Source organism: Streptomyces sp. NPDC014006 (assembly GCF_043088925.1).
Lineage (GTDB): Bacteria > Actinomycetota > Actinomycetes > Streptomycetales > Streptomycetaceae > Streptomyces.
Map to the genome: position 1 here is coordinate 441310 of NZ_JBICAJ010000006.1, position 56100 is coordinate 497409.

A 56100-nucleotide genomic window follows, 5' to 3' on the forward strand; every position below is an offset into this window, starting at 1 on the left:
TTGTTGATGTTGAGCGTGAGGGTCCAGCCGCCGCGGCCGACGAGGTCCTCGGCCTCCTTCATGTTCGCGGCGGTGCCCTGGGCGACGAGCCGCTTCTCCAGCTCCTTGTTGGCGGCCGCCACCAGGTAGCCCTTCTGGCCGCTGAGGCCGGGCGAGGGCTTGGGGTCCTTGGGGATCGGGAATTGCATGGCCTGGCGCTGGGAGGCGTCCAGCCAGTGTTCCTCGACCATGTTGTCCAGCACGTAGTTCCAGCGCTGCTTCACCAGCTTCTTGCCGGTGTCGGTGGCGGAGGCCCAGTCGTACTGGCTCGGCGCCTGGAGCAGGGCGGCGAGGTAGGCGCCCTGTTCGACGCTGAGCTGGTCGGCGTCGACGCCGTAGTAGGCCTGCGCGGCGGCCTGGATGCCGTAGGCGTTGCGGCCGTAGTAGCTGGTGTTGATGTACCCGGCCAGGATGTAGTCCTTGGACTTCTCGCGGTCCAGCTTCAGCGAGATGACCATTTCCTTCAGCTTGCGGCTGACGGTCTGTTCCTGGGTGAGGTAGTAGTTCTTGACGTACTGCTGGGTGATCGTCGAGCCACCCTGGGCGCCCTTGCCGGAGAGCGTGTTGAGGATGCCGCGCGCGGTGCCCCTCAGGTCGACGCCGGAGTCCTTGTAGAAGGTCTTGTTCTCGGCGGCGACGAAGGTGCGCTGCACTTTCTTCGGGACGTGCGCGAGGTCCACGACCTCACGGTTGACGTCGCCGTCGCGGGTGAGGATCGAGCCGTCGCTGTACTTGTAGACGTTGCTCTGCTTCTTGGCCTCGGCGTTCCCCTCGGGGATGTCGATCATCATGTAGAGCACGACGAAGGCGCCGATGCCGAGCAGGAAGAGTCCGAGGATCGTGCCGAGGATCTTCTTCCAGGTGAACAGCCGGCGTATGCCGCTCTTGCCGCCCGCCCGTGACGAACGGCGGCGCCCCGGCGCCGCGCGGCGGCCCGCGCGCTGCCGCGCTCGTCTCTCTTCCGCTCGTCCCATGGGGTGCTTCCTCGCTCCGCTCGTTCCGGGGGCTCAGGTCAGCTCAGAAAGCTAACACCGCTGGTTGTGACAAAGGGCGTCCGATCCCGTCTTTTACGGACGTGACAATGAGCACCCCTGCCGTGGGAACCGACGTTCAGGGGTGGTTGAGGGTTGCCCCGGCAGGGAAAAGTGATATCACTTAGATGTACACACGAAATCTTCGAGAACGGGGGACCACATGTCCGCGCCTATAGATTCGGCCGATATGCCTGAAATGCCCGCGCCTCGTGTGCGGGAGTTCGCCGCGCACAGCATCGGGGGCGGGCTCGCGCTGCTGCTCGGGCTGGTGGGGCTGCTCGTCGGGGCCGGCGCGATCGCGGGCGGGGCGGTCGCCACGGCGGCGGCCGCGAAGGGCGTACTGATCGCCGTGGGGGTGGTGATCGGCCTGTCCTCGTTCCTGTCGCTGTGCGGCCTGAACACGGTCGCGCCGGGCGAGGCGCGGGTGGTGCAGCTCTTCGGGCGCTACCGGGGCACGATCCGCGAGGACGGGCTGCGCTGGGTGAACCCGTTCACCTCGCGCGAGAAGATCTCCACTCGGGTGCGCAACCACGAGACGGCCGTACTGAAGGTCAACGACGCCTACGGCAACCCGATCGAGCTGGCCGCGGTCGTGGTGTGGAAGGTGAACGACACCGCGCAGGCGACGTTCGAGGTCGACAACTACCTGGAGTTCGTGGCCACGCAGACCGAGGCGGCCGTGCGGCACATCGCCATCGAGTACCCCTACGACGCCCACGACGAGGACGGGCTCTCGCTGCGCGGCAACGCCGAGGAGATCACGGAGAAGCTGGCCGCCGAGCTGCACGCGCGTGTGGAGGCGGCCGGCGTGGAGATCATCGAGTCCCGGTTCACGCACCTCGCGTACGCTCCGGAGATCGCCTCCGCGATGCTCCAGCGGCAGCAGGCCGGCGCGGTCGTCGCGGCGCGTCGGGAGATCGTCGACGGGGCGGTCGGCATGGTGGAGGCGGCGCTCGCGCGGATCGCCGAGCAGGGGATCGTGGAGCTGGACGAGGAGCGTAAGGCGGCGATGGTGTCGAACCTGATGGTGGTGCTGTGCGGGGACCGGGCGCCGCAGCCCGTGCTGAACACCGGGTCGCTCTACCAGTGACGTCCTCCGAGCCGTCCGAGCCCCCTGAGTCCTCCTCTGAGCCCTCTGAGTCCTCTGAGTCCTCGGGGGCGCCGGCGGGCCGGCGGAAGCCGCAGCAGCGCAAGCAGGTGCTGTTGCGGCTGGACCCGTCTGTGTACGACGCGCTTGCCCGGTGGGCGTCGGACGAGTTGCGGTCGGCGAACGCGCAGATCGAGTTTCTGCTGCGGAAGGCGTTGCTGGAGGCGGGGCGGTTGCCGCGGGACGCGGGGCCGATGCCGCGGAGGGGGCGGCCGCGAGGGGGGGCTTGAGGGGGGCTGTGCCTGCGGGTGCGTTGTGCTTGCTCGCGCGGTTCCCCGCGCCCCTTACAGGCCTGCGGCGGCCCGTTGCGGTTGCGTCGTCGCTGGTGTCGCGCCTGCCGTCCGCCGTGAGTCGGGGCCGGGGTGGGGGTGTCCGTCCTCGGTCCGGCCGCCCGTCCCCGACTACGGCACCCTCCGCCGGCGCCGGGCCGCGCGACCCACCCCCGGCCGACACCGACACCGGTCAGTTCGCCCGCCCTGTTGCTGAAGCGTGACAATCCGCTCCGACCTGGTGTGGCGCACGCAGCGCTGTGCGCTCCGCACTCCGTGTATACACGCGGCGTATACACAGTGTGTAGAGTTGGCGGCATGTCCATCGGTCACACCCTTCTGGGGCTCCTGGAGTCCGGTCCGCGTCATGGATACGACCTCAAGCGGGCCTTCGACGAGAAGTTCGGTCACGACCGGCCGCTGCACTACGGCCAGGTCTACTCGACGATGTCCCGCCTGCTGAAGAACGGTCTCGTCGAGGTCGACGGCATCGAGGCCGGCGGCGGTCCCGAGCGCAAGCGGTACGCGATCACCGAGGCCGGGATCACCGACGTCGAGCGGTGGCTCGCGACGCCGGAGAAGCCCGAGCCGTATCTGCAGTCGACGCTCTACACCAAGGTCGTCCTCGCGCTGCTCACCCACCGCGACGCCGCCGACATCCTCGACACGCAGCGCTCCGAGCACCTGCGCAGCATGCGCATCCTGACGGAGCGGAAGCGCAAGGGGGATCTGGCGGATCAGTTGATCTGCGACCACGCCCTGTTCCACCTGGAGGCCGACCTGCGCTGGCTCGAGCTGACCGCCGCCCGTCTGGACAAGCTGCGTCAGGCGGTGGTGGCCCAGTGAACGCCCCCGCCGGTTCCCTGCTCGCCGCCGATGAGCTGCGCAAGGTCTACGGGCCCACCGTCGCTCTGGACGGCGCCTCGTTCTCCATCCATCCCGGTGAGGTCGTCGCCGTCATGGGCCCCTCGGGATCCGGCAAGTCGACGTTGCTGCACTGTCTGGCCGGGATCGTCCCGCCCGACTCCGGCACGATCACGTACGCCGGGCGCGAGCTGTCGGCGATGAGTGACGCCCAGCGCAGTGCCCTGCGCAGGAGCGAGTTCGGGTTCGTTTTCCAGTTCGGACAGCTTGTGCCCGAGCTGACCTGTGTCGAGAACGTCGCGCTGCCGCTGCGGCTCAACGGCACCTCCCGCAAGGACGCCGAGCGGGCCGCCCTCGGGTGGATGGAGCGGCTCGAGGTCGACGACCTGAAGAAGAAGCGGCCCGGTGAGGTGTCCGGCGGGCAGGGGCAGCGCGTCGCCGTCGCCCGTGCACTGGTCACCAACCCCCGTGTCGTCTTCGCCGACGAACCCACCGGCGCTCTGGACTCCCTCAACGGTGAGCGCGTGATGGAGCTGCTGACCGAGGCGGCCCGTTCGGCCAACGCCGCCGTCGTCCTCGTCACGCACGAAGCCCGGGTGGCCGCCTACTCCGACCGCGAGGTCGTCGTACGCGACGGCAAGTCACGGGACATGGAGCGCATCGTATGAGCCTGCGGCAGTGGGCCAGGGACCTGGCCATGGGGCTGCGGTTCGCCTACGGCGGCGGGCGCGAGGGATGGATCCGGGCCGCGCTGACGGCCGTCGGCGTGGGACTGGGCGTGGCGCTGTTGCTGCTCACCACGGCGATCCCGAGCGCGTTGGCCGTCCGGAACGAGCGCAGCGACGCCCGGGCGAGCCTCTACACCGGTGAAGGCGTGAAGAAGTCGGACCGCTCCCTGCTGGTCGCGGACGTCGGGACGTCGTTCCGGGACAAGGAGGTGCTGGGGCGCGCGATGCAGCCCGAGGGCCCGCACGCGCCGCTGCCGCCCGGAGTGGCCGCGTTCCCGGCCAAGGGCGAGATGGTGGTCTCCCCGGCCCTGAAGAGGCTGCTCGAGTCCGGCGGCGGTCGGCTGCTGCGGGAGCGGCTGCCGGAGCGGATCGTCGGGACCGTCGGGGAGAGCGGACTGCTCGGACCGGCCGAACTCATCTTCTACCGTGGCGCCGACGGGCTTTCGTCCCATGTGGACGGCGGCCGGGTGACCCGCCTCGAACGCTTCGGCAACCCCAACGCCACTTCCGAGCGGATGGACCCCGTCCTGCTGCTGCTCGTCCTCGTCATCTTCCTCATCCTGCTGATGCCGGTGGCCGTGTTCATCGCGGCGGCCGTCCGGTTCGGCGGTGAGCAGCGCGACCGACGCCTGGCCGCGCTGCGGCTGGTCGGCTCCGACAGTGGTATGACGCGGCGCATCGCGGCCGGTGAGGCGCTCGGCGGCGCCCTGCTCGGGCTGGTCCTCGGCAGCGGGTTCTTCGTGCTCGGCCGGCAGCTGGCCGGGACCATGGACGTACTGGACATCAGTGTCTTCCCCAGCTCCCTGAACCCTTCCCCGCTGCTCGCCCTCCTGGTCGCCGTGGCGGTGCCCGCGGCCGCCGTGCTCGTCACGCTGTTCGCACTGCGCGGGGTCGTCATCGAGCCGCTGGGCGTGATCCGCGCGGCCAAGCCCGCGCGGCGCCGGCTGTGGTGGCGGCTGCTGCTGCCGCTGGCCGGCGTCGCGATGCTCTACCCGATGGTCGGCCAGGGCCGCGACAACGGAGACTTCAACCAGTACCTGGTCTCGGGCGGCGTGCTGCTGCTCCTGGTCGGTGTCACGGCGCTGCTGCCGTGGGTGGTGGAGACGGTCGTCGCCCGGCTCGGCTCCGGCGGTGTCGCCTGGCAACTGGCCGTCCGCCGACTTCAGTTGAGCAGCGGCAGCGCGGCCCGGATGGTCAACGGGATCGCGGTGGCGGTGGCCGGCGCGATCGCCCTGCAGATGCTGTTCGCGGGCGTCGAGGGCGACTACACCCGTTCCTCCGGCAAGGATGTGACGCGGGCCCAGATGCAGGTGACGCTGCCGACCGGCGACGCCCTCGCGAGTACGGCGCAGCAGTTCCGGCGGACCAAGGGGGTGCGCCAGGTGACCGCGGTGTCGCAGGTCAGCGTCGGTGACGGCCGTCGGGAGCCCGCTCTGGGCAGCGAGCTCATGGTCGGCGACTGCGCGGCCCTGCGGGAACTGGCCGCGCTGCCTTCCTGCCACGACGGCGACGTCTTCGCCCTGCGCGGCGGCGAGTACGACGACGGGCGGACGGCGAAACTCGCCCACCCGGGCCGCGCACTGTACATCGACCCGTCCTACGGCGACACCCGCGGCCGGGAGGTCCCCTGGCACGTCCCGGCGGGCCTGAAGCAGGCAGACTCGATCGAGGACCCGAACGGCATCAAGCGCTCCGGTTTCCTCCTCACGCCGAACTCCCTGCCCGGGCCGGCGGCACCGGCGATGACCGGGCAGCTCTTCCTCGGCTTCGACCCATCGGTGCCGGACGCCGTGGAGTACGCCCGCAACACCGCGACCCGGATCGACCCCATGGCCGACGCGATGCTGTGGTCGGCGACCCTGCAGTCCCCGAAGTTCGCCGCCATCCGCACCGGCCTCTTCGTCGGCGCGACCTGCGTGCTGGCCCTGATCGGGGCGAGCCTGCTGGTCTCCCAGCTGGAGCAGTTGCGCGAGCGCCGCAAACTGCTGTCGTCCCTGGTCGCCTTCGGCACCCGGCGCCGCACCCTCAGCCTGTCGGTGCTGTGGCAGACGGCGATCCCGATCGCCCTCGGCCTGCTGCTGGCAGCGGCGGTGGGCATGACCCTGGGCGCGGTCCTGCTCCGGATGACGGCCACCCCGATCCACCTCGACTGGCCCAGCGTCCTGTCGATGACCGGCGTGGGCGCGGCCATCGTCCTGGCGGTGACCCTGCTCAGCCTCCCACCCCTGTGGAAACTGATGCGCCCGGACGGCCTGCGCACGGAATAGCCGCCCGCGGCGGGAAGAGGACGGGGTGGGGGTGTCCGCCCGCAGCGGCCGGCACCGGGCAAGGGCGCCCTCGTCGGAAACGGGCGGCCGGACCGAGGACGGACACCCCCCACCCCGGCCCCGACCCACAACGAACCGCAGGCGCTACCGGAACCGGCCACCGGACAGCAACGGGCCGCCGCAAGCACAAAAGGGGCGCGGGGCTGTATTCGACATGCGGCTCCGCCGCGTGGGCGCGACCAGCCACAACGAAACCCGCACAGACCCGGCAATCCCAGCCCGGCAGACGCTGATCCCCGCCAAAAGCCACCCGCAGACGCTGATCCCCGCCAAAAACCACCCGCAGACGCTAGTCCCCGTCGGAGACAACCCGCACCGGCAGCGACCCCAGAACCCCCCGCAACGCCTCGGCCAGCTCCTCGTACTCCGCGGAGCGAGCCGCCCCGGCCCGCATCGCCAGCCCCACCCTCCGCGTAGGCGCCGGGGAGGCGAAGTACCCGGTGAGCAGCTGGCTGCTGCGAGCCGTCTCCAGTTTCAGCGCCGTCCGCGGCAGCAGCGTGCAGCCCAATCCGCCGGCGACGAGCTGCACCAGCGTGGACAGTCCGGCCGCCGTCGTCGTCACCGGCGCGTCCTCGCGCCCCGCCTCGCGGCAGATGTCGAGCGCCTGGTCCCGCAGACAGTGCCCCTCGTCCAGCAGCAGCAGGTTCAGCTCCTTCAGCGCCTCGCGGGGAATCCCCTCCCGCCCGCCGAGCCCGTGGTCCATGGGCGTGACCAGCACGAAGTCCTCGTCGAACAGCGGGAGTTCCACCACCCCGGGAACCCCGAGCGGCACCGCGAGCAGCAGCAGGTCCAGCCGCCCGGAGCCCAGGCCCTCCACGAGGTTCGCGGTCTGCTCCTCGTGGACCTGCAGGTCGAGGTCGGGGTACCGCTCGTGCACCAGCCGCAGCACCGTCGGCAGCAGATACGGCGCGACCGTCGGGATCACCCCGAGCCGCAGCACCCCGGTGAACGGCGCCCGCACCGCCTCGGCCTCCTCCAGCAGCGCCACGACCTCATCGAGGACGGCCTTGGCGCGCACCGCGAGCCGTTCACCGGCCGGCGAGAGCAGCACCTTGCGCGTCGTACGCTCGAGGAGGGTGACACCGAGTGTCTCCTCCAGGGCCGAGACGGCGCCCGAGAGGGCGGGCTGGCTCATGCCGATCGCCGCGGCGGCGTCCCGGAAGTGCAGATGCTCCGCGACGGCGGCGAACGCCCGCAACTGCGCCAGGCTGGGCTGCTTCCGTTTGCCGCCGGCGCCGCCGGTCACGCTGGTGACACTCACTGATAGCTCCCTCCGATCAACTCGACCGAGTGTAGCTATTTCCGTAATCAATGCACGGTGTGCCAACATCAACAGCGTCCAACCCATGGGAAACACCCTCAAAAGGGGTGTTTCTTCGCTGCAAGGAGAGCGTGTGCTCACTGTCGGTGACAAGTTCCCCGAGTTCGAACTGACCGCCTGTGTCTCGCTGGAGAAGGGCAAGGAGTTCGACACGATCAACCACAAGACCTACGAGGGCAAGTGGAAGGTCGTCTTTGCGTGGCCCAAGGACTTCACCTTCGTGTGCCCCACCGAGATCGCCGCGTTCGGCAAGCTGAACGACGAGTTCGCCGACCGCGACGCGCAGATCCTCGGCTTCTCCGGTGACTCCGAGTTCGTCCACCACGCCTGGCGCAAGGACCACCCGGACCTGACGGACCTGCCGTTCCCGATGATGGCGGACTCCAAGCACGAGCTGATGCGCGACCTCGGCATCGAGGGCGAGGACGGCTTCGCCCAGCGCGCCGTCTTCATCGTCGACCCGAACAACGAGATCCAGTTCACCATGGTGACCGCGGGCTCCGTCGGCCGGAACCCGAAGGAGGTCCTGCGGGTCCTGGACGCCCTGCAGACCGACGAGCTGTGCCCGTGCAACTGGAGCAAGGGCGAAGAGACCCTGGACCCGGTCAAGCTGCTGGCTGGTGAGTGAGGCATGTCCCTCGACTCCCTGAAGTCCCGCGTACCGGACTATGCCAAGGACCTGAAGCTCAACCTGGGCTCGGTCATCGGCAACTCCGACCTGCCCGCGCAGCAACTGTGGGGCACGGTGCTGGCGACCGCCATCGCCTCGCGCTCCCCGATCGTGCTGCGTGAGCTGGAGCCGGAGGCCAAGGCGAACCTGACGCCGGAGGCGTACCAGGCCGCGAAGTCGGCCGCCGCCGTCATGGCGATGAACAACGTCTTCTACCGCACCCGCCACCTGCTGTCGGACCACGAGTACGGCAACCTGCGCGCGGGCCTGCGGATGAACGTCATCGGCAACCCCGGTGTCGACAAGACCGACTTCGAGCTGTGGTCCTTCGCGGTCTCCGCGATCAATGGCTGCGGCATGTGCCTGGACTCGCACGAGCAGGTGCTGCGCAAGGCCGGCGTCGAGCGCGAGGTCGTCCAGGAGGCCTTCAAGATCGCCTCGGTCGTCCAGGCCGTAGGCGTCACGCTGGAGGCGGAGGCGGTCCTGGCCGAGTAGGGCCCGCACCGCGCCTGTTGCAAGGCCCCGTCCACCATCGGGTGGGCGGGGCCTTCGCCTTCGCCCGGCTCAGACCGACGGCGTCTCCTGCGCGGGCTCCTGCGGGGCGGCCGGCTCCGCGGCAGCCGCCTTCGCCGCCGCCACGTCCGACGCCGTCGCCCCGCGCGGCCGCGGCGTGTGCCGCAGCGCCGCCTCACGGGAGTACGCCCGCAGATACCCGGCCACCGCGTTGGTCACCGCCACCAGCGGCACCGCCACCACCGCGCCGCCGATCCCGGCGATCATGCCGCCGGCCGCCACCGACAGCACCACCGCGAGGGGATGCACCCGCACGGCCCGCCCGAGGATGAACGGCTGCAGGATGTGCCCCTCGATCTGCTGCACGGCGAGCACGACGACCAGCGTCATCACGGCCGTGAACACGCCCTGCGTGACGAGCGCCACGACGACCGCGAGCGCGCCGGAGGCCACCGCACCGACGAGCGGGATGAAGGAGAACAGGAAGATGAACACCGCGAGCGGCACGGCCATCGGCACGTTGAGGAAGTAGATGCCGAGGCCGATGAAGATCGCGTCTATGAGGGCGACGATCACCGTGCCGCGCACGTACGCGGTGAGGGTGCGCCAGGCGCGCGGGCCGGCGCCGGCGACGCCCGGGCGGGCGGCGGCCGGGACCAGCTTCAGCGTCCACTCCCAGATGCGGCGGCCGTCGTAGAGCAGGAACAGCGTGGAGAAGACGGTCAGCAGGATGCCGGTGAGGGCCTCCACCACGACCTGTACGCCCTCCAGGCCGGCCGAGGTGATCTGGTCGGTGTTGGCGCCGATCGCCTCGCGCAGGTTCTTGGCGATCTGGTTGATCTGTTTGTCGGTGACGTGGAAGGGGCTGTTGAGCAGCCACTTGCGCAGCTCGTCGATGCCGTCCTGGATCTGGTCGGAGAGGTTGTCGATGTTCTCCATGACCTGCCAGCTCACGAACCAGCCGATCAGCCCCATGATGACGAAGCCGAGGATCGCCGTCATCGACGTGGCGAGGCCGCGCGGCACGCCCATGCGGGTCAGCCGGGCCACCGTCGGCTGGAGCAGCGCGGTGATGAGCAGGGCGGCGACGAACGCGAGGACGACGAGCTGGACGGCGCTGATCACCTTCATCAGCACCCAGAGCGTGCCCGCGAGGATGAGCAGCCGCCAGCCGGCCTCGGCGGCGACGCGGACGCCCCAGGGAACGGCCTGCGCGGGGTCCGGGCGGGCCGGGACATCGGGCGCGTAGTCGGGGGGCGCCGGTACGTGCTCGGGCGATGCGACGGGTTCGTGGTCGGCGTCTTCCCGCTCGAACTCGGCGCGGCGCTCGTCGAGCCGCTCGCTTATCCCGGTCAGTCCGGCGCCGAGCCGACCGAGCCACCCTGGCACTCGCGACATGATCCGTCCTCTTCCCCCGTCTCTCCTCACCACTCCCCCCTGGAGCCGTCGCGTACGACCGTACAGGGCGAAAGCCCCTCCCCCTAGGACGGGGAGGGGCTGCGCGAGGTTGAGCGAAGGCCGGTTGGCGGGCCGGGGGCCTAGTACCAGTGGTTGGCCTGCCAGAACGACCACGCGTCGCACGGGCTGCCGTACCGGCTGTTCATGTAGTTCAGGCCCCACTTGATCTGGGTGGCCGGGTTGGTCTGCCAGTCGGCTCCGACGGACGACATCTTGGAGCCGGGCAGGGCCTGGAAGAGACCGTAGGCACCGGAGGAGGCGTTGACGGCCTGGTAGTTCCAGCTGGACTCGTGGTCCACGATGTTGCTGAAGCACTGGAACTGGCCGCCGCCGACCATCTGACGCGCCATCGCCTGGATCTGGGAGACCGTGTACGAGCTCTGCACGGCGAAGGTGGAGGCGTCCCGGATGGCGCTGCGGCTGGCGGCCTTCTTGGCCTCCTCGCGCTCCTTGGCTTCCTTCGCCGCCTTCTCGGCGGCTTCCTTCTTAGCGATCGCGGTCTCGGCGGCCGCCTTGCGGGCCGCCTCCTCGGCGGTCTTCTTGGCGCTCGCGTCGGCGGCGATGGCCTGTGCGTCGGCCTGCTGCGCGAGGGACGCGGTCTGCACCTGCGCCTGCTGACCCGCGGGTATGTCCGCGAGAAGCGTGACGTCGGATGCCACCGCCTCGGCGTCGTTGGGCTGCGCGGTGCTGCCCGAGGCAACACCGACGACGCTTCCGACAGCGGTGACCGCGGTGGCGGAGGCCACTGCGAATCCCCGGACCGAAATCCGGCTCACACGGTTTCCTTCCAGCATCGCCCGCTTCGGTGACCCTGGCGGACGCAATCGTGCCCCTGACACTGGCCTCCCCAACTGCGGGGTCACGGGAGGCGCGGGCCCGGTGGGCAACTCCCTGTTCGGGAGCGCCGCGAGGTGCTCGGGCGGCATACGACGGCTGCTATGGAGTTGGTGTCCTGCTGTGGTGCCATACCGCTGGCGGTACAGATGTGTCGTATGCGGGGCCTGACAGGAGTGAGACTCTGCCGTAACCCGACGCCGCACCGCAATTCTGCGTTGCGTGTGAAAGCTCACATCCCGTTTGGACCCCGGGATTTCATCGAACACCCACATACGGCGGCGCCGCCCCGCTAAGCTCTTCGCCTTTGCGGGACGGCGCCGGTTGACGGCGATAGTCTGCCGGACGGTCAGATACCGGTGTCTTCGAGCATTTCGGTCACAAGCGCCGCGATCTGGGACCTCTCGGACCGGTTCAGCGTGACGTGCGCGAAGAGCGGATGCCCCTTCAGCTTCTCCACGACGGCGACCACACCGTCGTAGCGCCCGACCCGCAGATTGTCCCGTTGTGCCACGTCATGGGTCAGAACGACCCGGGAATTCGCCCCGATCCGGGACAACACGGTCAGCAGGACGTTCCGTTCGAGCGACTGGGCCTCGTCAACGATCACGAACGCGTCGTGCAGCGAGCGGCCGCGGATGTGGGTGAGCGGCAGGACCTCGAGCATCCCGCGCGCGGTGACCTCCTCGATGACCTCACGCGAGGTGACCGCCGACAGCGTGTCGAAGACGGCCTGCGCCCACGGACTCATCTTCTCCGCCTCGGAGCCGGGCAGATAGCCCAGTTCCTGGCCGCCGACCGCGTACAGCGGGCGGAAGACCATCACCTTCTGGTGTTGGCGGCGCTCCAGGACCGCCTCCAGGCCGGCGCACAGCGCGAGCGCCGACTTGCCGGTGCCGGCCCGGCCGCCCATGGACACGATCCCGACGTCCGGGTCGAGCAGCAGGTCCAGCGCGATGCGCTGCTCGGCGCTGCGGCCCTTGATGCCGAACGCCTCCCGGTCACCGCGCACCAGACGGACGTTGCCCTCCGGCGTGACGCGGCCGAGGGCCTTGCCGCGCTCGGAGTGGACGGTCAGCCCGGTGTGCACGGGCAGGTCGGCCGCCTGCGGGACGTACAGATGCCCTTCCTCGAAGAGGATGTCCACCTGCTCGGCCGGCAGGGTGAGTTCGCTCATCCCGGTCCAGCCGGAGTTCTCCGTGATGGCCAGTTCGGCCCGGTACTCCTCGGCGAGCAGGCCCACCGAGGACGCCTTGATCCTCAGCGGGAGGTCCTTCGAGACGACGGTGACGTCGAACCCCTCGGCCTGCAGGTTGCGTGCCACCGCCAGGATGCGGGAGTCGTTGTCCCCCAGGCGGTAGCCGGAGGGCAGCACGCTGGGGTCCGAGTGGTTGAGCTCGACCCGTACGGTCCCGCCGAGGTCCCCGGTGGGAATGGGGGCGTCGAGGCGGCCGTGCCGGACCCGGAGGTCGTCGAGCAGACGCAGGGCCTGCCGGGCGAAGTACCCGAGTTCGGGATGGTGCCGCTTCGCCTCCAGCTCCGTGACCACGACGATGGGGAGCACGACCTCGTGCTCGTCGAAGCGGCTCAGGGCGTTCGGGTCGGCCAGCAGGACGCTGGTGTCGAGAACATAGGTGCGCCGGTCTGGCTTGGGGCGCTTTGTGCTGGTCACCACGGAAGGACGTACCCCCTCGGATGAGGTCGGGGAGCGACGAGGTGGATGCCGGGCCGGGAGGGCGGGGCAAATACGGCCGGTGGCCGGCCTCCGCGTGCGGAGGGCCGGGAACCGGCCCGCCGCGGCTGCTTCCGTGCCGTCACCGCACGGTCGGGCTGGTGCAAAGGGCCTCCCGGGCGGACGGCCCCGAGCCGTCCGCTGAGATACGACGCCCGTGGTTCGGGTGTCGACCTGCTTGCCTTATGCCCTCGAAAATGCGCCGCCATGCCACAAGGCAGGGCGGCGCAGCGGTGAACTCCGTGTTACTTCCGCGGGAAACGGGGTACACGGGGAGTTTCCCCCGGGGGGTCGGCGGCGTGTTGCCGTGTCAGCCGCCGTAACGGCGGTGACGGGCCGCGTAGTCGCGCAGGGCGCGCAGGAAGTCGACCTTGCGGAAGGCCGGCCAGAAGACCTCGCAGAAGTAGTACTCCGAGTGGGCGGTCTGCCACAGCATGAAACCGGACAGCCGCTGCTCGCCGCTGGTGCGGATGACTAGGTCGGGGTCGGGCTGGGCGCTGGTGTACAGATGACGGCCGATCATGTCGACGTCGACCTGCTCGGCGAGGTCGTCCATCGCCACGCCGCGCTCGTGGGCGTCGAAGAGCATGGACCGGACGGCGTCGGCGATCTCCTGGCGGCCGCCGTAGCCGATGGCGACGTTGACCACTATCCCGTCGACGTGCGCGGTGGCCTCCTCGGCCTCCTTCAGGGTGCGCTGCATGCCGGCCGGGAGGATGTCGGAGGTGCCGACGTGGTGCACGCGCCAGCGGCCGTCGGCGGCGAGGGTGCGCACGACGCCCTCGATGATGCCGAGCAGCGGGCCGAGCTCGTCCTCCGGACGGGTGAGGTTGTCCGTGGACAGCAGCCAGAGGGTGACCACCTCGACGTCGGTCTCACTGCACCAGCCGAGGAATTCCTCGATCTTGTCCGCCCCGGCCTGGTGGCCCTGCGCGGTGGTGGAGCCCGCGGCCTTCGCCCAGCGCCGGTTGCCGTCCATGATGACGCCGATGTGCTTGGGCACCTGAGCGTGGTCCAGGTGGCCTTCCACCCGCCGCGCGTACAGCTTGACGAGCAGGCCGCGCAGCTTGTCGCGCAGGTTCACGTGATTGTCAGCCCCTCCGGTGCGGATCGGACATGCGCGCCGGGCTCGGCCGGGCGCGACACCTGTCCGTATGGCGGTCCCCGATGGCGAAGCCTACCCCCGCCGGCGGGGAGGACCGCCAACGGGTGTCACGCGTACGGCGGCTGCGGCGGCACGGCGGGGGTGCGCGGGCGCCCGAACCACTGGCTCGCGGAACGCCGGCTGAGCAGCACGATGACGGCGATGGCACCGCCGAGCGGGACGATGCCACCGGGGGTGCCGTTCGCGGTGGCGCCGAGGGCGATGAGGATCTGCACGCCGGCCAGCACGACGGAGGCGATTCTCACGCCGTTCCCGGCCTTGGGGTAGAGGAACGTGGGGCGTAGGAGCCGGGCGGTGTCGGATGATCGTTCGACATGGGCCGGACTCCAGCCAGGGCGGGCGATGGGGAAAAAGAAACGGGCCGGTCCGTGGGGGGGATACGGACCGGCCCGAGGGGGGGTTTCCACCATAACCCTTCGTAAGGGCAGGTGTGGGCATCGGCGTGCCACAACTACTCTCCGAATCCACCCGGCAACAGGCGGCTGGCGGAAGAAGGCGTGGTGGGCGGTGTTTTCGGGGCGGTGGGGAACCTCTCTGCGGCGGTCCCTCCGATGGGCGAACCGGTGTGTCCCCGCCCTTGACGGCGCCGGCACCGCGCAGTCCCCTCCACTGCGCGGTACCGCCCGCGCAGCTTTGCTCACGCGAATCGCCTTGGTCTGAACCTATGTGAGGCGCCTGGGTGAATGCGAGCCGATCGCGATAACGATGTGGAAACCGTGTGGGGGAAGTGACATCAGTGACTCGGTTTGCGGGCGTCGAAGAGGTGCCGGCTGCTGTGCGCGACGAACGGCCCTTCGGCCCGGATCCGCTCGTGCAGGGCGCGCAGCTGCGGCTCGTAGGCCTCGACGGTGAAGCCGGGGACCATCCAGATCACCTTGCGCAGGAAGTGCACCACGGCCCCGATGTCGTGGAACTCCGTCCGCAGCCGCTCGGCGCGCAGGTCCACGATCTCCAGTCCTGCCGCCTCGGCGTCGGCGCGCTCGCGCTCCGGGTCCCGGGCACCGCGCGTCTGCTGCGGCTGAGGGCCGAGGAAGTGCTCGACGAGCTCGAAGACGCTGCTCGGACCGACGTGCTGGGCGAAGTACGTCCCGCCGGGCTCCAGCACACGGGCGATCTCCGCCCAGTGCGGCCGCACCGGATGCCGGCTGACGACCAGGTCGAACGCCGCGTCGGCGAACGGCAACGGCGCGTCGTCGGGCGAGGCGACGACCGCGACGCCACGCGGGCGCAGCAGCGCGGTGGCCTTGGCGACGTTCGGCGGCCAGCCCTCGGTGGCGACGACGAGGCCGGGGGCGGCGGACGTGCGGCCGAGGGCGAAGTCGAGCACTTCCCCTCCCCCGGTCTGCAGATCGAGGACGGCGGTGGCCGAGCCGAGCCGCTCGGCCATCGAGGTGGCGTACCCCCAGGACGGCCGTTCCTCGGTGGCCCGCCCCTCGAACCAGGAGAAGTCCCAGCCTTCCGTGGGCGCGGCGACCGCCTCGGCGACGAGGTCTTCGAAGGTGCGGCGGTGGGGCTGAGCGTTCATGCGGGCGATGATCGCAGGGCGTTGTCAGTGCCCGCTGTTAATTTCGGCGGCATGGCGGACGACCTGAGGGAGATGGCATGGGGGACGACGCGGTGAGCGACGCGAGCGCGGGACTGCCCTATGCGGGCGGTGAGAAGGAGACCCTCCGGGCGAGTCTGGACCGGCTCCGGGACGCGGTGCTGTGGAAGCTGGAAGGTCTGGACGAGGAGCGGTTGCGCCGCCGGATGACACCGTCCGGCACCAATCTGCTCGGGCTGGTCAAGCACCTGGCCTCGGTGGAGTACGGCTGGTTCGTCGAGACGTTCGGCCGTGAGCCGGAGCCGCTGTGGTTCGACCCGTACTCCGCCGAGGACATGTACGCGTCCGACGACGAGACGGCGGAGCAGATCATCGCCTTCTACGGCCGCGCCCGCACCGCCGCCGACCGCACGCTCGCCGAGCTCCCGCTCGACGCGGTGGGCCGCCCGGCGTGGCACGAGGGCCGCGAGGTGTCCCTGCGCTGGGTGCTGGTCCACATGATCGAGGAGACGGCACGGCACGCGGGCCACATGGACATCGTCCGGGAGCTGATCGACGGCGCGACGGGTGACTGGCCTGCGGGATGACGGGTGACCGGGCCTGCGGGATGACGGGTGACCGGGCCTGCGGGATGACGGGTGCCCGGGCCTGCGGGATGACGGGTGCCCGGGCCTGCGGGGTGACCGGCCGGCGTCACACCAGCAGGGGCCGCACCTCTTCGGCGGCGAACCGGACGAACCCCTCCGGGTCGGGCTCGTCCGCCGTCGGCTGCAGTACGACGGTGCCGGCGCCGGCCTCGGCGAACTCCCGGACGGCCTTGGCGACGGTCCCGGCGTCCCCGGCGACCCCGATACCGGGGACGTCGGTGAGACCCTCGGCGGCGATTTCGGCGCGCAGCCGGGCCCGGGCGTCGGGCCCGGTGGCGGCGAGGAGATAGACGACGACCCGGTGCGGATCGCCGAGCCGCCCGGCCGCTTCGCGTCCCTCGTCGATGATCCGCCGCGCCCGCCGCACGGCGTCGGGCGAGTTGTTCATCGTCAGCAGCGTGCCGTCGGCGGCCTCACCGGACAGCCGCAGCGAACGCGGCCCGGTGACACCGGCCAGCACCGGCACCGGGGCCGGCGGCGGCCAGTCGAGCGCGACGTCGTCGAGGCGGACGTAGCGCCCCTCGGTGCCGAGCCGCTCACCGCCCAGCAGGCCACGCAGGGCGAGCAGATACTCGCGCAGCAGCGTCATGGGCGACTGGGCGCGCGCCCCGACCTGCCCCATCCACTCCTGCACACCGTGCCCGACGGTGAGGATCGAGCGGCCGGGGAACATCCGCTCCAGCGAGGCGGCCTCCATGGCCGTGACGGCGACGTTGCGCAGCGGGACGGGCAGCAGCCCGATCCCGACCCGCACCCGCTCGGTCCAGGCCAGCGCGGCGGCGGCCGTGGACACCCCGCCCTCCAGGAAGCAGTCCTCCCACAACCACAACTCCTCCAGCCCGGACGCATCGGCGACCCTGGCCACGGCACGAAGCCGCTCGGGCGGGAGCTGGGGACGGAAGACGACGCCGAGTGCAGTCATGGGAGGTTCTTATCCCGGGGTGGGCGGGGCCACAACTGCATTTTCGCTCGGTGCCGTTGGGCCGGTGGCGATCAGGCCGCCGAGGCCGCGCCGAGCAGCAGGCCGGCCATCGCGCCGGCGATCATGAACGGGCCGAACGGTATCGCGCTCTTGCGGTTCGCCCGTCTCAGCAGAACAAGCCCGAGGCCGTACACGGCACCGAGCAGGAAGCCGGCGAAAGCGCCCAGGAAGAGCACGTCCCACCCGTACCAGCCGAGCGCCACGCCGAGGGGAACGGCCAGCTTCACGTCTCCGAAGCCCATCCCGTTCGGGTTGATCAGGAACAGCGCGAAGTACACGCCGCCCAGCGCCAGCCCGCCCAGCAGCGCGCGCGGCCAGGACCCGGTGCTCCCGGGCAGCAGCGCCACTGATCCAAGCAGTACCGGCACTCCTGCGGCCAGGGGCAGGGTCAGCCGGTCGGGAAGGCGGTGCACCCGCGCATCCACCAGCGCCAGCAGCACCAACGGCGGTGTCAGCAGTAGCCACACGGCGAGTTCCGGCCGGGTGCCCACGGCCTGGGCGAGCGCGGCGCAGCACAGGCCGGTGACCACGGCGGCCGGCCACCCCGGCCGCCCAGCCGGGGCACAGGTCGCGCAGGAAGTCGTGCCCACCCAGCCGCGTGGCCCCGGGGCGAATACGTGCCCCTCCTGGCAGTTGAGACGCCAGGGCTGTTCCGGCTCGACCGAGAACCGGTAGGCGGCGCGCAGGGCGAGCAGTCCGGTGACGGCTCCCCACAGGAGGCAGGCGGTCGGCAAGGCGTACACGCGGCAGACGCTACGGCACGCGTGACGGGCGGTCATGGGCCCGTGGACCCAGCGCCGAACCGACCGGGCCCAGAGCCGGCCAGTGGTGTGCCGCGTCCTAGAGTGCGGGCCATGACGACACGACCGAAGTGGCGGAACGGCACCGGAACCCTCGTCACCCCCGAGGCACCGGAAGTCCCCCTGGAGATCGTCACCAGCTACCGGAAACGCGCCCGGGGCCTGCTCGGCCGTGACGGGGTCGACGGGGCGTTCCTCATCACTCCGTGCGCGAGCGTGCACACCTTCCGTATGCGCTTCACCATCGATGTGGCCTATCTGGACCGGGACTTGACGGTGGTGGCGGTGCACACCATGAAACCCGGCCGGCTGAGTCTGCCCCGCCTGCGGGCGCGCTCCGTTCTGGAGGCGGAGGCCGGGGCGATGGAGCGGTGGGGGGTGCGGCCGGGAACGCGGCTGACCGTGCACATCTGACGTGGCGCTGCCGCCACACGGGGAGCGCGGGGTGCCGACCCGGCGCATGAGGCGTCAGAGCCGTGCGCCGCGGGCCGGAGTCCGGGTATCAGCGCGGCTCGCCGGCCACCTCGACGATCTCCCGGTCGCTGATCGCGGCCATGAGCACCAGCGGTGCGTCGCCATCGCTGTGGCCCACGGAGATGCCCACCCATCGGTCCGCACCGCCGGGCCCCTCGTGGACCGGGCCCCACACGGTCAGGTCGCCGTAGTCGTCGGCGTCGCACAGTGCCTGGTGCAGCGGCGGCAACGGCTCGCCTGCCTGTTCGCGGAACATGGCGCCGTGCATGGCGACCCGGCGGGACGGCCCCCACCGGCGGGTCAGTTCCTCCGCCACCTCGCCGGCCTTGCGATCGGCGCCCTCCACGACCGCGTTCCAGTCCTCGCCGGGTACGCCGGTGAGGGGGCCGCTCTGCCACAGGGGGGCGAGCACGAATCCCTGACCGGTCTCCTTGGTCCGCTCGCCGGTGAGTGGGTCCTCCTGCACCACGGTCGGCCCCTGCGCCGGCAGGGGCTCCACGAGCAGCGCCATGATGTCGGCGACCGCCCTGCCGACGTCGAACCTGTGCGCGAACTGACGAGTCACCACACACTCCGGTCCATCGGCTTGGGCAGCGGCTGCAGCGCTCCGGCCTCCCGCAACCGCACGTTCGCCTGGACCACCTTGTCCGTCTCAGCCGCCGGCGGAGCGACGGCGAGCAGCAGGCCGCCGGTGGGCAGCTCCGTACGGGTGACATCGGGGAGGTCGGCGGGCACCAGGGCCGCCCGGGCCGGTGACAGGTAACCGAGCCGGCCGACGGACGGCTCGCCGGGGCCGAAGTCCGCCTCGTCCTCAAGGGCGTCGAGGACGTCGTCGTCGGTCACGTCACCGAAGTCGGGCTGCCAGGTCTCCGCCACCAGGGTGAGCAGTTCCGCCTCGGGGACCGCCGCACCGTCGGGCGCGTCGATCTCCATGATCAGGTTCTGCGGCACAAACTCGGACGCTCCGCCGGCCGCGCCCCGGACATCGGCCCGCCAGCCCGATTCACCCCCGATGACCAGCGAAAGCCGGTAGCCCGTGCGATCGGACCAGCCGTCCTCTGCCTGGACCGACCGCAGCGCCGCGAGGATCGACCCGGCGTCGGCCCGCAGAGCGGTGGCCGGCCCGGACGGGTGGATCTGCTGCCAGGTCCACCCCTCGCCCGACTCGGGTGCGAGGGCCGGCAGCAGGGACGACAGTCGGTCCAGCGTCTGCTTCCAGCGATCCGCCAATGCCTCGGCCGACTCCTCACGAGGACCCCAGAAACCTCGCACCACGCGGCTCATGCTGCGCCTCCGTCCCTCTCGTTCGCCACTTGCGGCAGCTCACTGCGTCACGCTAGTCGAACTGAGCGGGGTTCCTGGGTCCCGCCCCCTTCGCCGGAGTGTGGACGACCTTGATGGGCAGTCCCTCCTTGCGGAACGCCGCACGGGCCGCCTTGGCCACATCGGGGTCCGAGAAGTGCCACTCGACGGCGCGGCCACCGGACGCGTCCACCTGCCGTCGTGCTTCCGTGACGAACGACTCCCTCCCGGACTTCGTGAGTGATCCGTCCTTCGACAGATAGGTCCTGTACCCGTTCTTGGCCTCCAGGAATGTCTGCCGAGCGGAGTCCCAGCCGTCGTACTCCACATCCGGAACGCCCTCTTTGGGGTGCGGAACGACATACTCCTTGCCCCGCTTCACGCCGGTGACCTGCTCCTGGTAGCGCACCCACGACTCGTTCTTCCAGGCGGGCTTCGGGTTGCGGTCACGACTGGCCCAGTAGCCGTCCGCCTTGTCGGCGTCGCCCAGCTTGGGGTCCTTGAGGTTCTTGGCCCACTCCGGCGGCAGGTAGTTGCGCGGGTCGGATGTGTCGTTGCGCTTCGGGTCGGGCCACTTCTTCATCTTCTTCGCGGCGTCGATGGCCCGCTGCGGCTCCTCGGCCCGCTTCTTGGCCAGGTAGGCGTCGCGCTCCTGCTTCCGGGCCTCCTTGGCCTTGGCCTCCGCTTCCTTGTCACAGCCCTCGTCGGCGAGGACGACCCGGCCCGGGGCGCCGGCCGCGAGGACGAGCGTGCCGGATCCGGTGAGGCCGGGGCTGTCCGGTGCACCACCGGGCCTGACAGGACCCAGGGCGATGACGCAGCCGGTCTTGCGCGCCTGCTCCTCCGCGGCGTCGGCCGCCTCGTCGGCCTCCTTCGCCGCCCGGCCGGCCTCGGCCGCGTCGCCCGCCTCGGCGGCCTTGCGAGCCCGCTTCGCCGCGTCCCCCGCCTTGTCGGCGGCTTCCGCGACCTTCGCGGCGACCTTGCCGAGCTTGCCGAGTTTGCCGACCTTCCCGACGACCTTCGCGACGTCGTAACCGGGGATGAAGAAGGACCCGACGTTCCAGACGACATCGGTGACGGCGCGGGTCTTCTCCCCGTTGTTCCAGCGCTCGCGCACCTCGTCGCCGACGAAGATGTCGTCGCCGACCTTCACGACGGTGTTGACCGACGCGCCGCCCCAGTCCCACAGCGCGCCCAGGTAGTCGCCCTTGCTCCACTTGTCGCCGGCGCCCTTGGAGTCCTCCACCCACTGATGGCCGAGCTGCTTGCCGTAGTCGGCCATGCCGGACCATGTGTCGCCGTCGAAGAGGGAGACGATGCCGGTGACGTCTCCCCACACTCCGTCGGCGAAGAGGCCCTTGCCCACCTGGGAGACCTTGTCCCAGGCGCAGCCGAAGAAGCCGCCGCAGTCCTGGTCGTCCTTGCCGCCGTTGTCTTCGTCGGTGGCGGTGGGCTGGACGTCGTACGCCGCCTCCGGCTCGGGATTCGTCTCGGGGTAGGTGGCCTGGGTACTGCCGTCGGGGCCGCCGTCCGAGCCGGCGCCACCGGAACCGCCGGACGCGCCCGCGGAACCGCTGCCGTTCGTGCCGCCCGTGTCGCCGGCGCCGTTCGTACCGTTGGTGCCACCGGACGCGCCCGCCGAACCCGCGCCGCTCGTCCCGCCAGCCCCGCCCGACGCGCCCGCCGAACCCGCGCCGCTCGTCCCGCCAGCCCCGCCCGACGCGCCCGCCGAACCCGCGCCGCTCGTCCCGCCGGTCCCGGCCGTGCCCCCCGTGCCGTCCGGCTTGCCGCCGTCGTCCGGGTTCCCGCCGGCCTCGTTCCGGGTGCCGTCGGAGCCGCCGCAGTCCCCGTCGCTCACGACGCGGCACACCTGCTGGCTCATCTTGGCCGCGATGTCCTGACCGACGCCGGAGGCGAGAAGCCCCAGAACGATCGCGGCGACGAGGACGATCAGGCCGACGTACTCGAGGGTCGACTGGCCGCGGTCCCGGCGCCAGCGGATCATGTGGGGCAGGGAGAACGGCGGCTTGTCCGCCCGGTCCCGCTCGGCGAGCCGGAACCACGCCCGGCTCTCCTCCCGGGTGAGGAACCAGATCACCAGCACCGGCAGGAACAACTGGCCGAAGCCCCGCATCGAGCCGTCGGCGATGTTACTCACGCCGCCGAGCAGGAACCACGCCTGGACGGCGATCAGCCCCCACCACAGGGAGGTCCCGCCCGTCCAGGTCCGGCGCGAGAGAATCCAGCCGGTCACTCCCGGAGCGGCACCGTAGAGGGCGAGCCCGACGAGCGTTCCGTTCACCGCGTCCGCGGCGAGCGCCGAACCGAACAGACCGAGGCCGCCCATGACGGTGGCGGCGAACAGGACGTGGATCAGCAGCCGGGCCATCCGGAGAGAGCGCGGCAACGGCCGGCTTCCCCGGTCCGGAGCCCAGCCGGCGTTGCCATACGCAGATATGCCACTCAACGCGAAGTCTCCGTCCCCCGAGCTGTACCGGCAGTTGAGTAGCCGTCAGCTTAGGAGGGGGTCACCGCAGACGTCGTGGGCCCCAGGGCCCACCGCGGGCCCAAATGCCAGCTGTCAGCGCTCGTCCAGTCCGTTCGCGGCCAGTTCCCGCACGTCCTGCGGCAGGGAGTCGTCAGTGGCGAGACGGTGAGCGACTCACGGCCGTGGGGCAGGTCGCGGGCGGGGGCGGGGGCGGGAAGGGTCAGTTCAGCGCCTTCATCTCGAACTCGCTGATGTCTCACCATCCTCGGACGCCTTGGACGCGGGTGGCGGCGACACGTCAGCTGTCCATGCCTTCGGTTCCCAGTTCGAAGAGCATGCTTTGTGCCGCTTCCGCGTTGTCCCACGTAGCCGGTCCGTCCGGCTTCACAGCCAAGCGTTCCAGTGCAGCCCTCGACTCCGCACCACCCATCGCGCCCAGCAGCTCGATGGCGGAGTCGGCCCCTATGTCCTCGATCACGCAACGCTCGGCCAAGCTCACCGCCCAGTCCGCGAAGCGGCCTGGATCTGTGTCGAGCGTCAGCCAGTGGAACACCGAGTCGGCCACGTCATCCCGCAGGCGGGGGATCAAGGCGAGCATCGCCACGTCGACATGCCTCCCCACGTGCCTCTGGAGCGGGTAGGCCCGCTCTGGGTCACGCCATTCGCTCGCCAGCGCATCCACGTCGGCCCACGTCACGTGGCTCAGACGCGGCACGCGCTGGGAAAGGGCTTCATGGAACTGCTCCCACACCTGCCACAGCAGGCCAGGGGACGGCGGCTGGGGTACGCGCGGCGCCGGCTCCCGGTCATCCAGCAGCGCGCTCAGCACCCTTCGGGCCTGCGCCACGCGCTCATCCGTACGCGGCAGGCCCGCGATCCGCGTCCAGTCGAACTCGTCCCACGGCTGCGGGAGACACCGCAAGGTGGGCGGCAGGACGAAGTCGCCGTCGGGATAGCGCCAGCGCTCGACCTGCGGGTCCCATGCCGTCTCGTCATCCGGCCCCGTGCCCGACTCAGTCATCGCCGCCGCCCTGCCAACGTCTCGTTCCGCCTTGTCGTCAGTCAATGCCCAGATACGCCTTCGCGCTCTCTGGGTCCTTCATCTTCGCCCAGTCCATCGTCCCATTCGCAGTGCGCTCGTTGACGGCACGCTGCATCCTGTCGAGCTGGTCAGCGGACAGGTGCTGCCCCGCCACCTTCGCGTCCACGCCGTTCTTGGCCATCTCGCCGGCCGCCGTCCGTGTGTCCTTCGCGGGCTTGCCGTTTCGGGCGGGCTTGAACTCGCTGAAGATCGAAGTCCAGCGATCCATCGTCTCGATCTCGACGGTCGCCTTGCGCCCCGGCTCCTTGTCTGCCCACTTCTTGAGCCGCTCCACCTGATTGGCGAAGTCCGCCTTCCGTGTGGCAGAGCCGGCGTTCTTGACCTCCTTCACCTGAACCGTGCCGTTCCTGTCCTTGTAGACGAAATCGGCGTCAGGGATTTCGTCGAGGTTCACCTTTTCCCCGTCACCCAGGTCGGCCTCCTTCCGGTTCATGCTCTGACCGACACCGGCGTCCACCTGAGTCCCCGGGGCCGCCTCGTCAGCGGCACGCCGCACGGCGTTCACCTCGGCGCGTGCTTCAGCGAGTTTGTTGGCGTCGGACGCGTTGACGACCTTCCCTTCCAAAGCTGCCGCCGCATCGCCGTTGACGTTCTTGCGACCCGCGAGATCGGCGATCTCGTCCAGTGCGTCAGCCGCCTCCTTCGTGCCGATCTCGGTCTTCGCCGGGTCAGGGTCGTCCTTGGCCCGCGCGACGAGACCGTCGATCTGGTCATCGGGCACCGAGGAGCCTCGCTCTCGCAAGGCAGCCTTGGCCCTCTCGGCGCGAGCTTCGAGCGTCTGCCGCTCTGCCTCGTCCGCCTTCTTACGGGCATCTTGCGCCTGCTGCTTGGCGTCCTCGTCGCACTTCCCCTCGGCAAGCACCACGTAGGGTTCCGACCGGCCGGCAGCGAGGACAGTGGCGCCCGTACCGGAGCCCCCGCCGAGCCCGGGACCACCGCCCCCGTAGAGCGTCTCGCTGCTGGGTGCGGCGATGGTGCAACCCGACTCGCGAGCCCGCTTCTCGGCTTCGTCCGCCGCTTCGTCGGCCTCCTTCGCTGCCTTCTCGGCGCCCATGACGTCACCGGCCTTGGCCGCCTTCTTCGCGTCCTCGACCGCTTCGGCGGCCCGCTCGGTGACCTTGGCCACCTTGGTCAGCTTGCTGAGCTTGTTCAGCCTGTTGAGCCACTTCACCTCGCCGACGCCCGGGATGAACATCGAGCCGATGTTCCACGCGGTGTTGCCGAAGCCCGCGCCCCAGTTGCCCTTCTTGAAGGAATCGACGTCCACGAAGGAGTCCACGAGGAAGTCGCCCGTGAACTCCGCGGGAGTGGCGGCCCACTCCAGCGGCACACCGAGGTAGTTCCACCCGCCCTTGTCCCACCGCTTGCCGAGTTCGTCGGACTTGGCGGACCACCAGTCGGTGGTGTACGTGGACAGGCCGTTCCACACCTCCTTCGCCGAGTCGACGGGGTGACGGATCATGTGAGCGGTGTCCTTGACGTCGCCCCACGCCGACTTGAACGGCGAGGTGAACAGGTCACCGAGCTGGTCGAGGGTGCTCTTTCCGCCCCCACCGTCCCCGCCCGAATCGGAACTCTCCGTCTTCACGTCGGAGGCGTCGACGTCCGAGCCACCGCTGCCGCCGGACGCGGCGCCCTGCGAACCGCCGGAGCCGGAGGCACCACCGCTCGCATCCCCACCGGAACCGGAAGCACCACCGTTCGCGCCCCCGCCCGAGCCGGACGCGGCCCCGCTGACGCCACCGCCCTGCGTGGTGCCGGCGCTGTCGCCCTTGCCGCCCTCCGCCTCGACCGACCCGTCTCCGCCGCCCGGTGCGGCACACCCGCTGCCCGTCACGGAACACACCGCCGACCGGAAACCATCGGCCATCTGCCCGCCCACACCCGACAGCAGCAGCGCCACGACGATCGCGACCACCAGGGTCACCATGCCGACGTACTCGAGCGTGGACTGGCCCTCGTCGCTGTGCCGCCACTTCAGCATCCGCGCCAGGCTGAATCCGGGGTTCTCCTCCCGCTCCAGATCGGGCAGCACGAACCACTCCCGCACCGGCCGCAGCGACAGCAGCACGATCACGATGATCGGCACCGTCACCTGTGCCAGACCTCGCGGATCACCGCGTCCGATCGACGCCGTCGCCTGCAGGATCAGCAGCGCCTGTACGCCTATCAGCGACCACCGCACATACCGGCCCCCGGTCCACGCCCTGCGTGCCAGCAGCAGCCCCGCCACACCGGGTGCCGCCGCGTACGCCAGCATCCCGGCGATCTCACCGGTCACGTGGAGCACCGTGAGCACGCCCAGAACGCCCAGCACGGTGAAACCGAACAGGACGAAAAGCAGGACACGGGCCGTCACGAGAGCGCGCGGCATCCGCACTCGGGAGGCGGGGTAGGAGGCGTGGGACGCTCCGAAACCGGCAGAGAACGACATGCCGGTGATCGTATTGAGGCCCCTCCGCCCCGGCCTGGGTCCCTGGACCCAACTCCGGGCCCAACAAGGAGATTTCAGAGGCGGTGTCGGCGATCGCCGAACCGGGAGCCGGAACGACGGGGCTCGCCCTCGCCTGTCCCGGCGTGGGGCGGGCCCCGTCCGTCTTCCCTGTGCGCTGACCTTGTCAGTTGCCGCTCTCCCCGCGCGGGAAGGAGATCTCCACGCGTCGGTTCTTCTTGCGGCCCTCTTCCGTCGAGTTGTCGGCGATGGGGTACTGCTCGGCGTAACCGCGGATCTCGTAGGTGATCGACGAGTCGTTGAGCTCTTCGGTGAGCACCTTCTGGACCGCGTCCGCCCGCTGCTTGGACAGCACCACGCCGTGCGCGTGGGTGCCGAGGTTGTCCGTGAAGCCGAAGACGCGAACGTGCTTGGCGGCCTGCTTCTTGATCTCCGCGGCGATCTCCGCGATGCGAGACTTCGCCGCGGCGTTGAGCTGCGCGCTGTCCTTGCCGAAGAGAACCTCGGCCTGGAGCGCGAACTTCACGTCCGCGTTGGTGTCCTCTCGGCGCTCGTCACCGTCGAGGTCCTCGACCACGGACTTGATGTCCAGCACCTTGGGGGGCGCGAGCGTGGCACCGTCAGGAAGCTTCAGATCGGGATCCGACTCGTTGACCTTGACCGGTGCGGAGGCGGAGGGGGTGGGGTACGGGTCATCGTCGGCGACGGCGTGCGGGACGCCCAGGACGGCGAGCGCGAGGGTTCCGGCGAGCACGGTCGCCGCCGAACGCATACGCGCGCGTGGGGTGCGGGATGCGGTGGCGGTGCTCATCAGGAGATCTCGATCGGGGCGTTGGGGAAGCCGGGGAACTGGAGGTCGACCGTGGTGGTGGACTCCGACGGGGAGGGGAACTGGGCGAAGAACGGCAGGCTTTCGCCGGCTTTGATCGATGGCTGGAAGCCGGTGGTGGTCAGGGGACGGTTCTCCGTGTCCCGCAGCACGTAGTAGCGCTTCTTCTCCTTGGAGTCCACCAGCGTCATCGCCGCGAACGACCGGCCCGTGCGCGCAACGGACTGCTCGTCGCCGCTCCACTTGATCGGAGTGGTGTAGCGCTTACCGGACGTGTTCTTGATTTCCCCGTTCACCGTGAGGAAGCCACCCTGATCGCGCACCGCCGAGTGCAGCACCATCTCGATGCCGGCCTCATCGCTCTTGAGTGTGGCGATGACCTGGCTGGTATCCGGCAAGGTCTTTCCGCCGGCATCCTGACCGCCCTTGTCGCTCCCCCCGCTGGAGCTCGCGGACGCCGTCTGCGAAGGCCCCTTCGCGTCGCTCTCACTGTTGCAGGCGGTCACCGAGACGGCCAGTGCCGCAGCCAGTACGGCTGCCGCACCGGCCCGTCGCAGCTGTCCTACGTGCCGAATCTTCATGAGTCGCATGTCCTTCGTGTTCGCTGGCGGTCAGTCGTGGGCCAGCCGGACCCGGAAGAGGTCCGACATGTCCGGCAGGAGGTCGAGGTGGGCCGGGTCGATGATCCAGTCCTTGCCCCCGTCGCACTCGATCTTCCCCGGCGACGGCTTGTCCTCTTCGGCGCCCGGCTCCTCGTCACCCGGGGGCTTTTGTGAAGCCGAGGGCGTTTCCGAGTCCGCGTCGGGCATGAACGTACAGAGGGGCTCGACCACAGCCGTGGCGCTGGCCTTGGCGCGCTTGTTCTCCGTGCCGGGAAGAGCGCTCTTGCCCACCGTCTTCCCGCTCTCGAGATCGACGGTGAAGCCCCACCGACCGTCCGTGAGGCGCCGGCACTGGAAGGAGCCGTCCGTGCGCGCGCCGTTCTTCCCGGCGAAGCGGAGGGCCTGGTCACAGCCGTTGGCCGTTCCCGGCGGATCGCCCCGCAGGAGATCCCTCAGGTAGTCGCCGTCGAGGATGTGGGCGAGAAGACCGGCCTTGAGACCGTCCCTGGAGTCCATCGCCGCCGCCAGCGCAGCGGAGTCGGCCGCGGTCTGGGCTTCGTTGCGGCGGACGTCCGCCTTGCCGAACACGAAGTACAGCAACGCGAGAAAGAGCAGGCCGACCACCGCTGTGATGTACAGCGGTGCGGCCTGCCCTTCGTCCCGACGAGTTCTCGGCATCAGCTGTCGAGAACCTCGTTGATCTTCTCGGTGAACTTGTCCGCGATCGTCGAGCCCATGTCCGTGTTCAGCAGCGCGACGATGATCGCCACCACGAGGATCGTGACGCCGACGTACTCGATCGCGCCCTGACCCTTGTCGCGAGCGGCCTTCATCTTCTCGACGCGGGTGTTGGCCCAGCTGCCGATGTAGACCTTGGTGGTGGCGGCGGCCTTGAGCGCGGCGTCCTTCATCATGGTGGGTCCCTCCAGGTTCGGCCGGCCGTGTGGCGGCCGACTCTGCGACATACGGAGTCCGGGTGCCGCTCGCGCTTCCGGCTTCCTCCTGGCCGGTCTCGCTGGCGACACCGGAAACGTACGCCGGGCCATGCCCCGCCCACATGGGCCCCAGGACCCATTGGCGGGCCCAACCTGGCCGATGGGCCCCGCCGTCGGGCCGGTGGGACCGCGGGCCCACGGTGGCGTGCCGGGCCTGCGACGCGTGGTCAGACATGGCCAGGCCCTCCTCGCCGGGCACGGTTCCAGATGGCGATGGCTTCGCCGCGGCTCTGGGCGTTCAGCTTGGCGAAGATGCGGTTGATGTGGTTCTTGACGGTCTTCTGGCTGATGAAGCAGGTCGCGGCGATCTCCTGATTGGTCATGCCGGACGCGATCAGGTCCATCACCTCCACCTCACGCTGGCTCAGCTCCGTGAGCACTCCCCCGGCTCCGGCTGTCGCCGTGGAGCCCGGGAAAGAGCGTGCCACATCCGGTTGCTGATGCGAAGGCAAAACGGCAGATTGCGGTCCGGGCAACTCCGAAGCGGTGGGCTGTTCCTGGGCGTTCGATGTCGGATATCGAGTCTCCGTGTGTGCAGATGCAGAGAAGGCCGTGCCCAGTCCGTCCGGGAGCGGACCGGCGTCGGCCGGGGGGCCGCCGCGGAAGCCCTGGAGCAGCGCGCTGGAGGCGGTGGGCGTGAAGTGGGCCCGGCCGGCCTTGATGTCCCGCACCGCGTCGACCAGTTGGTCCGCTGTGAACTCGCCGTGCACCAGGTAGCCGCCTGCGCCCAGACGCAGGGCCTCGTGCACGATTTCCGTCTCCCTGCTGTACGTCATCATCAGCACGGGGGCGATGCGCACGAGGTGCGGCAGTGCGGAGATGCCGTCCACGCCGGGCATGCGGACGTCGAGCAGGACGACGTCGGGCCGGTGCTGGACGGCGAACTCGTAGGCCTGCCGGCCGTCGGCGGCCTCGGCGACGACCTCCAGATCGTCGCGCCCGGACAGCAGCGCGGTCAGGCCGGCTCGTACCACGGGGTTGTCGTCGGCGACGACCACCCGCAGCGGCGGTGCGGGTGGTGCCTCGGCGAACGCGGGGAACGCGGGTGTGTCCGGCATGTGCGGCCTCCTCTCGGAAGGGTGAGGTCGGAACGTCAGGTGGGCGGAAGCGAGACGCTGCCCCGTTCCGCGTGGCGGAACTGCGGCGGAATGGCGGGCAGCCGGTCGCGCGCTCGGGCGCCCAGCGCTGCCATCGGCAGGTCCAGCCGGACCTCCGTGCCCCGGGTCGCCCTGCCCCGTCCGATGCGGATGCGGGCGCCGATGCCTGCCGCCCGCTCGACCATGCCGACGAGGCCGAAGTGGCCGGCCTTCCTGAGGTCCTCCAGGGTGAGGTCCACGGGCAGGCCGCGGCCGTCGTCGTGGACGCTGACGCGCAGCATGTCCCCGACGACCCCGGCCGAGACGTGCACCTGGGTGGGCCCGGCATGCCGGTGGGCGTTCTCCATCGCCTCGGAGACGATGGTGAGCAGGTGCCGGGCGGCGGCGTGCGGCACCGGAGGCGGTGTGCCGCCGACGGGGCCGTAGGTGGCCGGCAGTCCGGTGCGCCGCTGGAAATCGGCGGTGCGTGCGGCCAGTTCGGCGGTCACGTCCACGCCCCCTTCCAGGTCTGACTCGCGGCGCAGGTCGGCCAGGAGCTCACGGGACTCGGCGGCGGCGCGGCGGGCCGAGCGGGCGACCAGTTCGGCCTGGTGCTTGACGGCGTCGGCGTCCAGCCGGTCCGCGGAGTGGGCCAGTCCGTCGGCGGCGAGGGCGACCCCGTGCAGGGTCTTGGCGACCGAGTCGTGCATTTCGCGGGCGAGGCGGGCCCGCTCTTCCTCCACGGCCTCGCTCACGGCGAGCCGGGCGCGCGTCTCGGTCAGGGCGTGGGTGGCCGCGCCGAATCGGAGCAGGAGGCGGCGCAGGCTGCTGCCGACCACGCCGGCCAGCACGCACAGTCCGACGACGAGCAGCGTGGAGGCGTTCATGTCCACGTGCGGGTCCATCGCGTAGGCCAGGCCTACGAGGAGTGACTGGAGCGGCGCGAACACCGCGGCGCCGCGCCAGTCGTAGACCAGTCCCGCCAGCAGCGGGGTGCAGATGGTGACGTAGGCGAGAGTGGAGTTGGGCGAGGCGGCGAAGAGCAGCAGCGAGCCGAACACCATGTCGACACCGAGCAGCGACGGGTGCCGCAGCAGCACGGGGCCGAACCGCTCCCAGTCGCGTAACAGGGCGTAGGACCCCATGACGGTGACCAGGACGGCGGAGCCGACGAGCCAGCCGGAGACGTCGCTGTGCGTACCGGTCAGCGCGAAGGGGGCCGCGAGCGCGGTCATCGCCAGCCGGAAGCCGTACAGCTGGCGGCACAGGGCCGACAGGGCGTTGACCTGGATCGGCAGCGCGGGCGTGCCCGTCTCGGGCAGCGGGTCCGCGACCGCGCCGCCGGCGAGGGAGCGGGGGGTCCTGCCGCGGGACAGCACGTCAGCCTCCGAGCAGATCGTTGAAGTTGATGTCGGACGCGTAGTAGAAGCCGACGGCGATGAGGATCATCGTGCCCGGCAGCATGAAGCTGGTGACGATCAGCGTCGCCTTGGGCACCGCCTTGGCCGCCCGGCGCCGGGCGTTCTGGGCGTCGGTACGGCGCATGTCGTTGGCGATCTGCATGAGCGTGTCGACGATGGGCGCGCCGAGTTCCTCGCCCTGCTGGAGGGCGGAGACGAACATCGACACCTGCTCGGAGGCGTTGCGCTTGCGCAGTTGCTCGAAGGCCTCGCGGCGGCTGACTCCCATGTCCATCTGCCGGAGTGTGATGCGCAGTTCGTCGGCCCAGGGGCCTTCGTACTTCTCGGCCACACGCTCCAGTGCCTGGCGGAAGCCGAGGCCGGCGGAGACGACGACGGCGAGGACGTCCAGGAAGTCGGGAAGGGTGCGTTCGATGTCGTCCTTGCGACGGCCGGTGGCGGACCTGATGGTCACGTCCGTCCAGAAGATGCCGTAGACGAGGAACAGGATGGCCAGCACGATCTGGCCGTTCATCAGCATCGTGAGGCTGGTGAGGGCGCCCAGGCCGCCGTAGACGGCGAGGCGGGCGGCGTAACGGTCGACCGTCATACCGCCGGGGTTGCCGGCCATGTCGAGTTTGCGCCGCACCTTGTCGACGCGCTTCGGTCCCATCATGCGCAGCACGCGCGGGGCGTACCGCATGCCGAGCCGGTCGATGGCGGAACCGGTGGCGGTGGTGCGGGTGGAGCCGACTTCCAGGGCGACGGCGAGGTCGGCGGGCAGCTTGGCCTCGCTCCGGTAGAGGCGTATGCCGTACAGGGCGCCGTAGACGGCGGCCGCGATGACGGTGGCCAGCAGCAGGTCCATGGGGGTTCTCCTCCTTTCGTGGGGGCGGCGTCAGACGCGGATACGGGTCATCCGGTTGATGAGGAAGAACCCGAGCCCGTAGAGACCGGAGGCGACGATGACGGCGATCTTTCCGACGGTGGCCCCGGTCATGTCGTCGAGCGCCCCGTCGCGCATGCCGTTGAGGATCAGCAGGAAGCCGAAGCCGAGCAGGGGGACGGCGATCGCGGTGACCTTCACCTGGGACAGCTGGGTGGCGACCTCGCGGCGGGTCTCCTTGCGTTCCTCCAGCGTCTGGGTGAGGTTGCGCAGCGAGGAGACGATGGTGCCGCCGGCCCGGTTGGACAGGACGAGGGTGGAGACGAGCACCTTCAGCTCGCGCGACGGAAGGCGGTCGGCCAGGTCGGCCAGAGCGTCTTCGAGGCTGCGGCCGACGGCCAGCTGGTCGGCGACCTTGCGGAACTCCTCACCGGCGGGGTCGTCGAGTTCGTCGGCGGCCATGGCGATGGCGGTGCGCAGGGCGAGGCCGGCCTGGGTGGCGTTGGCGAGGACTCGGGTGAGTTCGGGCAACTGGCCGATGAACGCCTCTGTGCGTTTTGCGATCTGGTAGTTGAGGAAGGCGTTGCCGCCCCAGAGTCCGAGCAGCGCCGCGAGCAGTCCGAAGAACGGCGCGAAGACCGTGCCGACGATGAAGTACAGGACGACGACCGCCGCGACGACGTAGACGACGTACTCACCGACCGTGAGGTCCAAGCCGGTCGTGCCGAGCTTGCGTTCCACGCGCTTGCCGAGCCGGGTCCGGCGGAACCGCCGGTCGATGCCCCGGAATCTGCGCTGCCGGCCGGGCAGGAGGATCTCACCGGTCTGCGCCATCCGCTCGTACAGCACGTGCTGCTGTTCCTTGCCGGCGAAGTAGGTGTGCACACCGATGACGGCGATCACACAGGCGATCAGTGTGACGCCGATGGTCAGCAGAGGGAGGTTGTCCATGGCGAGCGGTGCCTTCTCGGGGAACGCGGGGCGGTGTGGGGACGGTGGGTGGGTGGGTCAGCCGGTGGTTCTGCGGAGGGACAACTGGTCCTCCGACTGGGCGACGCCGAAGGCCGGCGGGATCGGTTCCCCGCGCATGTAGAGCCGTTCCGCGACCCTGCGCGGCAGGGGGTGGTAGCTGAAGCGGCCGTGCACGAGGCCGTCGGACGACAGGGGCTGTGCGTCGAAGCGGCAGACGGAGACGATGCGGTAGTCCTCCCGGCCGTGCGAGTCGACGATGGCGATCTCGGTGATCTTGCGGGAGCCGTCGGCGTGCCGGGTGAGCTGCACGATCACGTCCACCGCGCTGTTGATCTGGTCCTTGATCGCGACGAACGGGATCTCCACCTCGGACATCGACGCCAGGGTCTGCAGTCGCATCAGCGCGTCCTCGGCGGAGTTGGCGTGGACGGTGGCGAGGGAGCCGTCGTGGCCGGTGGACATGGCCTGGAGCATGTCGAGGGTCTCCCCGCCGCGGACCTCACCGACGATGATGCGGTCGGGGCGCATACGCAGGGAGTTGCGCACCAGGTCGCGGATGGTGATCCGCCCCTTGCCCTCGACGTTCGGGGGGCGGCTCTCGAGGGTGATGACGTGGGACTGCTGGAGCTGGAGCTCGGCGGAGTCCTCGATGGTGACGATGCGCTCGCCGTCCGGGATGAGTCCCGACAGCGCGTTGAGCAGCGTGGTCTTACCGGTGCCGGTGGCGCCGGAGACGATGACGTTGAACTTGGCACGCACCAGGCCGGCCAGCAGCAGCGTCATCTGCTCGTCCAGTGAGCCGAGGCCGATCATCTCCTGGAGGGTGAACGCCCGCGGGAAGCGCCGGATGGTCAGCACGGGGCCGCTCAGGGAGAGCGGTGGAATGATGACGTTGACGCGCTCTCCGGACGGCAGTCGGGCGTCGACCATGGGGTTCGCCTCGTCCACGCGCCGGTTGACCGTGGACACGATGCGTTCGATGGTCTGCATGAGCTGCTCGTTGGAGGCGAAGCGCAACGGCAGCATCTCCAGCCGTCCGCCGCGCTCCACGAAGACCTGGTCGGGTCCGTTGACCATGATCTCGCTGATGGAGGCGTCCTCCAGCAGCGGTTCGAGGATGCCGAGGCCGAGGGCCTCGTCCACGACGCGCCGGATGAGCTGGGCGCGTTCGGTCGTGGACAGGACGGGGCCCTCACGGCTGATGATGTGGCCGAGCACCCGCTCGAGGCGGATGCGCCGCTCGGAGGCCTGCAGCGCGGACATCTCCGCGAGGTCGATCTCCTCGAGCAGCTTGGCGCGGTAGGCGGAGACGAGACGGCTCTCTTCGGTCAGCCCGTTGGAGGGCTGCTCGGAACCGTTGAGACGCGCCCGCAGGCTCATGTCGTCATCTCCCTGTGCGGCTGGTGGACCAGATGTCGGCGGCGGTGTGCGGAGTCAGTGATCGTCGACGGGCATGGTGGCGCTGCGTCGGGCCGTGAATCCGTCCAGCAGGCCGGGGATCAGCGAGGGGACCGGCACCTTGGCGGTGACGGTGACCTCGTCGCTCTGGAAGTCGGGTTCAAATTCGGCGTCCCCTGCCAGCCAGTCGCTCATCGCGTCCCTGCCCGCGTGCTCGTACGACCGGTCGAAGTGGTCGTACGACGCCGCGCGGGCGGCGGCGCGGGAGGCCGTGCCGGCCTGCTGGACGGCGAAGACGGCGAGGCCGAGCTGGACGACGAGAAGGGCGACGAGGAGCAGCACCGGCAGCAGACCGACGTACTCGATGGCGGTCTGGCCGGTGTCCCGTGGCTTCCTGCGGCCGGCGCGGGCCTTGCGGAGGGCGGCGAAGGCGGCGGTGGGCACGGTCAGCTCTCCTTCGCGGCGGCGGCCTTGCTGGTGATCGTCAGGGGGAAGTTCATTCCGCCCGGGAAGAGCACCGGCACGTCGACGTGGGCTTCGACCAGGAACATGTCGCCGTCCGGGCGGCAGTCGATGCGCGCGGTCCAGCCGCCCGGCAGGTCCTCGCGGCCGGCCCGCCGGCAGGCCTGGTCCGGGCTCTCCTGGACGGTGTCGGCGGTGGCGCCGGCCCGGGCCGCCTTGTCCGCCACGTTTCCGGCCAGAACGAAGGCGTAACCGGTCAGCGCGGCCTGCCAGAGCAGGACGATGGTGACCAGGATGATCGGCGCCATGCTGGTGAACTCGATGGCCACCTGACCGCGGTCGTCCCTGACCTGGCATCGGCGGAACCGGCCGCCGTCTGCCGGGGCCGGTCCTCCTGCCCGGCGGCGGCGGTCATCCACTCGAACTCTCATGACACACTTCGCCCCCTACTCCGTGTTCCTGCTCGTCCGTGGCCGTTCGTGGTGTACGTGGTCCGTCGGCCGTTCGTCTGGTCGTGCGCCTGGTGGATGGTCCCGTGGTCTACCCGTGTCCGCCCGGCCGGCCCTGGGTGTCCTCGCCGCGGCCGCGCCGCCGCAGGCCGATCGAGCCACGGTCACCGCGGTTCCTTCGATGGCCCTTCCCCGCCATGGCGTCGGCCGACACGAGGCCCAGTTCACCGGCGAGACCCCACAGCGCCTGTTTCACCGTGGACTTGGCCTCGAGATCGTGCAGCCGGCCGGCGTCCACGGCGCCCTGCAGTTCCTTGAAGGCGGCGGGCACGGTCGTGCCGGCGACACGCGTGCCGGTGATCTTCTGGATCAGCGGTGGCTGGATCTCGGTGGCGCGGCTGTAGCGGTTGACGACGACGGTCGTCTCCTCAGCCTTGCGGATCTGGAGCCTGGTCCACATCCGCACCAACCGCTTGGCGGCCCGTACGCACACCACGTCGGGCGTGGTGAGCAGCAGTGCGGTGTCGGCCATCTCGACGGCGGCGGCGTTGGCGGTGTTCATCTGCGAGCCGCAGTCGATGACGACCACGGCGTGACGCGAGCGCAGGGAGCTGATGACCTGCCGCACGGAGCGGTCGGTGACCTCCTCGCCCCGCTCTCCGTCCTTCGGCGCGAGCAGCAGCGACAGACCGGACTCGTGACCGAAGACGGCGTCCTGCAACACCCTGGGCGTGATGTCCTGGATGCCGGCGAGGTCCACGATCGAGCGGCGGAACTGCACATCCAGATAGGAACCGATGTCCCCGGTCTGCAGATCCAGGTCCACGAGGGCGGCGCTCTGTCCGGACGCCTGGGCGGCTAAGGCCAGTTGGACGGCGGCGAGCGTGGTGCCGACGCCGCCCTTGGCGCCGGAGACGGTGACGACGACGCCACCGGGGCCGGCCGCGACCTCGCCACCGGAGCCGAGGTGGCGACGGACCCCGGCGGCCCACTGGGACGCGGACTGGACGCGGTTGGCGAGCTCCTCGTAACTGAGGGGCAGGGTCACCAGTCCCCGGGCACCGGAGTCCATGGCCGCGGAGAACAGTCCGGGGCCGGCGTCCGTCGTGACGAGCACCACGCCGACGGCCGGGAAGCGCAGCGCGACTTCCCGGATCAGCTCCAGCGCGGGCACCGGACCGATGCGTTCATGGACGAGCACCACTTCGGGCAGCTCGTCCAGCGCCTCACCGGCGAGCCTGGCGAGCGTGTCGATCAGCTGGGTGGAATCCGGCACCGGGGCGGCGGGCTCGGCGTCGGGGAGCTGGCTGAGCAGGGTGGTGACGGCCCGTGCCGCGTCGATGTCACCGACGGCGGGCAGGATCCTCGTGGTCATCCGGCCTCACTTGTCCTTGGAGAGCTCATAGGTGCGCTCCCCCGGCTTGAGCGAGGCGTCGCTGCCGGGAGCGATCAGTGCGAGGCGGACGTGCTGGGCGAAGGACTCGGCGTACGCGACGCGCTGGGCGTCGAGCGTGTTGAGTGCGAAGGTGATCGGCACCGCCTCCTTCACGCTCGTCCCCTTGTCGTCGTTGCCTTCCAGTGCGGTGAGCCGGCCCACGTCGATGACCTTGGCGTTGGAGACGATGATCTTGGACTCGGCGGGAGTGGAGCGGCCGTCGCCGGCGAAGGTGGCGAAGATGTTGACCTTGGAACCGGGCGTGATCTTGCCGGCGACGCCCGTGGCCGCGTCGATCATGATGGCGATCTCCTGCTCACCCGGCGCCAGGGCCGGACGCTTGACGATCATGTCGCTCTGCAGCAGCGATCCCTTGCGCAGACCGGTGACCGCGATTTTCCCGTCGATTTCCGACAGATCGGTGACGGCGTTCTCCGACAGCCACCGCTTGGGCATCCGCACCGTCTCGAACTGCGCCGCGGAGAGCTGGGTGTAGGGGGCTATGTCCGTCTTCACCTGGTAGGCGGAAACCTCCGGCCCCACCTTGGACTTCGCATCGGTGATGACGGAGAACACGCCGGCGAAGGCGACGAAAGCGAGGAGGACGGAGAGGAGCAGCAGGATGACGCCGCGGCGCTGGCGGGAGTTCATGGACCGGACAACCTCGGATGGGGACGTGGAAGCGGACACGGGCGAGGGCGTGCACACTCCGTAGGCCACCGGATACGGGGTGCCACGGTGGACATGACACCGCTGAGCGGCCTGCGGTTCCCGTCCGGGATCGATAAAGGAGCGCTGCAGCGCACAGCGCCGGTCACCGCGATCGCTGGCATCACGTCAAGATCCCCGTTTCATTCTCCGGCCCGCCCTCCCCGAGCGGGCCGCAGATCGTCAACTGTCAGCTCAGTCGCATCAGCACCTTATCCATGTCTTACGCCGGGCAACACCCGCAAAGTGCTCCGCGTACAGGCGGTTTTGACCCCTGGAGAAATGGCGTGCGGGGCCGTCGGCCGAGCGTCAGCGCCGGCAGGGCCACCGAGGAGAACGTCGGCGGCGGCACACACATCAGGAGCCGGACGTACACCGGCCCCCAAGCCGGACCGGCGGCGGTCGCTCACCGGCCGGGACGCGCCGGGTCCTGACGGTCCCGCACGGCGGCACCTTCCTCGAACCCGAACAGGCCCGGACGGCCGGTGGATTCGACGGTGCGGCCGTCGGCGGCCGACCGGCTCCGGTGAGCGCCACGCCGGCCGGTTCGGCGCCCCGGCCCACCACGAGAGGGCGTCGTGGCGAGCCGGCCCGCTCCGGGTCAGGACACCGCGGCGGAGTCCCTGCCGTCGCCGGCCGGCGGGGTGAGGGAACAGAAGACGCACCGGTCGCCGATGAGTTCCAGCCCGCACCAGCGGCAGCGGTCCTGGCGCACCGAGGTCACGAGCTGGTACAGCACCGGCAGATCGGGCAGAAACGTGGCGAACTCCACCAGCTTTCCGGTCCCCCACCACCGCGCCGATTCGGCGGGCAGCTGCGCCTCCCGCAAGCCCTGGACCTGCCAGGCCTCGGCGAGCGTGGAGTTGACCCAGTCCGTCTGCAGCTGGCCTTTGGCAACGAGAAGCCAGGTACCGAACTCCGGGCCGGTCAGGCTCGCCTCCGGTCCGATCTTCACGAGCTGCGGGGCGGGATGGGCCACCACGCCGAACTGACTGCCGGGCACCCAGGACTTCGCGTGCGACTTCAGGCTGACCGGGACCCTGTCGAGCTTCGTCACGGAGCCCAGCACGGCACCGGCGTGGATGTAGTGGGTCAGCAGACGACCGGCGGAAGCGACCACACCGGCGCTGAGGTCGGTGCCCGACAACTGCCGCAACTGACGGATCAGGACGGCCAGTCCCAACGGGGGCAGATCCGACTTGAACAGGGCGATGCGGTCGCTCTCCAGGATGGAGCGCATGGCGTGCAGCCGCTGCTCCGTCGCGACCGGCGTCGCGGACGAGTAGACGATGATCACGTAGCCGTGCTGTTCGAGCAGGAGCTGCAGGTCCGTCAGAGCCTGTTCCAGCGGTTGCTCGTCCGGCGCCCTCAGGGTGACCGCGGGCGGCGTCTGCTGATCGTGCGGCGGCAGGACCATGTCGGCGCTGGTCACTGCGATCGCGGTCGGCATGTCGAGATCCCCGTTCGTCAAGCTGCGACGGCTCGTCAGCCGTGGAGCTTCGCAGCCCCGCACGGCTACCGCAGCACCCTAACGGCGCACCAGGGGTCGGAGAAATCCCCTCCGGACCTCTTGACGGGCGGATTGGTCTGGACCAACTTATGCCCATGTCCCCACACAACCGATCGGCCCGGCTCTGGTCCGGTGCCGTCACCGCCGCCCTCGCTCTCACCCTCGCCGGTGCGGGCCAGGCGTCCGCAGCGGACGTCAACAACGCCCGGAACGCCGGCTTCGAGTCCGGGCTGAGCGACTGGAGTTGCTCCGCCGGCAGCGGGGCGACCGTCTCCTCGCCCGTGCACGGCGGTGCCGCCGCGTTGAAGGCCACGCCCGCCGGGCAGGACAACGCCCGGTGCGCCCAGACCGTCGCCGTCAAGCCGAACTCGACGTACAGCCTGAGCGCGTGGGTCCAGGGCGGGTACGCCTACCTGGGCGTGACGGGCACGGGCACGAGCGACGTCTCGACCTGGACGCCGGACTCGCCGACGTGGAAGCAGCTGACCACCACGTTCACCACCGGGTCGTCGACGACCTCGGTGACGCTGTATCTGCACGGCTGGTACGGCCAGGCGGCGTACTACGCCGACGACGTGCAGGTGTACGGTCCCGACGGCGGTGGAGGCACCGACCCGGCCCCGACCGTCCCCGCCGCTCCGGCGGGCCTGGCCGTCTCCGGTACGACGTCCTCCTCCGTCTCCCTCTCCTGGAACGCGGTGTCGGGCGCGACGGGGTACACCGTCTACCGTGACGGCGCGAAGGCGGCGTCGGTGACGGGCACATCGGCCACGGTCTCCGGGCTCGCGGCCGCCACGTCGTACTCCTTCCAGGTCACGGCGTCCAACGCGGCCGGTGAGTCGGCGAGGTCGGCGGCCGTGCAGGCGACGACCGCCGGCACCGGGGGCGGCGGCGGGGGCGGCGGCGGCGGTACAGGGCTGCCGAAGCACGCGGTGACGGGCTACTGGCAGAACTTCAACAACGGCGCGACCGTGCAGAAACTGTCGGACGTGCCCGCCGCGTACGACATCATCGCCGTCGCCTTCGCGGACGCGACGACCACACCGGGCGCCGTGAGCTTCACGCTGGACTCGGCGGGCCTGGGCGGCTACACCGTGGACCAGTTCAAGGCGGACATCCGGGCCAAGCAGGCCGCCGGCAAGAAGGTCATCGTCTCGGTGGGCGGCCAGAACGGCACGGTGTCGATCAGCGACTCGGCGTCCGCGGCGAACTTCGCCGACTCCGTCTACACGCTGATGCAGACCTACGGCTTCGACGGCGTGGACATCGACCTGGAGAACGGACTGAACGCCACGTACATGACGCAGGCGCTGAGGGCGCTCGCGGCGAAGGCGGGCCCGTCCCTGATCCTCACCATGGCCCCGCAGACGATCGACATGCAGTCCACGTCCGCCGGCTACTTCCAGACGGCACTGAACGTGAAGGACATCCTCACGGTCGTCAACATGCAGTACTACAACAGCGGTTCGATGCTGGGCTGCGACGGCAAGGTCTACAGCCAGGGCACGGTCGACTTCCTCACGGCCCTGGCCTGCATCCAGCTCGAGGGCGGCCTGTCGCCGTCCCAGGTGGGCCTCGGCCTCCCGGCCTCCACCCGCGCGGCGGGCAGCGGCTACGTCTCCCCAACGGTGGTGAACAACGCCCTGGACTGCCTGACGAAGCTGACCAACTGCGGCACCTTCAAGCCGTCCAAGACGTACCCCGACCTGCGGGGTGCGATGACCTGGTCGACGAACTGGGACGCGACGGCGGGGAACACGTGGTCGTCGGCGGTGGGGGCGCACGTGCACGCCTTGCCGTGACGGATGGCCGGGCTGCCGGGGGCGCCCCTGCCGGATTCGCGTGATCCGAGCGGGGTGCGCCCCGGCTCAGTTCCCGGTGCCGATGCCGCGCTGGGCCCCGCCATCGCATCGCGTCTTCGGGGACCAGGGTCCGGTAGGGCCCGCAGGGCTATGCAGGCGTACCCGATTGAGCGACGCAGGAGGGCGCCGAGCCGCTCGGGTCCCGACTCCGGGAGGCCGTGATCCGTCATTCCACTCAGGCCGTAGGGGCCCAGGTTCACCGAGCGGACACGGACGGCGGCGCTCAGATCCGGGGCCTTTCCGTAAAGGCGGTGGAGGGCATCCGGGTTCACGAGGAGGTCATGGACGGGGGGCATCAGCGGCACGCTGTTCCACCGGCGACCGTGCCGCCCACTCGCCCGCCCTGATGAGCCACGGGCCGCTGACGCGCCGGGTCCCACCAGACCCAGCCACGGAATGGTCGTAAGCGTGGAACTGTGCCGGCCACTTCCCCGGTCGCCTCCGCCGCGAGGCCTCGCCGGGCGGGGGCGGCGTAGGCCTCGACTGGTCCGGCCCTCTTGGCCCCGCCCCCCGCGGGTAGGGCGGGCGTGCGGCCAAGGGAGCCTGGAATGCGTGACAGGGCTGGTCGAGGGCCGGCCCCGGGACCGTTCGCCTACAGGCTGCGCGCCGTGATGTCCCCGTAAGCCGTGGTCGCGCGGATGTCGAGGTCGGCTGCGGCGCCGTCGGCGTTCTTCAGCGCGTTGCTGATCCGGCCGTAGCCGGTGCCGGCGTCCAGGGTGGCGGAGACTCCGCGTGCTGCGTCGACCGCGATGTCACCGGACTCGGTGCGCAGCGCGACCACGCCCCGCACGGCCTCGGCGATGCGGATGTCGCCCTTCTGCACGCTGATCTCCGCCGGGCCGCCCAGCCGGCCGACCGAGACGTCACCGGCGGCCACGGTGAGGCGTACGCTCGCGGCCTCGTCGAGCTTCACCGGGCCCTGCGCGCCCTCGAAGACGACGTCACCGAGCCGTCCCACACCCCGGAACTCGGCGGCGGCGGCCTTCGCCTCGATGCGGGAGCCGGCCGGCAGCTGGACCGTCACCTCGACGTTGCCGGACGGGCCGAGGATCCGGTTCTGCGCCTCGGAGGCCACGATGCGCAGCACACCGTCGCCGTATTCGACGGTGGTCCCCTCGGCGGCCTTCGCGTCGCGGCTCTTCGCGGCGTTCGCGGGCAGCACCTCGACCACGGTGTCGGCCCGGTCGGCGGCGATGAACTGGATGCGTCCGGCGGGGATGTCGACGACGACCGCGACCGGGGCGGGGGTGGCGAACTTCTGCATCGCGCTCTCCTTCGACTCACTGTTTCCGATGAAGGAAACGCTACGTTGCGTTCGGGGGTTTGGCAACGAGTTCGTTGCAGTCAGTCGTCGTACTCGCAGGTCAAATAGCCTATTTCGTTGCAACGGTTCTGACGGCAATGCAACGGACTGTCAGATTCCGTTGCAATGAGATGACCGTGAACGCTACGCTGAGCTTCCTACGGAGCACGAAGGAGGCCGTGATGCCGGGAGGCAGACTCACCCAGCAGGAACGTCAGCAGATCGCGCTGGGACTGGCCGACGGGCTCCCTTACGCGGAGATCGCCCGGCGCCTGGACCGCCCGACCTCGACGGTCACGCGCGAGGTGATGCGCAACGGCGGACCCAGCGCCTACCGCGCCGACCTCGCCCACCGTGCCACCGAGCAGCGCGCCCACCGGCGCAGGCAGACCGCGCCCCGCACACCGCGCACGCCTGTGCAGGCCCACGGTCGCGACGCCGACGCCGTGCGCGCGTACGAGGAGATGTTCACGACCCTCCTCATGCACCAGGGCCTGCCCAGGATGATGGCCCGGGTGCTGACCTGCCTCTACACCACCGACGCGGGCAGCCTCACCGCGGCCGAACTCGCCCGGCGCCTCGAGGTCAGTCCGGCGTCCGTGTCGAAGGCGATCGCGTTCCTCGAGAGCCAGGGCCTCGTGCGCCGCGAACGCCAGGAAGGCCGGCGCGAGCGCTACGTCGTCGACGACGACGTCTGGTACCAGTCGATGATGGCCAGCGCCCGCGGCACCGCCCAGCTCGCCGACACCGCGCGCCAGGGCGTCGACGTCCTCGGCCCGGGCACTCCGGCGGCCACCCGTCTGGAGAACATCGCCCGTTTCGTCGACTTCGTCTCCGAGGCCATCGCCCGCGCCGCGGCACAGGCCCGCGAAGTCCTCTACACGAAACCCGGGACGGGGTGAAACATTTCCGCTCCCCACCGCATCGATGAGGTGGAGGCAGCGCACGCACCGGCCTCGCCATGAGTGACGCAACGACCAGGGGGAGCAGATGAGACAGGCCCGCGCTGAGGACTACGCGGAGTTCGCGGCGGTGCGGGCGGGCCATCTGTACCGGTCGGCGTGTCTGTTCACCGCCGGGGACACGCACCTCGCCGAGGACCTCGTCCAGGAGACACTCGGGCGGATCTACGTCCGCTGGGGACGCGTCTGTCGCGCCGACAACCCGGCCGCCTATGCCCAGACCGTGCTCACCCGGACCTTCCTCGCCCACCAACGGCGGCGCAGCAGCGGGGAACGGGTGACCGCCGCGGTGCCGGAGACGCCGTACGCCGCGGGCGACACGCCGTTGCGGCTGACGCTGCTCGACGCGCTCGCACAGCTGCCCGCCAAGGACCGGGCGGTGGTCGTCTTGCGGTACTGGGAGGACCGGTCCGTCCAGGAGACCGCCGTTGTGCTGGGCGCCAGTCCGGCGTCCGTGCGGACCCGGTGTGTGCGGGCGCTGGCGCGGCTGCGGGAGCTGCTGGGCGAGGACATCGGCGCGTACGCCCGGCCCTGAGCCCCCTCCGACTCGACCTTCATCCATCCACCTCGCGGAAACGGTGGTTCTGCCATGCCCCTCGACCAGCACAACGACCCCCACAGCGATCCGCACAACGACCCCTTCGAGGACCGGCTCTCCGCCGTCCTGCACCAGACCGGCGGCTCCTTCGAGACCGACCGGAACGCCCTCGCCGCCGCCGGCGCGCGGCGGGGCCGGCGGCTGCGGCTGCGGCGCCGGGCCGCCGTCCTCGGCGGCGTGGCCGGTGTCGCGCTCGCCGGGGTGGGCGGGGTGCTCCTCGTGCCGTGGGGCCAGGACTCCCCCGCGGCCCCGGAGCTGTCCGCCGCCGCCGGCAAGCCGCAGCCGGCCAAGGGCACGACGGCCACGGGCGTCACCAAACAGCAGATGCTCCAGACCCTCGAACGGCTGCTGCCCCACGGCAAGTTCAGCAAGAAGGGGGGGCGCGGATCCGAGGAGGGGCCAGGGGTGTTCCCCCTCGCCTCCGTCGTCTACGACGACGGCAAGGGGGCCGCCGCCCTGTCCGTCAGCCTCAACAAGGTGGAGCCGGGCGGGCTGGACGCGCGGCAGGCGGTGCAGTGCCCGGACAAGGTCTACATCCCGTACGACTCCTGCGTGACGAACCACCTCGCGGACGGCTCGGTGATCAGGATCCTCCAGGGCTACGAGTATCCCGACCGGCGTGTGGACACCAAGAACTGGACCGCCGACCTGATCACGCCGACCGGTCAGCACGTCGCCGTGATGGAGTGGAACGCGCCCGCCGAGAAGGACGCGGCCGTCAGCCGGGACGAGCCTCCGCTGGACCCGGCCGCGTTGACCCGGCTCGCCTCGGCGAAGGACTGGCGGCCCCTCGTCGACGCCCTCCCGCGCGATCCCCACCGCCCCGCCGCCGACCCCACGGACCCCGGCGCCGAGCTGCACGCCCGCACCAAGCTGCTCTCCCTGCTGCCCAAGAAGTTGAAGGTCGTCGACAAGAGCGGTGAGGACGGCGACTTCGCCTACGCCGTCCTCGACGACGGCAAGGGCAGGAGCCTGGTGCAGGTCAACGTGCAGCCGAACTTCGGCGACGCGCGCGGCGACCTCTTCGGCTCCGGAGACGAGACGCTGCCCGACGGCACGCAGGTCGCCGTGCACCAGGGCCCCGGGGAGAAGGGCGGCGAGGGCGTCGTCATGTGGACCGTCGACACCATGCGCACGGACGGCTTGCGGGTCGTCATCAGCGCCTTCAACTCCGGCTCGCAGCACGACGCGGCCACCCGCGCCACTCCGGCGCTGACCATCCGGCAGCTGAGGGAGATCGCCCTCAGCCCGCGCTGGCGCTGATGACCCGGGACCGGTCCTAGAAGAACTCCGACCACGGCTGGTCCCAGACCTGCTTCACGCACAGGACCAGGAACAACAGCCCCGCCACGGCCAGCATCGCGTTGCTGAGCGGGCCGTTGCGCCAGTGGCGGGGCGTGCGGGCGGAGTTCAGAAGCCAGATCAGGGTCAGCGCCAGGAACGGCATGAACGCCGCGCCCAGCACGCCGTAGAGGATGACCAGGCGGAAGGGCTGGCCCTGGAAGAGCAGGACGATGGGCGGGAAGGTCAGCCACAGGAGGTAGGCGCGGAACGGCCAGGAGCGTTCCCGCGCGCCCGAGGCGACCGCCTCGCCCGTCACGGCCTCCTCCCCCGCCGCGGCCTCCTCGCCCGCCGCCTGTGCCCGGCCGGCCCGCAGCCGGGCCACGAAGTCGGCGAACATCAGGCTGACGCCGTGCCAGACGCCGATGAGGGAGGTGAAGGAGGTGGCGAAGAAGCCGATCAGGAAGAACTTCGCGGTGGCAGGGCCGTACTCCTGCTCCAGGATGTCGCCGAGCTGGATCAGGCCCTTGTCGCCGCTCGCCAGGGCCACGTTCGCCGAGTGCAGCAGCTCCGCGCCGACGAACAGCATCGCCACGACGAAGATGCCGGTGGTGGCGTAGGCGACGCGGTTGTCCAGCCGCATGACCTTCATCCAGCCGGTGTCGGTCCAGCCCTTGGCGTTGACCCAGTAGCCGTACGCGGAGAGGGTGATGGTGCCGCCGACGCCGCCGATCAGGCCGAGGGTGTTGAGGACGGAGTCCTTCTCGTCGGGCAGCACGGGGACGAGTCCGGCCACCGCGTCCCCCAGGTGGGGCGTGACGCGGATCGCCAGGTACACCGTCACCACGAACATGACGCCGACCAGGAGCGTCATGACCTTCTCGAAGACGGCGTACTGGTTGAACCAGACGAAGACGAGACCGACCAGGCCGCAGGCCACGCCCCACCACGTCAGGTCCATCACGTGCGGGAACAGCGCCTGCAGCGGCAGCGCGCTGGACGACATCGCCGCCGCGCCGTAGACGAAGCCCCAGACGACGGCGTAGACGCCGAAGAACCAGCCGGTCCAGCGGCCGAGGCTCGCCCAGCCGTCGAAGAGGGTGCGGCCGGTGGACAGGTGCCAGCGGCCGGCCGCCTCGGCGAGGGAGATCTTCACCAGGCAGCCGACCACGGCCGCCCACAGCAGCGTGTAGCCGAAGTTGCTGCCGGCGATGAGCGTGGCCACCAGGTCACCGGCCCCGACACCGGTGGCGGCGACCACGATGCCGGGGCCGATGTGGCGCCAACTCGCCTTGCGCAGTGGGGGGGCCGGGACCTGAGTGTCTGTGGGGTGTCCAGTGGTGTCCGCCATGAGGGCAAAGAAAGCCCAAAGGCGGCGGGGCGGCAAGAGGGCCTAGGGTCTTTCGTTTGGATCAGGCCGGGTCAGGGAGCGGGGTCTGGTGCCGTGGATCGCAAGGCGGAGGAGGGCGCCATGGCGGAGCCATGGCAACCGACGACAACGCGGCGAGGCGCGGTGCCAGACCCCGCGAGCCCGGCATGATCCAAACGAGAGGCCCTAGTCGTCGCCGTCCGTCGCGGACCCGGTTTCCGCTTCCGCTTCCGTGTCCTCTTCGAAGTACGCGTCGAGGACCGCGTCCAGTTCCGCCTCCCATGTCGCGAAGTCGGCGCGGGACCTGGCCTCGATCTCGATCGGGTACCAGCGGCGCTCGGGCGTGTACACGGTGACCGTGAACCGCTTGCCGAAGCGGGCCGTCTCCGTCTCCACCGCGCCGATCTCGTCCCAACGGAACTCGCACGCCTGGTCGTCGAGGGACAGGCGTACGCCCCGATGGTCGGCGACGATCCGCGCGCGGCGGTCGGCGGCCTCGAAGACGGGGCCGTCGGCGGGCGCGTCGTCCTCACCGGCACCGTCGCCGGACCCGTCCTCGGAAACGTCCTCCACGGGCATCACCTCCTCCGGCTCCGTAGTCTCCTCGGCCGTCTCCGGCTCAGCGTCCTGTGCCTTTTCGGCGTTCTCGGACACCGGCGACGTGAGGCCGGGGACGAACGCCGGGTCGAACCCGGCGCCCGTCACGGGCTCGGCCTTCAGGGCCTCGGCCTTCAGGGGCCGGCTGCTCTCACCTATGCGCTGCTCCACAGCCGAGCAGTATGGTCGACGATCCTGTGTCGCACACAGTCAGCCCCTGCATCGTTATACGAGGCATCGTCATACGAGGAGGCTCACGGCCGCTGCCACCGCGAACCCGGCCAGCGACAGCACCGATTCCAGCACCGTCCAAGACTTCAGCGTGTCCCGCTCGCTGATGCCGAAGTACTTGGCGACCATCCAGAAGCCGCCGTCGTTGACGTGGGAGGCGAAAATGGAGCCCGCGGAGATGGCCATGATGACGAGGGCCGTGAACGCCTGGGAGTGGTGACCCTCCGTCAGCAGCGGTGCGACGATACCCGCCGTCGTCACGATCGCGACGGTCGCCGAGCCCTGGGCGACCCGCAGCACGAGCGAGATCAGGTACGACAGGACGATCACCGGCAGGCCCACGTCGTGGAACGTGTCCGACAGCGCCTGCGCCACCCCGCTCGCCTTCAGCACGGCGCCGAAGACCCCGCCCGCGCCGACGACCAGCAGGATGTTGCCGATCGGCTTCAGCGAGGCTGTCGAGACGGTCTCCAGGGACTTGCGGGACCAGCCGCGGCGGATGCCGAGCAGGTAGTACGCCAGCAGCAGGGCGATGGTGAGGGCGACGAAGGGGTGACCGAAGAACTCGATCACCGAGCGGAGGGTGGAAGGGTCGAGTGCGATCGAGGAGAAGGTGGCGGCGAGGATCAGCACCAGCGGCGTACCGATGATGGCGAGGACCGTGCCGAGCGGCACCGGCTGCTCGCGGGGTTCGACGCCGGAGGCGCGCTGTTCGTCGAGGACGGCGCGCTTGGCGTCCGCCGCCGCCTCGACCATGTCCTGCGGTACGGCGACGAAGATCCGCCTGCCGATCCACGCGGCGTACGCCCACGCGGCGAGGACCGCCGGGATGCCGCAGACGACGCCCATGAGGATGACCCAGCCGAGGTCGACGTGCAGCAGGCCGGCGGCGGCCACCGGGCCGGGGTGCGGCGGCAGGAAGGCGTGCGTCATCGACAGGCCGGCCAGGAGCGGGAGACAGGAGAGGAGGATCGACTTGCCGGACCGTTTGGCGGCGGCGTAGACGATCGGCGCCAGGACGAAGATGCCGACGTCGAAGAAGACCGGGATGCCGAAGATCAGGCCGGTCAGGCCCATGGCGAGCGGGGCGCGGCGTTCGCCGAACAGGCCGAGCAGGCGCGTGGCGAGCACTTCGGCGCCGCCGCTGACCTCCAGGACGGCGCCCAGCATGGTACCCAGCCCGATGATGATCGCGACGTGGCCGAGGATGCCGCCCATGCCGGTCTCGATGGTGGAGACGGCCTCGGAGCGCTGCACCGTGCCGAACAGTTCGGTGACGGACAGGCCGGCCAGCAGGCCGACGGCTATGGAGACGGTCAGGAGGGCGACGAACGGCTGGAGTCTGACTTTGATGATCAGGAAGAGCAGCAGGGCGATGCCCACGGCGGCGACCGTGAGCAGTCCGGGCGTGCCGCCGATCAGCAGGAGGAGGCCGCCGGTGTGGGGTGGCGTCGCGGCGGGGGCGGAGGCGGCGAGGGAGAGGGACATGCGCAGTGGTCCTCTACGGGGACGGGGGCGGGGGTGGTGGACGCGGTAAGTGCATGGTGCTTTCGGGCAGGGGGCATCGCGGCGCGGCGCCCGTGGGGGCGCCGTACCGGGTGCGGACGTGCGGGAGGTGAGGGGGCGTCAGCGCCCCTGCGGACGGCGGCTCAGCCGAGGACGGCGAGCGCGTCGATCTCGATGAGGAGCCCGGCGGGCAGGCCGACGTACACCGTGGTGCGCGCGGCGGGCGGCTGGGTGAGGCCCTGCTCCTCGAAGTAGGCGTTGTAGATGTCGTTCATCTCGGCGAAGTGGTCCACGTCGGTGAGGTAGACGCGGATCATCATCACGTCGTCCCAGCTCGCGCCGCCCTCTTCGAGGATCGCCTTGACGTTGGCGAGGGTCTGCAGGGTCTGCTCGCGCAGGGTGGGGCCGGCCGGCGTCGGGGCCTTGCCCTCCTCGGCGGGGAGGAAGCCGACCTGCCCGGCGACCTGGAGGATGTTGCCCTTCTTCACCCCGTGCGAGAACTTCGCGGGCGGGGTGGTGTGGGTCTTCGGCGTCAGCGCGATCTTGTCCGTCATTCGGGGTCCTTTACGGGCGTTCTTCCGGAGTACTCGCCGCTGACGGCGTCCGCGGTACGGCGCACCAGCGGGAGCAGGGTGAGGAGTTCGTCGGCGGTGACGACGACGTTCGGCGCGGACACCGACATCGCGGCGACCACCCGGCCGTCGGCGCCGCGGATGGGTGCGGCGACGCAGTTGATGGACTCCTCGTGGCCACCGAGGTCGGTGGCCCAGCCCTGTTCGCGCACCTTGGCCAGCTCCTTGAGGAAGGCGTCGGCGTTCGGTGTCGAACGGGCCGTGTACAAGGGGTAGTCGAGCTTCTCCGCGACGGCGCGGCGCTCGTGCTCGGGCAGGTCGGCGAGGAGCAGTTTCGCGACGGCGGCGACCGTGATGGCGACGGGCTTGCCGATCCGCGAGTACATGCGCACCGGGTAGCGGCTGTCCACCTTGTCGATGTAGAGGACCTCGTTCTCCTCGTAGACGGCGAGGTGGACGGTGTGGCCGCAGTTCTCGTTGAGGCGCGCGAGGTGGGGGTGGGCGATCTCGCGGATGTCGAGGTTCTCCATCGCCTCCTGGGCGAGGGCGAAGAGGCGGGCGCCGAGCCGGTAGCGCTGGTCGGACTGGCGGTAGACCAGGCCGTGCTCGTGCAGGGTGCGCAGCAGGCGCAGGGCGGTCGACTTGTGGACGCCGAGGCGGTCGGCGACCTGTCCGAGGTCGGCGGGGCCCTCGGCGAGCAGCGGCAGGATGCTCAGGGCGCGGTCGACGGTCTGGCTCATGGGGCGGGTACCTCCTCTTCGGCCTGCTCGGCTTGCGTCCAGCCGGGGCCGAGTCGAAGTGTCCCCCATGTCCCGTCGTCGACGGCGGCGAGCCGGTCGGCGTGTGCGGGGGCGGGGGGCGTGGTGAGGTCGCCGGGGGTGGTGAGGGCGGCGGCGGCCCAGAGGTGGGCGTGGCGGAGACGGGCCTTCGTCGGGAGGTCCCGGAGGGTGGCGTGCAGGAATCCGGCGGCGAAGGCGTCACCGGCGCCGGTGGTCGCCACGACGTCCACGTGGAGGGCCGGGACGAAGGCGGGCGATGCCGGGGCCGAGAGGGCCGTGGCGCCCCGCTCGCCCTGCTTCACCACCAGCGTCCCCGGTTCCGGCAGCAGCGCGCGGATCGCCTGCGGACCGCCCGTGACACCCCAGGCGGCCTCCGCCTCGTCCTCCCCCACGAACACCACGTCCGCCCTGCGGGCCAGCTCCAGCAGCACGCCGGGGCCGTCTGAGGAACGCCACAGCCCCGGCCGGTGGTTGACGTCGAACGACACCAGGGGCCGGTCGGCGGCGGGAGCCGTCAGCTCTCGCATCAGCTCCCGGCAGCCGTCCGACAGCGCCGCCGTGATCCCCGACAGGTGCAGGACCCGGCACGAGCGGGCCGCTTGGAGGCCGACCGTGGACACGGACATCGCGGACGCCGCGGAGCCCGCCCGGTAGTACGCCACCTCGTGCGCGTCCGTGCCGCGCTCCCCGGCGGTGCGGAAGTACACGCCCGTGGGGCGTGCCGGGTCCCGGTGGACGGACGTGACGTCGACGCCGTACGCGCCGACGGCCTCGACCAGGTGGTCGCCGAAGCCGTCGGCGCCGACCCGGCTGACCCACCGCACGCGGTGGCCGGCGGCGGCCAGCATGCAGGCGACGTTGGACTCCGCGCCTCCGATCGCCCGGTCGAAGGACGAGACGTCGGCGAGGCGGCCTGGCCGGGTGGGCAGGAACGTGACCATGGACTCGCCGACCGCGACGACATCGACGGCGTCGACGTCGGGGGCATGGCGGGGTGCTGTCCTGGTCACGATGGTCGTAGCTCCTCGGTGAGGGGGCCGGCTTTCGTTGACCCCGCGTTGGCCGAGATGTTAGACAGCGGTAAGCGACATACGCAATGAGCGTTGCAGTAAATGCAACGCACCTGATCACGGAGGCTCTCATGAGCAGCGACGCTCTCGCCCGCCTGGCCGACGAACGGGTCGACCACCGCTTCAAGGGCCTCCCGCCGGACGCGGACGGCCTGAGGGTCGGCGAGCTGGCCGCCCAGCGCCGCAACCTGTTCACCGACGGCTTCGCCACGCCCGTGCTGGCGCTGTCAGCCGAGCGCCTGGAGCACAACCTGAGGCTGATGGAGACCTACGCGGCCCGGCACGGGCTCGCCTTCGCGCCACACGGCAAGACCTCCATGGCCCCGCAGCTGTTCCAGCGGCAGATCGAGCACGGCGCGTGGGGCATCACGCTCGCCGTGCCCCACCAGGTGCGCGTGGCGCGGGCCTACGGGATCCAGCGGGTGTTCCTCGCCAACGAGCTGGTCGACCCGGCCGCCCTGCGCTGGATCGCGGACCGGCAGGACGCCGACACGGACTTCCGGCTGATCTGTTACGTCGACTCCGTGCGCGGGGTCGAGCTGATGGACGCGGCGCTCGCGGGCGCCACCCGCCCGCTGGACGTCGTCGTGGAGCTGGCCGCCGGGGACGAGGCGCGCACCGGCGTGCGCACGGACGCCGAGTGCGCGGCGGTCGCGGACGCGGTGGCGGCCGTACGCACGCTGCGGCTCGTCGGGCTCGCCGGGTACGAGGGCGAGGTGCCGCAGGCGACGCACGAGCGGGTGACGGCGTGGCTGCGGCGGCTGGTGGCGCTCACCGCCGAGTTCGACAAGGCGGGGCGGTTCGCGGACCTGGACGAGATCGTGGTCAGCGCGGGCGGCAGCGCCTGGTTCGACGCGGTCGCCGAGGTGTTCGCCGAGATCCCCGGCCTGTCGGCGCCGGTGCTGAAGCTCCTGCGCTCCGGGGCGTATGTCTCGCACGACGACGGCCACTACCGCCGCCTCACACCGTTCAACCGGGTCCCCGACGAGGGCGCACTGGAGCCTGCCTTCCGGCTGTGGGCGCAGGTCGTCTCCCGCCCCACGCCCGAGCAGGCGTTCCTGAACGCGGGCAAGCGGGACGCGGCGTACGACCTGGACCTGCCGGTGGCCCAGGTGGTACGCCGGGACGGTGAGGAGCGCCCGGCGGCCGGGATCGAGGTGACCGGCCTGTCCGACCAGCACGCCTGGCTGCGTACCGGCCCCGAGGCGGCGCTGGAGGTCGGGGACTGGGTGGGCCTGGGGCTCTCGCACCCGTGCACGTCGTTCGACAAGTGGCCGCTGATCCCGGTGGCCGAGGCGGACGGCACGGTCGTCGACTACATCCGTACGTTCTTCTAGGGAGGCCGGAGTGGAAGACCTCGTCATCCGGGACGCGGACGTCGTCGACGGCTCCGGCGCCGACTCCTACCGCGCGGACGTCGTGATCGACGACGGCCGGATCGTGTCCATCGTCAAGGAGGCGGCCGCCGCCGGCTGCCAGCGCCCGCGGGCCATGCGCGAGCTGGACGCCGAGGGGCTGGTCCTGTCCCCCGGCTTCATCGACATGCACGCCCACAGCGACCTGGCGCTGCTGCGCGACCCCGACCACAGCGCGAAGGCGGCGCAGGGCGTGACGCTGGAGGTCCTGGGACAGGACGGCCTGTCGTACGCGCCGGTCGACGACCGCACCCTGGGCGAGGTCCGCCGGGCCATCGCCGGCTGGAACGGCTACGGCGACGACATCGACTTCGACTGGCGCACGGTCGGCGAGTACCTGGACCGGCTGGACCGCGGGATCGCCGTCAACGCGGCCTATCTGATCCCGCAGGGGACCGTGCGGGCGCTGGTCCTCGGCTGGGAGGACCGGGAGGCGACGCCGCGGGAGCTGGACCGGATGCGGCAGCTGGTCGCCGAGGGGCTGGAGCAGGGCGCGGTCGGGCTGTCGTCGGGCCTGACGTACACGCCGGGCATGTACGCGAAGGATGCCGAACTGACCGAGCTGTGCCGGGTGGTGGCCCATTACGACGGCTACTACTGCCCGCACCACCGCTCCTACGGCGCGGGCGCGCTCGAGGCGTACGCGGAGATGGTGGAGCTGACGCGGGAGGCGGGCTGCGCGCTGCATCTCGCGCACGCCACCATGAACTTCGGCGTGAACGAGGGGCGCGCGCCCGAGCTGCTGGCGCTGCTGGACGACGCGCTGGCCGCGGGCGCCGACATCACACTGGACACCTACCCCTACACCCCGGGCTGCACGACCCTCGTCGCCCTGCTGCCGGGCTGGGCGAGCGAGGGCGGCCCGGAGGCGATCCTCGAGCGGCTCGCGGACGACGACACGGCCGAGTGGATCCGCCGCCATCTGGAGGTGGAGGGCTCGGACGGCTGCCACGGGGTGCCGGTGGAGTGGGAGACCGTCGAGATCTCCGGGGTGGGCGACCCCTCGCTCGCCTCCTACGTCGGCCACACGGTCCGCGACGCGGCCGCCCGGCGCGGCGAGGAGCCGTGGACGGTGGCCCGCCGGCTGCTGAGGGCCGACCGGCTCGGCACGACGATCCTGCAGCACGTCGGCCACGAGGAGAACGTGCGGGTGATCATGCGGCACCGCGTCCACACCGGCGGCTCGGACGGCATCCTGCAGGGCACCAAGCCGCACCCCCGGGCCTACGGCACCTTCCCGCACTATCTCGGCCACTACGTACGGGAGTTGGGCGTGCTGTCGCTGGAGGAGTGCGTCGCGCACCTCACCGGCCGGCCGGCGGCCCGGCTGCGCCTGCCGGACCGGGGTCTGGTCCGCGAGGGCCACCGGGCCGACCTGGTCCTGTTCGACCCGGCGACGGTGGCGGCGGGTTCGACGTACGACGACCCGCGCAGGCTGCCGACGGGCATCCCGTACGTGCTGGTCGACGGCCGGTTCGTGATCGAGGACGGGCGCCGCACTGATGTGCTGGCGGGACGGGCGGTGCGCAGGACCGCTATCTGAGCGCGCACCGGCCCGCCCCGTGCGGAGCGGATTTACGGCTTGGGCAGGACGCAGCCGCTGCGGCTGAGGTCGAGCTTGTTGCCGATGCCGAAGCAGGCGGGGATCTGGTAGGTCTCCTCGGCGTAGTTGATGCCCTGGCGGACGGTGACGTTGCCGTTCTCGTCGACCTCGCACGGGTTGTTCTCCGTGCAGCGCTGGCCGTCCTCGTTGCCGGTGTTGTTGACGGCGACGACCTTGCCGGTGGCGGTGTCGATCACGGGCGAGCCGGAGGTGCCGCCGATGGTGTTGCAGGTGGAGGTGTAACGGACCGAGTCCTTCCAGGTCCAGTCGCCCTCCTTCAGCCGGTACACGAACCCGTCGATGTTGCAGGAGTACGTCCGCTTCCAGTAGCCGGAGACGACCTTGATGGCGGTGCCGGCGACCGGGTGGGTGTCCTGGACGGTGAGCGCGTTGATGCCGTACGTGCTCTTGATCTGCGCGTAGGTGCGGGTGAGCTGATAGATCGTCACGTCCGTGTCGGTCATCGTGGAGTACGCGACCTTGCTCGCGCGCAGCGTGCCGACGCCCCGGCCGGAGGAGTTCAGCAGGGTGAAGGAGCGCGACGAGGGCTGGTCGACGATGACCTCGCCGGGCGCCGGGAAGCCGGTCTCCAGGCAGTGGCCGTTGCTCAGCACGAGCGCCGGGTCGTTGTCCTGGGAGGCCGGGAAGCGGATGACGGAGCCGGAGCAGTTGCTGAGCGCGACGGTACCGGCGAAGTCGACGGCCTTGAGCGTGGGTGTGGGTGCGGGGGCGCTCCGCTCGGGAGCCGCGACCGCGGGTGCCGCGCCCGCCCCGGTGACGGCCAGGGCGAACAGCGCGGCGACGAGAGGCTTTCTCATGTGGGGGTCCCCTCTTACGACGGGGGCGACCGGAGTTCTTCCGGTCGCCCACTCGATTGTCATGCGCATTGTGATCGTTGAGGGGTGGGGGGACAAGGGGCGGGTTTGAGTCGTAGGGGTTTCCCTGCGTGGCCCTGCGGGGCTTTGACGGGGGGCTACCGGGGGGGGTGGCTTCGGTCAAGTGCCGGGTGCGGGTTGTGGCGGGGCTGGTCGCGCAGTTCCCCGCGCCCCTGGGTGGGTTGGGGTCACAGTCGGCTGGGGCTGCGCCGTTCGCTGCGCTGCTGGGTGGGTCGGGGTGGCCGCCCTCCCGGGCTGCGCAGTTCGCCGCACAGCTGCGTGGGTTGGGGTGGCCGCCCGGCCGGGCTGCGCCGTTCGCCGCGCTGCCGGGTGGGTCGGGGTGGCGTCGGGCCAGGGGCTCGGCTATCTGGGGCGCTTGGGGCCGCCCGGGCCGTGGCCGGGCTTGCCTGTGGGAGTGGTGGACAGTGAGGCCGTGGGGGTCGGGGGTGCGGAGGTGGGGGTGGGTGGGGGCGTCGTGGTCGTCGGAGACTGCGCCGGGGGCGTCGTGCCGCCCTTGCTCGGTGTGGCCTCGGGCGTGTCCGACGCGGTCGGCGGGGTGCTCGTGGTGGCCGGCGCCGGGGCCTGGGGGTTCGTGTCCGTCGGCTCGGCTGTCGCGGACGGGTTGGTCTCGCCCGTGCCGCCCGGGGAGCCGTCGGGCGCGGTGGGGGCGGGCTCCTGGCGGCTCTCGGTGCCGTCGGAGGGCGAGCCCGAGAAGGAGAACGCGGCGAGGAGCGCCGCGGCGGACACGGCGGTGACCGCGCCTACGGCGATCACCGCCCGGCGACGGCCGCCCCTCTTGCGCTCCGCTCGCCGGGCGGCGGCACGGGCGCCTGCGCGTGTACCCGCCGGACCGGAGCGCGGGTCGGTGTCCGGCACGCCGGCGGCGGGAGCCGCCCAGCCTGCGTCCTGCTCCTGGGCGCCGGGACCCGTCCAGCCGGGGTCGTGCTCCTGGGCGCCGGGACCCGTCCAGCCGGGGTCGTGCTCCTCGGCGCCGGGACCCGTCCACACGGCCGCCGGAGCGGTACCGGTCGCGTCCTGCCACTCCGTAACGCCGCCGTGGCCGTGGTCCGCGCCGGGGTAGCCCCCCGGCACCTGCGGCAGCGGCGCCGTCTCGTCGTAGGCGGGCTGCCAGCCGTGGGCGTAGGCCGGGTCCGCGTACTGGTCGTACGCGGGGGCGGGGGCGGCGTTCGGGTGATACACGTTCGGCGGTCCCTGCGGCGCGTCGTGCGCCCCGCTTCCGTACTGACCCTGGCTGGACATGGGCGCGAATTGTAGGGACGCAAGAGGCCTCTGGGACAGTCGACGGCGATATCAGGTCAAATCACCGCGTCTCACGTGGCGGAAAACACGACCCATGGCGCGTTATGCGGCCGTAAGCTCCTTGACATGCAGGTGATCCAGTCGACCAAGCTCGCCAACGTCTGTTACGAGATCCGGGGTCCGGTGCTCGAGGAGGCGATGCGG

54 protein-coding genes (2 of these 54 cut by a window edge) are annotated in these 56100 nt (G+C 70.8%); 16 read left to right on the forward strand and 38 right to left on the reverse strand.

The window, feature by feature from the left end:
• Positions 1–1013: the start of a transglycosylase domain-containing protein gene (locus ACF1GV_RS22925; RefSeq protein WP_391683797.1), read on the reverse strand. 1288 nt of this gene lie to the left of the window's left edge; 1013 of the gene's 2301 nt are visible here — the first part of the coding sequence; it begins with the start codon at positions 1011–1013; its stop codon lies beyond the left edge, outside the window.
• Positions 1014–1233: 220 nt separating this feature from the next.
• Here ACF1GV_RS22925 and ACF1GV_RS22930 point away from each other — a divergent pair, with 220 nt between their 5' ends.
• From ACF1GV_RS22930 to ACF1GV_RS22950, 5 genes are all read left to right on the forward strand, one after another.
• Complete coding sequence (locus tag ACF1GV_RS22930; protein ID WP_391683800.1) at positions 1234–2163, forward strand: SPFH domain-containing protein; 930 nt, start codon at positions 1234–1236, stop codon at positions 2161–2163.
• The gene (locus tag ACF1GV_RS22935) at positions 2160–2450 is read left to right on the forward strand and encodes a hypothetical protein (RefSeq protein WP_391683802.1); all 291 of its coding nucleotides are present in this window, start codon (positions 2160–2162) and stop codon (positions 2448–2450) included. The genes ACF1GV_RS22930 and ACF1GV_RS22935 overlap by 4 nt, the downstream gene beginning before the upstream one ends.
• Positions 2451–2807: 357 nt before the next feature.
• Positions 2808–3335 (forward strand): PadR family transcriptional regulator, encoded by a 528-nt coding sequence (locus ACF1GV_RS22940; protein ID WP_361634454.1) that lies wholly within the window; start codon positions 2808–2810, stop codon positions 3333–3335.
• On the forward strand, positions 3332–4021 hold the full coding sequence (locus tag ACF1GV_RS22945; protein ID WP_391683804.1) for an ABC transporter ATP-binding protein: 690 nt from the start codon (positions 3332–3334) through the stop codon (positions 4019–4021). Before ACF1GV_RS22940 ends, ACF1GV_RS22945 begins: the two co-directional genes overlap by 4 nt.
• A complete protein-coding gene (locus ACF1GV_RS22950; protein ID WP_391683807.1) occupies positions 4018–6348 on the forward strand; it encodes an ABC transporter permease in 2331 nt (776 codons plus the stop codon). The genes ACF1GV_RS22945 and ACF1GV_RS22950 overlap by 4 nt, the downstream gene beginning before the upstream one ends.
• Positions 6349–6697: 349 nt before the next feature.
• On the opposite strand, the gene ACF1GV_RS22955 is transcribed toward ACF1GV_RS22950, so the two are convergent.
• The gene (locus tag ACF1GV_RS22955; protein WP_391683809.1) at positions 6698–7669 is read right to left on the reverse strand and encodes a LysR substrate-binding domain-containing protein; all 972 of its coding nucleotides are present in this window, start codon (positions 7667–7669) and stop codon (positions 6698–6700) included.
• Between the two features lie 133 nt (positions 7670–7802).
• Between ACF1GV_RS22955 and ACF1GV_RS22960 the strand changes: the two genes are divergently transcribed.
• Positions 7803–8357 carry a peroxiredoxin gene (locus ACF1GV_RS22960; RefSeq protein ID WP_363267429.1) on the forward strand — a complete coding sequence of 185 codons (555 nt, stop codon included), beginning with the start codon at positions 7803–7805 and terminating at the stop codon, positions 8355–8357.
• 3 nt (positions 8358–8360) lie between these two features.
• Complete coding sequence (locus ACF1GV_RS22965; RefSeq protein ID WP_363267430.1) at positions 8361–8894, forward strand: alkyl hydroperoxide reductase; 534 nt, start codon at positions 8361–8363, stop codon at positions 8892–8894.
• A gap of 69 nt (positions 8895–8963) precedes the next feature.
• On the opposite strand, the gene ACF1GV_RS22970 is transcribed toward ACF1GV_RS22965, so the two are convergent.
• The 6 genes from ACF1GV_RS22970 to ACF1GV_RS22995 all read right to left on the reverse strand — a co-directional run bounded on the left by ACF1GV_RS22970 (position 8964) and on the right by ACF1GV_RS22995 (position 15626).
• Positions 8964–10310 (reverse strand): AI-2E family transporter, encoded by a 1347-nt coding sequence (locus tag ACF1GV_RS22970; RefSeq protein ID WP_391683813.1) that lies wholly within the window; start codon positions 10308–10310, stop codon positions 8964–8966.
• 140 nt (positions 10311–10450) lie between these two features.
• Positions 10451–11164: a transglycosylase SLT domain-containing protein gene (locus tag ACF1GV_RS22975; protein WP_363267432.1), complete on the reverse strand. Its 714-nt coding sequence runs from the start codon at positions 11162–11164 to the stop codon at positions 10451–10453.
• 389 nt (positions 11165–11553) lie between these two features.
• On the reverse strand, positions 11554–12879 hold the full coding sequence (locus ACF1GV_RS22980) for a PhoH family protein (protein WP_391683816.1): 1326 nt from the start codon (positions 12877–12879) through the stop codon (positions 11554–11556).
• Positions 12880–13246: 367 nt separating this feature from the next.
• Positions 13247–14020, reverse strand: a complete 774-nt coding sequence (locus ACF1GV_RS22985; RefSeq protein ID WP_391683819.1) for an isoprenyl transferase — start codon at positions 14018–14020, stop codon at positions 13247–13249.
• Positions 14021–14148: 128 nt separating this feature from the next.
• Positions 14149–14346 carry a hypothetical protein gene (locus ACF1GV_RS22990; protein ID WP_391683822.1) on the reverse strand — a complete coding sequence of 66 codons (198 nt, stop codon included), beginning with the start codon at positions 14344–14346 and terminating at the stop codon, positions 14149–14151.
• Between the two features lie 488 nt (positions 14347–14834).
• On the reverse strand, positions 14835–15626 hold the full coding sequence (locus ACF1GV_RS22995) for a class I SAM-dependent methyltransferase (protein WP_391683824.1): 792 nt from the start codon (positions 15624–15626) through the stop codon (positions 14835–14837).
• 77 nt (positions 15627–15703) lie between these two features.
• Between ACF1GV_RS22995 and ACF1GV_RS23000 the strand changes: the two genes are divergently transcribed.
• Positions 15704–16231 (forward strand): DinB family protein, encoded by a 528-nt coding sequence (locus ACF1GV_RS23000; protein ID WP_391683827.1) that lies wholly within the window; start codon positions 15704–15706, stop codon positions 16229–16231.
• Between the two features lie 106 nt (positions 16232–16337).
• On the opposite strand, the gene ACF1GV_RS23005 is transcribed toward ACF1GV_RS23000, so the two are convergent.
• Together ACF1GV_RS23005 and ACF1GV_RS23010 are read right to left on the reverse strand one after the other, a co-directional pair.
• A complete protein-coding gene (locus ACF1GV_RS23005) occupies positions 16338–17213 on the reverse strand; it encodes an LLM class flavin-dependent oxidoreductase (protein WP_391683829.1) in 876 nt (291 codons plus the stop codon).
• A 71-nt stretch (positions 17214–17284) separates the two neighbouring features.
• On the reverse strand, positions 17285–18052 hold the full coding sequence (locus ACF1GV_RS23010; protein ID WP_391683831.1) for a prepilin peptidase: 768 nt from the start codon (positions 18050–18052) through the stop codon (positions 17285–17287).
• Between the two features lie 75 nt (positions 18053–18127).
• Here ACF1GV_RS23010 and ACF1GV_RS23015 point away from each other — a divergent pair, with 75 nt between their 5' ends.
• Positions 18128–18487: a DUF192 domain-containing protein gene (locus ACF1GV_RS23015; protein ID WP_391683834.1), complete on the forward strand. Its 360-nt coding sequence runs from the start codon at positions 18128–18130 to the stop codon at positions 18485–18487.
• Between the two features lie 88 nt (positions 18488–18575).
• Here the strand turns inward: ACF1GV_RS23015 and ACF1GV_RS23020 are convergent, their stop codons facing one another.
• The 19 genes from ACF1GV_RS23020 to ACF1GV_RS23110 all read right to left on the reverse strand — a co-directional run bounded on the left by ACF1GV_RS23020 (position 18576) and on the right by ACF1GV_RS23110 (position 38553).
• Complete coding sequence (locus ACF1GV_RS23020; RefSeq protein ID WP_391683836.1) at positions 18576–19112, reverse strand: hypothetical protein; 537 nt, start codon at positions 19110–19112, stop codon at positions 18576–18578.
• Positions 19109–19831 (reverse strand): Imm52 family immunity protein, encoded by a 723-nt coding sequence (locus tag ACF1GV_RS23025; RefSeq protein ID WP_391683838.1) that lies wholly within the window; start codon positions 19829–19831, stop codon positions 19109–19111. Before ACF1GV_RS23025 ends, ACF1GV_RS23020 begins: the two co-directional genes overlap by 4 nt.
• 52 nt (positions 19832–19883) lie before the next feature.
• A complete protein-coding gene (locus tag ACF1GV_RS23030) occupies positions 19884–22256 on the reverse strand; it encodes a Tox-REase-5 domain-containing protein (RefSeq protein ID WP_391683841.1) in 2373 nt (790 codons plus the stop codon).
• Positions 22257–22635: 379 nt separating this feature from the next.
• Positions 22636–23403, reverse strand: a complete 768-nt coding sequence (locus ACF1GV_RS23035; RefSeq protein WP_391683843.1) for a hypothetical protein — start codon at positions 23401–23403, stop codon at positions 22636–22638.
• Entirely contained in the window at positions 23396–25873 is a 2478-nt protein-coding gene (locus ACF1GV_RS23040; protein ID WP_391683845.1) for a hypothetical protein, read from the reverse strand. The genes ACF1GV_RS23035 and ACF1GV_RS23040 overlap by 8 nt, the downstream gene beginning before the upstream one ends.
• A gap of 184 nt (positions 25874–26057) precedes the next feature.
• Positions 26058–26702 carry an OmpA family protein gene (locus ACF1GV_RS23045; protein WP_391683848.1) on the reverse strand — a complete coding sequence of 215 codons (645 nt, stop codon included), beginning with the start codon at positions 26700–26702 and terminating at the stop codon, positions 26058–26060.
• On the reverse strand, positions 26702–27301 hold the full coding sequence (locus tag ACF1GV_RS23050) for a hypothetical protein (RefSeq protein ID WP_391683851.1): 600 nt from the start codon (positions 27299–27301) through the stop codon (positions 26702–26704). Before ACF1GV_RS23050 ends, ACF1GV_RS23045 begins: the two co-directional genes overlap by 1 nt.
• Before the next feature lie 30 nt (positions 27302–27331).
• Positions 27332–28000, reverse strand: a complete 669-nt coding sequence (locus tag ACF1GV_RS23055) for a pilus assembly protein TadG-related protein (protein WP_391683853.1) — start codon at positions 27998–28000, stop codon at positions 27332–27334.
• Positions 28000–28236, reverse strand: a complete 237-nt coding sequence (locus ACF1GV_RS23060; protein ID WP_391683856.1) for a hypothetical protein — start codon at positions 28234–28236, stop codon at positions 28000–28002. The genes ACF1GV_RS23055 and ACF1GV_RS23060 overlap by 1 nt, the downstream gene beginning before the upstream one ends.
• A gap of 248 nt (positions 28237–28484) precedes the next feature.
• Entirely contained in the window at positions 28485–29375 is an 891-nt protein-coding gene (locus ACF1GV_RS23065) for a response regulator (protein ID WP_391683858.1), read from the reverse strand.
• A gap of 35 nt (positions 29376–29410) precedes the next feature.
• On the reverse strand, positions 29411–30715 hold the full coding sequence (locus ACF1GV_RS23070; protein WP_391684058.1) for a sensor histidine kinase: 1305 nt from the start codon (positions 30713–30715) through the stop codon (positions 29411–29413).
• 58 nt (positions 30716–30773) lie between these two features.
• Positions 30774–31661, reverse strand: coding sequence for a DUF5936 domain-containing protein (locus ACF1GV_RS23075; RefSeq protein WP_391683860.1), 888 nt, complete (start codon positions 31659–31661; stop codon positions 30774–30776).
• Between the two features lie 30 nt (positions 31662–31691).
• Positions 31692–32630: a type II secretion system F family protein gene (locus ACF1GV_RS23080; protein ID WP_391683862.1), complete on the reverse strand. Its 939-nt coding sequence runs from the start codon at positions 32628–32630 to the stop codon at positions 31692–31694.
• Between the two features lie 57 nt (positions 32631–32687).
• On the reverse strand, positions 32688–34031 hold the full coding sequence (locus tag ACF1GV_RS23085; protein ID WP_391683864.1) for a CpaF family protein: 1344 nt from the start codon (positions 34029–34031) through the stop codon (positions 32688–32690).
• Between the two features lie 54 nt (positions 34032–34085).
• Positions 34086–34493 carry a TadE/TadG family type IV pilus assembly protein gene (locus tag ACF1GV_RS23090; protein WP_391683867.1) on the reverse strand — a complete coding sequence of 136 codons (408 nt, stop codon included), beginning with the start codon at positions 34491–34493 and terminating at the stop codon, positions 34086–34088.
• Between the two features lie 2 nt (positions 34494–34495).
• The gene (locus ACF1GV_RS23095; protein ID WP_391683870.1) at positions 34496–34840 is read right to left on the reverse strand and encodes a hypothetical protein; all 345 of its coding nucleotides are present in this window, start codon (positions 34838–34840) and stop codon (positions 34496–34498) included.
• Between the two features lie 211 nt (positions 34841–35051).
• Positions 35052–36335: a CpaE family protein gene (locus tag ACF1GV_RS23100; protein WP_391683873.1), complete on the reverse strand. Its 1284-nt coding sequence runs from the start codon at positions 36333–36335 to the stop codon at positions 35052–35054.
• Positions 36336–36341: 6 nt separating this feature from the next.
• Positions 36342–37046 (reverse strand): Flp pilus assembly protein CpaB, encoded by a 705-nt coding sequence (cpaB, locus tag ACF1GV_RS23105; RefSeq protein WP_391683875.1) that lies wholly within the window; start codon positions 37044–37046, stop codon positions 36342–36344.
• Positions 37047–37704: 658 nt separating this feature from the next.
• A complete protein-coding gene (locus ACF1GV_RS23110; RefSeq protein WP_391683878.1) occupies positions 37705–38553 on the reverse strand; it encodes a hypothetical protein in 849 nt (282 codons plus the stop codon).
• A 155-nt stretch (positions 38554–38708) separates the two neighbouring features.
• On the opposite strand from ACF1GV_RS23110, the gene ACF1GV_RS23115 reads away from it, so the two are divergent.
• Complete coding sequence (locus tag ACF1GV_RS23115; protein ID WP_391683880.1) at positions 38709–40415, forward strand: chitinase; 1707 nt, start codon at positions 38709–38711, stop codon at positions 40413–40415.
• Positions 40416–41067: 652 nt separating this feature from the next.
• Here the strand turns inward: ACF1GV_RS23115 and ACF1GV_RS23120 are convergent.
• Positions 41068–41739 carry a DUF4097 family beta strand repeat-containing protein gene (locus ACF1GV_RS23120; RefSeq protein WP_391683884.1) on the reverse strand — a complete coding sequence of 224 codons (672 nt, stop codon included), beginning with the start codon at positions 41737–41739 and terminating at the stop codon, positions 41068–41070.
• Between the two features lie 221 nt (positions 41740–41960).
• On the opposite strand from ACF1GV_RS23120, the gene ACF1GV_RS23125 reads away from it, so the two are divergent.
• The 3 genes from ACF1GV_RS23125 (at position 41961) to ACF1GV_RS23135 (ending at position 44601) form a co-directional block, all read left to right on the forward strand.
• Positions 41961–42680: a helix-turn-helix domain-containing protein gene (locus ACF1GV_RS23125; RefSeq protein WP_391683887.1), complete on the forward strand. Its 720-nt coding sequence runs from the start codon at positions 41961–41963 to the stop codon at positions 42678–42680.
• A gap of 88 nt (positions 42681–42768) precedes the next feature.
• The gene (locus ACF1GV_RS23130) at positions 42769–43275 is read left to right on the forward strand and encodes a SigE family RNA polymerase sigma factor (RefSeq protein ID WP_391683890.1); all 507 of its coding nucleotides are present in this window, start codon (positions 42769–42771) and stop codon (positions 43273–43275) included.
• Between the two features lie 54 nt (positions 43276–43329).
• Positions 43330–44601 (forward strand): hypothetical protein, encoded by a 1272-nt coding sequence (locus tag ACF1GV_RS23135; RefSeq protein ID WP_391683893.1) that lies wholly within the window; start codon positions 43330–43332, stop codon positions 44599–44601.
• Positions 44602–44617: 16 nt separating this feature from the next.
• Here the strand turns inward: ACF1GV_RS23135 and ACF1GV_RS23140 are convergent, their stop codons facing one another.
• From ACF1GV_RS23140 to ACF1GV_RS23165, 6 genes are all read right to left on the reverse strand, one after another.
• A complete protein-coding gene (locus ACF1GV_RS23140; protein WP_391683895.1) occupies positions 44618–45970 on the reverse strand; it encodes an Nramp family divalent metal transporter in 1353 nt (450 codons plus the stop codon).
• Between the two features lie 204 nt (positions 45971–46174).
• The gene (locus ACF1GV_RS23145; RefSeq protein WP_391683897.1) at positions 46175–46756 is read right to left on the reverse strand and encodes a hypothetical protein; all 582 of its coding nucleotides are present in this window, start codon (positions 46754–46756) and stop codon (positions 46175–46177) included.
• A gap of 69 nt (positions 46757–46825) precedes the next feature.
• A complete protein-coding gene (locus ACF1GV_RS23150) occupies positions 46826–48304 on the reverse strand; it encodes a GntP family permease (RefSeq protein ID WP_391683900.1) in 1479 nt (492 codons plus the stop codon).
• A gap of 161 nt (positions 48305–48465) precedes the next feature.
• Positions 48466–48876, reverse strand: coding sequence for a RidA family protein (locus ACF1GV_RS23155; RefSeq protein ID WP_391683902.1), 411 nt, complete (start codon positions 48874–48876; stop codon positions 48466–48468).
• A complete protein-coding gene (locus ACF1GV_RS23160) occupies positions 48873–49634 on the reverse strand; it encodes an IclR family transcriptional regulator (RefSeq protein ID WP_391683905.1) in 762 nt (253 codons plus the stop codon). The genes ACF1GV_RS23155 and ACF1GV_RS23160 overlap by 4 nt, the downstream gene beginning before the upstream one ends.
• Entirely contained in the window at positions 49631–50683 is a 1053-nt protein-coding gene (locus tag ACF1GV_RS23165; protein WP_391683907.1) for a sugar kinase, read from the reverse strand. Before ACF1GV_RS23165 ends, ACF1GV_RS23160 begins: the two co-directional genes overlap by 4 nt.
• A 131-nt stretch (positions 50684–50814) precedes the next feature.
• On the opposite strand from ACF1GV_RS23165, the gene ACF1GV_RS23170 reads away from it, so the two are divergent.
• Positions 50815–52080, forward strand: coding sequence for an amino acid deaminase (locus tag ACF1GV_RS23170; protein ID WP_391683909.1), 1266 nt, complete (start codon positions 50815–50817; stop codon positions 52078–52080).
• A 10-nt stretch (positions 52081–52090) separates the two neighbouring features.
• Positions 52091–53701, forward strand: a complete 1611-nt coding sequence (locus ACF1GV_RS23175) for an amidohydrolase family protein (protein ID WP_391683912.1) — start codon at positions 52091–52093, stop codon at positions 53699–53701.
• 32 nt (positions 53702–53733) lie between these two features.
• Here the strand turns inward: ACF1GV_RS23175 and ACF1GV_RS23180 are convergent, their stop codons facing one another.
• Together ACF1GV_RS23180 and ACF1GV_RS23185 are read right to left on the reverse strand one after the other, a co-directional pair.
• The gene (locus ACF1GV_RS23180; protein ID WP_391683914.1) at positions 53734–54579 is read right to left on the reverse strand and encodes a serine protease; all 846 of its coding nucleotides are present in this window, start codon (positions 54577–54579) and stop codon (positions 53734–53736) included.
• Positions 54580–54999: 420 nt separating this feature from the next.
• Positions 55000–55896 (reverse strand): hypothetical protein, encoded by an 897-nt coding sequence (locus tag ACF1GV_RS23185; RefSeq protein ID WP_391683917.1) that lies wholly within the window; start codon positions 55894–55896, stop codon positions 55000–55002.
• 126 nt (positions 55897–56022) lie between these two features.
• On the opposite strand from ACF1GV_RS23185, the gene ACF1GV_RS23190 reads away from it, so the two are divergent.
• Positions 56023–56100, forward strand: the 5' end (the start) of a protein-coding gene (locus tag ACF1GV_RS23190) for a pyridoxal phosphate-dependent aminotransferase (RefSeq protein WP_391683919.1). It continues 1134 nt past the right edge of the window; the window shows 78 of its 1212 coding nt (coding positions 1–78); its start codon is at positions 56023–56025; its stop codon lies off the right edge, out of view.

Excerpts from the sequence above, each read along its gene's own strand:
- ACF1GV_RS23110 (WP_391683878.1), bottom strand. The coding sequence starts at position 38,553 with ATGCCGACCGCGATCGCAGTGACCAGCGCCGACATGGTCCTGCCGCCG.
- ACF1GV_RS23005 (WP_391683829.1), bottom strand. The coding sequence starts at position 17,213 with ATGACTGCACTCGGCGTCGTCTTCCGTCCCCAGCTCCCGCCCGAGCGG.
- ACF1GV_RS23150 (WP_391683900.1), bottom strand. The coding sequence starts at position 48,304 with ATGTCCCTCTCCCTCGCCGCCTCCGCCCCCGCCGCGACGCCACCCCAC.
- ACF1GV_RS22930 (WP_391683800.1), top strand. The coding sequence starts at position 1,234 with ATGTCCGCGCCTATAGATTCGGCCGATATGCCTGAAATGCCCGCGCCT.
- ACF1GV_RS22940 (WP_361634454.1), top strand. The coding sequence starts at position 2,808 with ATGTCCATCGGTCACACCCTTCTGGGGCTCCTGGAGTCCGGTCCGCGT.
- ACF1GV_RS22970 (WP_391683813.1), bottom strand. The coding sequence starts at position 10,310 with ATGTCGCGAGTGCCAGGGTGGCTCGGTCGGCTCGGCGCCGGACTGACC.
- ACF1GV_RS23185 (WP_391683917.1), bottom strand. The coding sequence starts at position 55,896 with ATGTCCAGCCAGGGTCAGTACGGAAGCGGGGCGCACGACGCGCCGCAG.
- ACF1GV_RS23130 (WP_391683890.1), top strand. The coding sequence starts at position 42,769 with ATGAGACAGGCCCGCGCTGAGGACTACGCGGAGTTCGCGGCGGTGCGG.
- ACF1GV_RS23045 (WP_391683848.1), bottom strand. The coding sequence starts at position 26,702 with ATGAGCACCGCCACCGCATCCCGCACCCCACGCGCGCGTATGCGTTCG.
- ACF1GV_RS23170 (WP_391683909.1), top strand. The coding sequence starts at position 50,815 with ATGAGCAGCGACGCTCTCGCCCGCCTGGCCGACGAACGGGTCGACCAC.
- ACF1GV_RS23115 (WP_391683880.1), top strand. The coding sequence starts at position 38,709 with ATGTCCCCACACAACCGATCGGCCCGGCTCTGGTCCGGTGCCGTCACC.
- ACF1GV_RS23135 (WP_391683893.1), top strand. The coding sequence starts at position 43,330 with ATGCCCCTCGACCAGCACAACGACCCCCACAGCGATCCGCACAACGAC.
- ACF1GV_RS23140 (WP_391683895.1), bottom strand. The coding sequence starts at position 45,970 with ATGGCGGACACCACTGGACACCCCACAGACACTCAGGTCCCGGCCCCC.
- ACF1GV_RS23180 (WP_391683914.1), bottom strand. The coding sequence starts at position 54,579 with ATGAGAAAGCCTCTCGTCGCCGCGCTGTTCGCCCTGGCCGTCACCGGG.
- ACF1GV_RS23100 (WP_391683873.1), bottom strand. The coding sequence starts at position 36,335 with ATGACCACGAGGATCCTGCCCGCCGTCGGTGACATCGACGCGGCACGG.
- ACF1GV_RS23155 (WP_391683902.1), bottom strand. The coding sequence starts at position 48,876 with ATGACGGACAAGATCGCGCTGACGCCGAAGACCCACACCACCCCGCCC.
- ACF1GV_RS23075 (WP_391683860.1), bottom strand. The coding sequence starts at position 31,661 with ATGGACCTGCTGCTGGCCACCGTCATCGCGGCCGCCGTCTACGGCGCC.
- ACF1GV_RS23015 (WP_391683834.1), top strand. The coding sequence starts at position 18,128 with ATGACGACACGACCGAAGTGGCGGAACGGCACCGGAACCCTCGTCACC.
- ACF1GV_RS23000 (WP_391683827.1), top strand. The coding sequence starts at position 15,704 with ATGGGGGACGACGCGGTGAGCGACGCGAGCGCGGGACTGCCCTATGCG.
- ACF1GV_RS23055 (WP_391683853.1), bottom strand. The coding sequence starts at position 28,000 with ATGCCGAGAACTCGTCGGGACGAAGGGCAGGCCGCACCGCTGTACATC.
- ACF1GV_RS23065 (WP_391683858.1), bottom strand. The coding sequence starts at position 29,375 with ATGCCGGACACACCCGCGTTCCCCGCGTTCGCCGAGGCACCACCCGCA.
- ACF1GV_RS23120 (WP_391683884.1), bottom strand. The coding sequence starts at position 41,739 with ATGCAGAAGTTCGCCACCCCCGCCCCGGTCGCGGTCGTCGTCGACATC.
- ACF1GV_RS23160 (WP_391683905.1), bottom strand. The coding sequence starts at position 49,634 with ATGAGCCAGACCGTCGACCGCGCCCTGAGCATCCTGCCGCTGCTCGCC.
- ACF1GV_RS23085 (WP_391683864.1), bottom strand. The coding sequence starts at position 34,031 with ATGAGCCTGCGGGCGCGTCTCAACGGTTCCGAGCAGCCCTCCAACGGG.
- ACF1GV_RS23125 (WP_391683887.1), top strand. The coding sequence starts at position 41,961 with ATGCCGGGAGGCAGACTCACCCAGCAGGAACGTCAGCAGATCGCGCTG.
- ACF1GV_RS23060 (WP_391683856.1), bottom strand. The coding sequence starts at position 28,236 with ATGATGAAGGACGCCGCGCTCAAGGCCGCCGCCACCACCAAGGTCTAC.
- ACF1GV_RS22965 (WP_363267430.1), top strand. The coding sequence starts at position 8,361 with ATGTCCCTCGACTCCCTGAAGTCCCGCGTACCGGACTATGCCAAGGAC.
- ACF1GV_RS23010 (WP_391683831.1), bottom strand. The coding sequence starts at position 18,052 with ATGACCGCCCGTCACGCGTGCCGTAGCGTCTGCCGCGTGTACGCCTTG.
- ACF1GV_RS22975 (WP_363267432.1), bottom strand. The coding sequence starts at position 11,164 with ATGCTGGAAGGAAACCGTGTGAGCCGGATTTCGGTCCGGGGATTCGCA.
- ACF1GV_RS23050 (WP_391683851.1), bottom strand. The coding sequence starts at position 27,301 with ATGAAGATTCGGCACGTAGGACAGCTGCGACGGGCCGGTGCGGCAGCC.
- ACF1GV_RS23025 (WP_391683838.1), bottom strand. The coding sequence starts at position 19,831 with ATGAGCCGCGTGGTGCGAGGTTTCTGGGGTCCTCGTGAGGAGTCGGCC.
- ACF1GV_RS22995 (WP_391683824.1), bottom strand. The coding sequence starts at position 15,626 with ATGAACGCTCAGCCCCACCGCCGCACCTTCGAAGACCTCGTCGCCGAG.
- ACF1GV_RS22950 (WP_391683807.1), top strand. The coding sequence starts at position 4,018 with ATGAGCCTGCGGCAGTGGGCCAGGGACCTGGCCATGGGGCTGCGGTTC.
- ACF1GV_RS23080 (WP_391683862.1), bottom strand. The coding sequence starts at position 32,630 with ATGGACAACCTCCCTCTGCTGACCATCGGCGTCACACTGATCGCCTGT.
- ACF1GV_RS23040 (WP_391683845.1), bottom strand. The coding sequence starts at position 25,873 with ATGTCGTTCTCTGCCGGTTTCGGAGCGTCCCACGCCTCCTACCCCGCC.
- cpaB (WP_391683875.1), bottom strand. The coding sequence starts at position 37,046 with ATGAACTCCCGCCAGCGCCGCGGCGTCATCCTGCTGCTCCTCTCCGTC.